49 protein-coding genes (1 of these 49 running past the window's edge) are annotated in these 57,671 nt (G+C 66.4%); 29 read left to right on the top strand and 20 right to left on the bottom strand.

The window, feature by feature from the left end; genetic code table 11:
- Positions 1 to 138, bottom strand: the start of a protein-coding gene (locus NLI89_RS02140; RefSeq protein ID WP_254685502.1) for a MarR family winged helix-turn-helix transcriptional regulator. The gene continues 351 nt to the left of window position 1, outside the view; only the first 138 of its 489 coding nucleotides appear in the window; its start codon is at positions 136 to 138; its stop codon lies off the left edge, out of view.
- A gap of 77 nt (positions 139 to 215) precedes the next feature.
- On the opposite strand from NLI89_RS02140, the gene hppD reads away from it, so the two are divergent.
- The 5 genes from hppD to trhO all read left to right on the top strand — a co-directional run bounded on the left by hppD (position 216) and on the right by trhO (position 4,840).
- Complete coding sequence (hppD, locus tag NLI89_RS02135; protein WP_254685501.1) at positions 216 to 1,286, top strand: 4-hydroxyphenylpyruvate dioxygenase; 1,071 nt, start codon at positions 216 to 218, stop codon at positions 1,284 to 1,286.
- 198 nt (positions 1,287 to 1,484) lie between these two features.
- Positions 1,485 to 2,822, top strand: a complete 1,338-nt coding sequence (gene hmgA, locus NLI89_RS02130; protein ID WP_254685500.1) for a homogentisate 1,2-dioxygenase — start codon at positions 1,485 to 1,487, stop codon at positions 2,820 to 2,822.
- Positions 2,786 to 3,463 (top strand): maleylacetoacetate isomerase, encoded by a 678-nt coding sequence (gene maiA / locus NLI89_RS02125; protein WP_254685499.1) that lies wholly within the window; start codon positions 2,786 to 2,788, stop codon positions 3,461 to 3,463. Before hmgA ends, maiA begins: the two co-directional genes overlap by 37 nt.
- Entirely contained in the window at positions 3,460 to 3,825 is a 366-nt protein-coding gene (locus NLI89_RS02120; RefSeq protein WP_254685498.1) for a Rieske (2Fe-2S) protein, read from the top strand. Before maiA ends, NLI89_RS02120 begins: the two co-directional genes overlap by 4 nt.
- A gap of 55 nt (positions 3,826 to 3,880) precedes the next feature.
- The gene (gene trhO, locus NLI89_RS02115; protein ID WP_254685497.1) at positions 3,881 to 4,840 is read left to right on the top strand and encodes an oxygen-dependent tRNA uridine(34) hydroxylase TrhO; all 960 of its coding nucleotides are present in this window, start codon (positions 3,881 to 3,883) and stop codon (positions 4,838 to 4,840) included.
- Between the two features lie 128 nt (positions 4,841 to 4,968).
- Here the strand turns inward: trhO and NLI89_RS02110 are convergent, their stop codons facing one another.
- The 4 genes from NLI89_RS02110 to NLI89_RS02095 are packed head-to-tail and all read right to left on the bottom strand — an operon-like array spanning position 4,969 to position 7,852.
- Positions 4,969 to 5,481 (bottom strand): ankyrin repeat domain-containing protein, encoded by a 513-nt coding sequence (locus tag NLI89_RS02110; RefSeq protein ID WP_254685496.1) that lies wholly within the window; start codon positions 5,479 to 5,481, stop codon positions 4,969 to 4,971.
- Complete coding sequence (locus NLI89_RS02105; protein WP_254685495.1) at positions 5,474 to 6,643, bottom strand: glutathionylspermidine synthase family protein; 1,170 nt, start codon at positions 6,641 to 6,643, stop codon at positions 5,474 to 5,476. Before NLI89_RS02105 ends, NLI89_RS02110 begins: the two co-directional genes overlap by 8 nt.
- On the bottom strand, positions 6,643 to 7,392 hold the full coding sequence (locus tag NLI89_RS02100) for a PspA/IM30 family protein (RefSeq protein ID WP_254685494.1): 750 nt from the start codon (positions 7,390 to 7,392) through the stop codon (positions 6,643 to 6,645). The genes NLI89_RS02105 and NLI89_RS02100 overlap by 1 nt, the downstream gene beginning before the upstream one ends.
- A 25-nt stretch (positions 7,393 to 7,417) precedes the next feature.
- Positions 7,418 to 7,852 (bottom strand): YjfI family protein, encoded by a 435-nt coding sequence (locus NLI89_RS02095; RefSeq protein ID WP_254685493.1) that lies wholly within the window; start codon positions 7,850 to 7,852, stop codon positions 7,418 to 7,420.
- Positions 7,853 to 7,978: 126 nt separating this feature from the next.
- On the opposite strand from NLI89_RS02095, the gene NLI89_RS02090 reads away from it, so the two are divergent.
- Genes NLI89_RS02090 through NLI89_RS02080 form a run of 3 tightly spaced genes read left to right on the top strand, consistent with a single transcriptional unit; the run spans position 7,979 to position 9,646 of the window.
- Positions 7,979 to 8,620 (top strand): DUF2491 family protein, encoded by a 642-nt coding sequence (locus NLI89_RS02090; RefSeq protein ID WP_254685492.1) that lies wholly within the window; start codon positions 7,979 to 7,981, stop codon positions 8,618 to 8,620.
- A gap of 32 nt (positions 8,621 to 8,652) precedes the next feature.
- A complete protein-coding gene (locus NLI89_RS02085; RefSeq protein WP_187502084.1) occupies positions 8,653 to 9,066 on the top strand; it encodes a DUF350 domain-containing protein in 414 nt (137 codons plus the stop codon).
- A 10-nt stretch (positions 9,067 to 9,076) separates the two neighbouring features.
- A complete protein-coding gene (locus NLI89_RS02080; protein ID WP_254685491.1) occupies positions 9,077 to 9,646 on the top strand; it encodes a DUF1190 domain-containing protein in 570 nt (189 codons plus the stop codon).
- A gap of 28 nt (positions 9,647 to 9,674) precedes the next feature.
- On the opposite strand, the gene NLI89_RS02075 is transcribed toward NLI89_RS02080, so the two are convergent.
- Positions 9,675 to 10,301, bottom strand: coding sequence for a glutathione S-transferase family protein (locus NLI89_RS02075; protein WP_254685490.1), 627 nt, complete (start codon positions 10,299 to 10,301; stop codon positions 9,675 to 9,677).
- A 102-nt stretch (positions 10,302 to 10,403) separates the two neighbouring features.
- On the opposite strand from NLI89_RS02075, the gene NLI89_RS02070 reads away from it, so the two are divergent.
- Positions 10,404 to 11,819, top strand: a complete 1,416-nt coding sequence (locus NLI89_RS02070; protein ID WP_254685489.1) for a dihydrolipoyl dehydrogenase — start codon at positions 10,404 to 10,406, stop codon at positions 11,817 to 11,819.
- Positions 11,820 to 11,971: 152 nt separating this feature from the next.
- Here the strand turns inward: NLI89_RS02070 and NLI89_RS02065 are convergent, their stop codons facing one another.
- The gene (locus tag NLI89_RS02065; RefSeq protein WP_254685488.1) at positions 11,972 to 12,172 is read right to left on the bottom strand and encodes a hypothetical protein; all 201 of its coding nucleotides are present in this window, start codon (positions 12,170 to 12,172) and stop codon (positions 11,972 to 11,974) included.
- Between the two features lie 99 nt (positions 12,173 to 12,271).
- Here NLI89_RS02065 and paoA point away from each other — a divergent pair, with 99 nt between their 5' ends.
- From paoA to paoC, 3 genes are read left to right on the top strand one after another with little or no spacing between them, the layout of a single operon-like run.
- On the top strand, positions 12,272 to 12,916 hold the full coding sequence (gene paoA / locus NLI89_RS02060) for an aldehyde dehydrogenase iron-sulfur subunit PaoA (protein WP_254685487.1): 645 nt from the start codon (positions 12,272 to 12,274) through the stop codon (positions 12,914 to 12,916).
- Positions 12,913 to 13,863 carry an FAD binding domain-containing protein gene (locus NLI89_RS02055; RefSeq protein WP_254685486.1) on the top strand — a complete coding sequence of 317 codons (951 nt, stop codon included), beginning with the start codon at positions 12,913 to 12,915 and terminating at the stop codon, positions 13,861 to 13,863. Before paoA ends, NLI89_RS02055 begins: the two co-directional genes overlap by 4 nt.
- A gap of 5 nt (positions 13,864 to 13,868) precedes the next feature.
- Positions 13,869 to 16,061 carry an aldehyde oxidoreductase molybdenum-binding subunit PaoC gene (gene paoC / locus NLI89_RS02050; RefSeq protein ID WP_254685485.1) on the top strand — a complete coding sequence of 731 codons (2,193 nt, stop codon included), beginning with the start codon at positions 13,869 to 13,871 and terminating at the stop codon, positions 16,059 to 16,061.
- Between the two features lie 520 nt (positions 16,062 to 16,581).
- Here the strand turns inward: paoC and NLI89_RS02045 are convergent.
- Together NLI89_RS02045 and NLI89_RS02040 are read right to left on the bottom strand one after the other, a co-directional pair.
- Positions 16,582 to 17,310 (bottom strand): VIT1/CCC1 transporter family protein, encoded by a 729-nt coding sequence (locus tag NLI89_RS02045; RefSeq protein WP_254685484.1) that lies wholly within the window; start codon positions 17,308 to 17,310, stop codon positions 16,582 to 16,584.
- Entirely contained in the window at positions 17,310 to 17,960 is a 651-nt protein-coding gene (locus NLI89_RS02040; protein ID WP_254685483.1) for a BON domain-containing protein, read from the bottom strand. The genes NLI89_RS02045 and NLI89_RS02040 overlap by 1 nt, the downstream gene beginning before the upstream one ends.
- A gap of 170 nt (positions 17,961 to 18,130) precedes the next feature.
- Between NLI89_RS02040 and NLI89_RS02035 the strand changes: the two genes are divergently transcribed.
- The 4 genes from NLI89_RS02035 to NLI89_RS02020 all read left to right on the top strand — a co-directional run bounded on the left by NLI89_RS02035 (position 18,131) and on the right by NLI89_RS02020 (position 21,895).
- Positions 18,131 to 18,949, top strand: coding sequence for a universal stress protein (locus NLI89_RS02035; RefSeq protein WP_254685482.1), 819 nt, complete (start codon positions 18,131 to 18,133; stop codon positions 18,947 to 18,949).
- A 256-nt stretch (positions 18,950 to 19,205) separates the two neighbouring features.
- Positions 19,206 to 20,765: a PAS domain-containing sensor histidine kinase gene (locus tag NLI89_RS02030; protein ID WP_254685481.1), complete on the top strand. Its 1,560-nt coding sequence runs from the start codon at positions 19,206 to 19,208 to the stop codon at positions 20,763 to 20,765.
- Positions 20,758 to 21,390: a response regulator transcription factor gene (locus NLI89_RS02025; protein ID WP_254685480.1), complete on the top strand. Its 633-nt coding sequence runs from the start codon at positions 20,758 to 20,760 to the stop codon at positions 21,388 to 21,390. Before NLI89_RS02030 ends, NLI89_RS02025 begins: the two co-directional genes overlap by 8 nt.
- 82 nt (positions 21,391 to 21,472) lie before the next feature.
- Positions 21,473 to 21,895, top strand: coding sequence for a hypothetical protein (locus NLI89_RS02020; protein ID WP_254685479.1), 423 nt, complete (start codon positions 21,473 to 21,475; stop codon positions 21,893 to 21,895).
- A gap of 29 nt (positions 21,896 to 21,924) precedes the next feature.
- On the opposite strand, the gene NLI89_RS02015 is transcribed toward NLI89_RS02020, so the two are convergent.
- The 6 genes from NLI89_RS02015 to NLI89_RS01990 all read right to left on the bottom strand — a co-directional run bounded on the left by NLI89_RS02015 (position 21,925) and on the right by NLI89_RS01990 (position 28,729).
- On the bottom strand, positions 21,925 to 22,209 hold the full coding sequence (locus NLI89_RS02015) for a hypothetical protein (protein ID WP_254685478.1): 285 nt from the start codon (positions 22,207 to 22,209) through the stop codon (positions 21,925 to 21,927).
- Between the two features lie 128 nt (positions 22,210 to 22,337).
- Positions 22,338 to 23,348 carry an acetate/propionate family kinase gene (locus NLI89_RS02010; RefSeq protein ID WP_254685477.1) on the bottom strand — a complete coding sequence of 337 codons (1,011 nt, stop codon included), beginning with the start codon at positions 23,346 to 23,348 and terminating at the stop codon, positions 22,338 to 22,340.
- Positions 23,339 to 25,666 carry a phosphoketolase family protein gene (locus tag NLI89_RS02005; RefSeq protein WP_254685621.1) on the bottom strand — a complete coding sequence of 776 codons (2,328 nt, stop codon included), beginning with the start codon at positions 25,664 to 25,666 and terminating at the stop codon, positions 23,339 to 23,341. The genes NLI89_RS02010 and NLI89_RS02005 overlap by 10 nt, the downstream gene beginning before the upstream one ends.
- Positions 25,667 to 25,740: 74 nt before the next feature.
- Positions 25,741 to 26,778 (bottom strand): alcohol dehydrogenase AdhP, encoded by a 1,038-nt coding sequence (gene adhP / locus NLI89_RS02000; RefSeq protein WP_254685476.1) that lies wholly within the window; start codon positions 26,776 to 26,778, stop codon positions 25,741 to 25,743.
- Between the two features lie 40 nt (positions 26,779 to 26,818).
- Positions 26,819 to 27,502, bottom strand: coding sequence for an NAD(P)H-dependent oxidoreductase (locus NLI89_RS01995; protein WP_254685475.1), 684 nt, complete (start codon positions 27,500 to 27,502; stop codon positions 26,819 to 26,821).
- A 108-nt stretch (positions 27,503 to 27,610) separates the two neighbouring features.
- On the bottom strand, positions 27,611 to 28,729 hold the full coding sequence (locus NLI89_RS01990; protein WP_254685474.1) for an ROK family transcriptional regulator: 1,119 nt from the start codon (positions 28,727 to 28,729) through the stop codon (positions 27,611 to 27,613).
- Positions 28,730 to 28,842: 113 nt separating this feature from the next.
- On the opposite strand from NLI89_RS01990, the gene NLI89_RS01985 reads away from it, so the two are divergent.
- The 4 genes from NLI89_RS01985 to NLI89_RS01970 all read left to right on the top strand — a co-directional run bounded on the left by NLI89_RS01985 (position 28,843) and on the right by NLI89_RS01970 (position 36,227).
- Positions 28,843 to 31,410, top strand: a complete 2,568-nt coding sequence (locus tag NLI89_RS01985) for a TonB-dependent receptor domain-containing protein (protein WP_254685473.1) — start codon at positions 28,843 to 28,845, stop codon at positions 31,408 to 31,410.
- A gap of 14 nt (positions 31,411 to 31,424) precedes the next feature.
- On the top strand, positions 31,425 to 32,642 hold the full coding sequence (locus tag NLI89_RS01980) for a YdcF family protein (RefSeq protein WP_254685620.1): 1,218 nt from the start codon (positions 31,425 to 31,427) through the stop codon (positions 32,640 to 32,642).
- 179 nt (positions 32,643 to 32,821) lie between these two features.
- Positions 32,822 to 34,897, top strand: coding sequence for a glycoside hydrolase domain-containing protein (locus NLI89_RS01975; protein WP_254685472.1), 2,076 nt, complete (start codon positions 32,822 to 32,824; stop codon positions 34,895 to 34,897).
- Positions 34,875 to 36,227: an MFS transporter gene (locus NLI89_RS01970; RefSeq protein WP_254685471.1), complete on the top strand. Its 1,353-nt coding sequence runs from the start codon at positions 34,875 to 34,877 to the stop codon at positions 36,225 to 36,227. The genes NLI89_RS01975 and NLI89_RS01970 overlap by 23 nt, the downstream gene beginning before the upstream one ends.
- Here NLI89_RS01970 and NLI89_RS01965 read toward each other — a convergent pair.
- Positions 36,178 to 37,266, bottom strand: a complete 1,089-nt coding sequence (locus NLI89_RS01965; RefSeq protein ID WP_302675568.1) for a Gfo/Idh/MocA family protein — start codon at positions 37,264 to 37,266, stop codon at positions 36,178 to 36,180. The genes NLI89_RS01970 and NLI89_RS01965 overlap by 50 nt on opposite strands.
- 31 nt (positions 37,267 to 37,297) lie before the next feature.
- On the opposite strand from NLI89_RS01965, the gene NLI89_RS01960 reads away from it, so the two are divergent.
- The 8 genes from NLI89_RS01960 to NLI89_RS01925 all read left to right on the top strand — a co-directional run bounded on the left by NLI89_RS01960 (position 37,298) and on the right by NLI89_RS01925 (position 50,270).
- On the top strand, positions 37,298 to 38,191 hold the full coding sequence (locus NLI89_RS01960; protein WP_254685470.1) for an aldo/keto reductase: 894 nt from the start codon (positions 37,298 to 37,300) through the stop codon (positions 38,189 to 38,191).
- A complete protein-coding gene (locus tag NLI89_RS01955) occupies positions 38,188 to 39,267 on the top strand; it encodes an LLM class flavin-dependent oxidoreductase (protein WP_254685469.1) in 1,080 nt (359 codons plus the stop codon). The genes NLI89_RS01960 and NLI89_RS01955 overlap by 4 nt, the downstream gene beginning before the upstream one ends.
- Before the next feature lie 352 nt (positions 39,268 to 39,619).
- A complete protein-coding gene (locus NLI89_RS01950; protein ID WP_254685468.1) occupies positions 39,620 to 40,879 on the top strand; it encodes an MFS transporter in 1,260 nt (419 codons plus the stop codon).
- Positions 40,880 to 40,965: 86 nt separating this feature from the next.
- Entirely contained in the window at positions 40,966 to 43,278 is a 2,313-nt protein-coding gene (locus tag NLI89_RS01945) for a TonB-dependent receptor (RefSeq protein ID WP_254685467.1), read from the top strand.
- Positions 43,279 to 43,349: 71 nt separating this feature from the next.
- Complete coding sequence (locus NLI89_RS01940) at positions 43,350 to 44,333, top strand: LacI family DNA-binding transcriptional regulator (RefSeq protein WP_254685466.1); 984 nt, start codon at positions 43,350 to 43,352, stop codon at positions 44,331 to 44,333.
- 111 nt (positions 44,334 to 44,444) lie between these two features.
- Positions 44,445 to 46,955: a TonB-dependent receptor domain-containing protein gene (locus tag NLI89_RS01935; protein WP_254685465.1), complete on the top strand. Its 2,511-nt coding sequence runs from the start codon at positions 44,445 to 44,447 to the stop codon at positions 46,953 to 46,955.
- Between the two features lie 14 nt (positions 46,956 to 46,969).
- Positions 46,970 to 48,772 (top strand): alpha-amylase family glycosyl hydrolase, encoded by a 1,803-nt coding sequence (locus tag NLI89_RS01930; protein ID WP_254685464.1) that lies wholly within the window; start codon positions 46,970 to 46,972, stop codon positions 48,770 to 48,772.
- Positions 48,773 to 48,953: 181 nt separating this feature from the next.
- Positions 48,954 to 50,270, top strand: coding sequence for an MFS transporter (locus tag NLI89_RS01925; protein WP_254685463.1), 1,317 nt, complete (start codon positions 48,954 to 48,956; stop codon positions 50,268 to 50,270).
- A 48-nt stretch (positions 50,271 to 50,318) separates the two neighbouring features.
- On the opposite strand, the gene NLI89_RS01920 is transcribed toward NLI89_RS01925, so the two are convergent.
- From NLI89_RS01920 to NLI89_RS01905, 4 genes are all read right to left on the bottom strand, one after another.
- Complete coding sequence (locus NLI89_RS01920) at positions 50,319 to 52,151, bottom strand: M2 family metallopeptidase (RefSeq protein ID WP_254685462.1); 1,833 nt, start codon at positions 52,149 to 52,151, stop codon at positions 50,319 to 50,321.
- A gap of 216 nt (positions 52,152 to 52,367) precedes the next feature.
- Entirely contained in the window at positions 52,368 to 53,144 is a 777-nt protein-coding gene (locus NLI89_RS01915) for an alpha/beta fold hydrolase (RefSeq protein ID WP_439144459.1), read from the bottom strand.
- Positions 53,145 to 53,220: 76 nt separating this feature from the next.
- Positions 53,221 to 54,858: a glycoside hydrolase family 43 protein gene (locus NLI89_RS01910; protein WP_254685461.1), complete on the bottom strand. Its 1,638-nt coding sequence runs from the start codon at positions 54,856 to 54,858 to the stop codon at positions 53,221 to 53,223.
- Positions 54,855 to 56,096, bottom strand: coding sequence for an MFS transporter (locus tag NLI89_RS01905; protein ID WP_254685460.1), 1,242 nt, complete (start codon positions 56,094 to 56,096; stop codon positions 54,855 to 54,857). The genes NLI89_RS01910 and NLI89_RS01905 overlap by 4 nt, the downstream gene beginning before the upstream one ends.
- A gap of 291 nt (positions 56,097 to 56,387) precedes the next feature.
- On the opposite strand from NLI89_RS01905, the gene NLI89_RS01900 reads away from it, so the two are divergent.
- Positions 56,388 to 57,440: a LacI family DNA-binding transcriptional regulator gene (locus NLI89_RS01900; RefSeq protein WP_254685459.1), complete on the top strand. Its 1,053-nt coding sequence runs from the start codon at positions 56,388 to 56,390 to the stop codon at positions 57,438 to 57,440.
- Positions 57,441 to 57,671 lie beyond the last annotated feature (231 nt).

Raw genomic sequence — 57,671 nt, 5'->3', positions numbered from 1 at the left:
GGTCACCAGCCGCCACTCGGGGATCGTCAGCCCGAACAGCGCCTCATACGTGTCCGCCACCGCCTCGCTGACGAGGTTCGAGGTGATCGACAGGCGATACGGGATGAAATCGTCCAGGACGAGCGCGCGGTGAGGCATGATGAAATCGTAACGATTGACACCAGTTGTTCAAGACGCCAGATTGGTAACAACAGATACCAATTGAGGATCGAGTCATGGACCACATGGACGTAAACCCGATGGGGCTCGATGGGTTCGAGTTCGCCGAGTTCACCTCGCCCGATCCCGACCGGATGGCAGCGCAGTTCGAGCAGTTCGGCTTCGTCGCCGCCTCGACCCATCCGACCAAGGCCGTCACGCGCTACAAGCAGGGCCGGATCAACCTGTTGCTTAACCGCGAGGAAAGCGGCCATGCGGCAGAGTTTCGCGCGGCGCACGGTCCCTCGGCGAGCGGCATGGCGTTCCGTGTTCATGACGCAAAGGAAGCGTTCGACGCCGCGCTTGCACGCGGCGCCAAGGCGGCGGATGCGAGTTCGGGTGCGCTTGGCGAGGGCAGCTATGTGCTCGAAGGGATCGGCGGTTCGCTGCTGTATCTCGTCGACAAGCATGGCGCGGCCGGCAGCCTGTACGACGACTGGAACCAGGTTCCGGGCGCGGCCGAAGCCGAGGCCAAGAACAATGTCGGTCTCGATCTGCTCGATCACCTCACGCACAATGTGAAGCGTGGCCAGATGCGAACCTGGGCCGAGTTCTACGGCCAGATCTTCGGCTTTGAGGAGCAGAAGTATTTCGACATCAAGGGCAAGGCTACGGGTCTGTTCAGCCAGGCGATGATCGCCCCCGACCGCGCGATCCGTATCCCGCTGAACGAAAGCCAGGACGACAAGAGCCAGATCGAGGAATTCATCAAGGATTACAATGGCGAGGGCATCCAGCATCTCGCGCTGACCACCGACGATATCTTCGAGACGGTCGAGAAGCTGCGTGCGCGCGGCGTCAAGCTGCAGGATACGATCGAAACCTATTACGAGCTGGTCGACAAGCGCGTGCCGAACCACGGCCACGACCTCGAACGCCTGCGCCGCAACCGGATCCTGATCGACGGGAATGTCGGTGAGGAGGGGTTGCTGCTCCAGATTTTCACCGAGAACATGTTCGGGCCGATCTTCTTCGAGATCATCCAGCGCAAGGGGAATGAAGGCTTCGGCAACGGTAACTTCCAGGCGTTGTATGAGAGCATCGAGCTCGACCAGATCAGGCGTGGCGTTATTACCGTCGACGCTTGAGCTTCGAACCCTCTCCCATGGGGAGAGGGAAAGGCGCGTCAGCGCCGAGGGTGAGGGCACGCGCGACACCAGCACGTGCCCTCACCCTTCCGCCGCGCAAGTGCGCGTCTCCCTCCCTCTCCCCCGAGGGGAGAGGGGTAAGAGTTTGAACGGCCGGCGGTTCGGGCGTTGATCGGAACAGGTGACGGAGAGGAAGCCATGACAATCCACCAGCCGACCAATGCCGCAGGCGAGACCGCCGGCCAGAGCGAGCCACACGCGGCGTATCAGCCCGGCTTCGGCAACCACGTATCGACCGAGGCGATCCCCGGCGCGCTGCCGATCGGGCGCAATTCGCCGCAGCGTCCGGCGTTTGGCCTCTATACCGAGCAGCTCTCCGGCACCGCGTTCACCGCGCCGCGTCACGAGAACCGCCGCAGCTGGCTCTACCGGATGCGGCCGACCGCGGAGCACCCGCCGTTCGAGCGCTACCTCGGCGCCGAGCGGTTCGCGCCCGGCACGACCGACGCACCACTCGCGCCCAACCGCCTGCGCTGGGATCCGATCGCGGCCCCGGCCCCGAATACCGACCTGATCGACGGCATGACGACGATGCTCGCCAATTGTGATCCGGCCGATCTCGAAGGCGTCGCGCTGCACGTCTACGCCGCCAACACCGACATGCGCGCGCGCGTCTTCATGGATGCGGACGGCGAACTGCTGTTCATCCCCCAGACCGGGCGGCTCCGACTGCTGACCGAACTCGGCCGGATCGACATCGCGCCCGGCCAGATCGCGCTGGTCCCGCGCGGCGTCCGGTTCCGCGCCGAGCTTCCCGATGGCGAAGCGCGCGGCTATGTCGCGGAGAACCACGGTGCGCTGTTCCGGCTGCCCGATCTCGGCCCGATCGGCGCCAACGGCCTCGCCAACCCCCGTGATTTCGAGACGCCGGTCGCTTGGTTCGAGGACCGCGACGAACCGGTCGAGGTCGTCCAGAAGTTCATGGGATCGCTGTGGACCACGACGCTCGATCACTCGCCGCTCGACGTCGTCGCATGGCACGGCAACCTTGCACCGTGGCGCTACGACCTGTCGCGGTTCAACACGATCAACACGGTCAGCTTCGACCATCCCGATCCGTCGATCTTCACGCTGCTGACCTCGCCCAGCGACGTGCCCGGTCGCGCGAACGCCGATTTCGTGATCTTCCCGCCGCGCTGGATGGTCGCCGAGGGGACGTTCCGCCCACCGTGGTTCCACCGCAACGTCATGTCGGAGGCGATGGGGCTGATCACCGGCGCCTATGATGCAAAGGCGGAAGGGTTCGCGCCGGGCGGCATCTCGCTGCATAACCTGATGTCGGGTCACGGGCCGGATCTGGCGAGCTGGCAGGGCGCGAGTGCGGCCGAGCTGAAGCCGCACAAGATCGACGGCACGATGGCGTTCATGCTGGAGAGCTGCTGGCCGTACGCGCCGACGGCCTATGCGCTCGAGCATTCGCAGCTCGATTACGACGCGGTATGGTCGGATTTCCCGAAGGCGGTCCTCCCGAGGTGAGCCTGACGCTGCACGGCTATTGGCGCTCGACCACCGCCTACCGCGTCCGCATCGCGCTGGCCGTGAAGGGCGTCGCTTACGAACAGGTCACGCACGATCTCCGCACCGGGGCGCAGCGCGAGGCGGAGTATCGTGCGCTCAATCCGCAAGGCTTGGTGCCCGCATTGGAAACCGATGACTCCGTCCTGACGCAGAGCCCCGCGATCCTCGAATGGATCGACGAGACCTATCCCGATCCCCCGCTGCTTCCCGCGGACGCGAACGGCCGGGCGACCGTCCGCGCGATGGCGGCGACGATCGCGTGCGATATCCATCCGGTGAATAATCTTCGTATCCTGAACGCCTTGCGCACCGAGTTCGGGGCCAACGAGGCGGCGGTGAACCGTTGGATCGCGCGGTGGATCGGGGATGGGTTCGCTGCGCTGGAGACGCTGATCGCGCACCACGGCGGCGGCTTTGCGTTTGGCACGACGCCGACGATCGCCGACTGCCATCTCGTACCGCAGGTCTACTCGGCCGAGCGGTTTGCGGTCGATCTCTCGCCGTATCCGCACCTCAAGAGCGCCGCCGACAAGGCCCGCGCCCTCCCCGCATTCGCGGCCGCGCATCCGGACCGGCAACCAGATGCCGATCGCGCATGAGCGACGGGGAACGGCTGACCGCGACGCCCGGCGGCATCAAACTCGGGCCACTCGATGCGATCGTGGACGGCAAGGCGCGGAATTTCGTGCTCCAGATGCGTGCCGGTCGTTTTCACGGCTTCGTCGTGCGCAGGGAGGACGCAGTGTTCGGTTATGTCGATCGCTGCCCGCATATGGGCCTGCCGCTCGCGCAGGTCCTCGATGACTATCTCACGCCGCGTGGCGACCTGATCGCGTGCAGCTGGCACTCCGCGCTGTTCGAGATCGAGAGTGGCGCGTGTGTCGGCGGACCATGCGGCGGCGCGCGGCTGACGCCTTGGCCGGTCGCGGTGGTTGACGGGATGATCGTCACCGCAGGCTGACGCGGGGGACGCATTGAGTTAAGGGACGGCATCTCCTCCTCTGCACGATAGACCGATGACCGAAATCCTCCCCATCCGCGTGGCGGCGCTGTACCGCTTCACGCCGTTCGCCGACATCGCCGCGATCCAGCCGCCGCTCGCGCACGTCTGCTGCTCGAACGGGGTGAAAGGCACGTTGCTGCTCGCTGCCGAGGGGATCAACGGGACGATCGCCGGGTCCGAAGCGGGCATCGACGCGGTGCTCGCGCATATCCGCGCCCTGCCGGGATGCGCCGACCTTGACGTCAAGGAATCGCGCGCCGCGACAATGCCGTTCCACCGGATGAAGGTGCGGCTGAAGCGCGAGATCGTGACGATGGGCGAGCCTGCGATCGATCCGCTGGAAGGCGTCGGGCATTATGTCGAGCCCGAGGACTGGAACGCGCTGATCGCCGAGCCGGGGACGATCGTGATCGACACGCGCAACGATTACGAGGTCGCGGTCGGGACTTTCGCCGGCGCGGTCGATCCGCAGACGCGGACATTTCGCGACTTTCCGGCGTGGTTTCGCGAACATCGCGACGAACTGGTCGGGGATGGCCCGCCGCCGAAGATCGCGATGTTCTGTACCGGGGGGATACGGTGCGAGAAGTCGACCGCGTTTCTGAAGGCGGAGGGGCTGGACGAGGTGTATCACCTCAAGGGCGGCATCCTGAAGTATCTGGAGACGGTGCCCTCGGCGGAAAGCCTGTGGGAGGGGGAGTGTTTCGTGTTCGATCAGCGGGTTGCGGTCGGACATGGGCTTGCCTTGGGAAGTCATGTTCTGTGTCATGCTTGCCGGATGCCGGTGAGTGTGGCGGATCGGTCCTCGCCGCTGTATGTCGAGGGGGTGAGTTGCCCGGCGTGTCATGATGCGCGCGACGAGGCGCAGCGGGCTGGGTATGCGGAGCGTGAGCGGCAGGTGCGGCTGGCCGAGGCTCGGGGCGAGGCGCATGTCGGGGCGGTGTTGCCGAAGACGCATGGGGCGGACGAGTAACCGGCCTAAAGTCCACCCTGGCGAAGGCGGGGGCCCAAGTGGGAGTTCGCAGTAACGAAGGACGGCGCTTCGTTATTGCCGTCCCCCAATTGGGCCCCGGCCTTCGCCGGGGTGGAAACACTCGGTTACTAGGCTGAAAAGCGCGCTGCCAACTCGGCATTATTCTGCGACACGGCCAGCGAGTGTACGGTGTTGCCCGCCGCATCCTCGATCGCCGGATCGGCGCCGTGCTCCAGCAACAGGTCGATGATCGCCGTCTTGTTCACGAGCGCCGCCATCATCAGCGCGGTCTGGCCGACGCCATTGCGCCGGTTCACGTCGGCGCCTGCATCGAGCAGGATCTGCGCGATCTCGGTATAGCCCTTGAAGCAGACACCCATCAGCGCGGTGTTGCCGCGCGCGTCCGCTGCACCGTCGACCTTCGCTCCTGCCGCGAGGAGCGCTGCGGTCGCTTCGGCCTGGCCGTTGTAACTGGCGATCACCAGCGGCGTGTAGCCCTTGGCGTCAGTCACCTCGATATCGACGCCCGCCTGCAGCAGCGCGGGGATCATCTCGTCCCGCCCCGTCCGCGCGGCGTCGAACATCAGTTCGACCAGTCGCTCCATCGGCGGCAGCGGCGGTAGCTCACGCGTGTCAGTCATCATTCGCCTCGATGATATGCGGCACGAACCGCGCGAGATTGCGCGTCACGACCGTTTCATCTTCCCGAACGCCGATGCCTGCGGGTTCGTTGCCGACCATCCACGCGCCGATCACCGGATGCCGGCCGTCGAACACCGGTGGCGGTGCATAGGCCTGACGGATCGCGCCCTCGGCACCATAGCCCTGGTCCAGCACCGCGTGGCCGTCCTCGCCGATCACCTCGACGTTGGCACCCTCGCGCGAGAACAGCGGTTTGCGTACATATTTCGGGCCGAGGATCTTGGCGGCGGGATCGTCGTCGAAGAACGCCGGCAGCAGGTTCGGATGTTCGGGATGCCGCTCCCAGAGCAGCGGCAGGATGCCCTTGTTCGACAGGATCGATTTCCACGCGGGCTCGATCCAGCGCACGTCGGCGCGTGACAGGTTCGGCGCGTAGGGCTCGCGGAGCATGAACTCCCACGGATACAGCTTGAACGCGGCCTGCACCTCGAACCCGTCGGTGTCGATGAAGCGGCCGTCGGCGGCGAGGCCGATGTCCTTCATCTCGACGAACTTCGGCTCGATCCCGACTTGCGACGCCAGATCCTCGAAGAACCGCACCGTCTGGCGATCCTCGAGCGCGCTCGCATCCGCCGCGAAATGGACGAAGCCGCCACTCGGGAACAGCGCGCGGAAGCGTTCGCGCAGCTTGTCGAACAGGCTGTTGAACTGGTCCGTTCCCGCCGGCAACGCACCGCTCGCGAGCAGATCCTCCAGCCACATCCACTGGAACGTCGCGCATTCGAACACCGAGGTCGGCGTGTCGGCATTATACTCGTAGAGCTTGGCCGGTCCGGTGCCGTCATAGGCGAAGTCGAACCGCCCGTAGAGCGACGGCTGGCGCGTCCGCCACGTCTCCGCGACGTAGTTCCACTGCTCGCGCGGGATCGCGAGGCGTTCCATCAGTTGCTGGTCGCGGACCACCTCGTCGACCAGATCGAGGCACATCGTGTGCAGTTGTTCCGCGGCGGGTTCGAGGTCGTCCTCGATCTCCGCGAGCGTGAAGGCGTAGGCCGCGCCCTCGTCCCAATACGGTTCGCCGTCCGTGTCGTGATAGACGAACCCGATCGCGTCGGCCCGGTCGCGCCAGTCGCCGCGCGGGTCGACTGCGATCCGGCGCATCAGGAGTCCGACGTCTTGGAGTCGTCGCGCTGCTCGATCTGCAGCGTCTGGCCGACTTGCGGCGTCTTCGGCGCGGTCAGGCGCGCGAGCACATCGTCCGCCGAGGACTGGCCCGGGCCAATGCCCGCCAGTCGCAGCTTCTCGTCGAGATCGGCGCCGGTGCGACGATCTTCCAACTCACCCGCCGCCTTGATCCGCTCGCCACGGATCGCCTGACGCTCGCGGATGCGGGCGAGGCTGTCGGCGGCCGAGCCGAGCTTGTTGCCCGCACCCATGCTGCCCGACGCGACCGAGGCCTGCGCCTTCTGCACCGACTCGTTGACCTTGACGACCTCGACCTCGCGGCGGAGCTGTTCGATCTTGCGGTCGGTCTGCGCGACCGCGGTGTGGATCTGCTCCTCGGCGGCGCGCATGTCCTCGACCTGTGGGGTCTTCAGCGCGATGTCCTGTTCGAGATCGGCGATCCGCTGCGCGACCTGGCGCGCGAGATCCATGTTGCCCTTCTCGACCGCGATGCGGGCCGACGCCTCGTACTTCGCAGCCTGCGCGCGGAAGCTCTCGACTTCGGTTTCGAGGATGCGGCGGCGTGCGACCAGCCCTGCGAGGTCGTCGCGCGCCTTGCCCTGCGCCTTGTCGGCATCGCGGATTTCCTGGTCGAGGATGCGCAGCGCGTTCGCGTCGACGACCGCCGAACCCGCTTCGTGCGCGCCGGCACGACCGAGGGTGAAAAGCTTGCTCCAGATGGCCATGCCAGTCTCTCCGTTTGTATCTAAATCAGGCGGCGGGAACCTGCGCGTGGCGCAGGTCGGTGGCCGCATCGATCGCATTCTCGGCAAGCGTGCGCAGTTCGATGATCACGGTATCGAGCGGGCTCGACGTCGCCAATTCGCCGAACAGCTCGTAATAATCGCGGCCATCGACGGTGCCGATCCCGAAGTTCGACAGCGGCACCAGCTTCTGCGACTTCAGCAGGAACGTGTTGAATGCCAACTGGTCTTCCTGCTCGTCACACGGCCAGAGCAGCGTGGAGCACGCGATCTGCGCCTCACTGACGTTGACGAACAGTTCGAGGTCGCCGTGATGGTGCATCGTCACCAGCAATACCGGGTCCGCGCCTTCCAGGATCCGCGCGGAAAATTCGCCAGCTTTCGCGGGCTCGGACGTGTCGAGCGCCGCCTTCAGGCTGCGGACGGTCCAGATGTCGGTCAATGCAAGAACTCCCGTGCTTGTCGCTCGCGGAGACACATAGGCGCGGGCGGCGGGCGCGCCAATGGCGCTTTGCGACGGCCTGTGTTTTGGCCTATGCGGGAGGCCAACCAGAGATACGAGGATTGCATGTTCGATCGCCTGTTCGGCCGCAAGCCAGCGCTTGACGGCAACGCCCTGCCCGTCGTTCGCAACGTCACGCTGGGGCGGACGGTCACGGTCGATCCGCTGGCGTGGCGCCGGTTCGGGTCCGAACTCCTGTTCCCGTTCGACCGCGATACGCTGGTGATCGTCGCGCAGGGACTCATCGACCTCAACGAAGGCGGCTTCGTCCACCGGTTCTACACCGACGACGACATCATGTTCCAGGCGGTGTCGAACGACCGCGACGGGCAGGACGTGACGGACGTCACGCTGTTCGCGCCGTGGGACAGCAGCTATCCGTCGTCCGCTGCCGAGCGTCCGGCGTGGAAGAGCCGCCTCAAGGCGCGCACCTTCACCGCCGAAGGGCTGCCCGACTATAGCCGTGCATGGTTCGGTCCCGAGGCGAGCGAGCAGGACCCGGTGACGTTCTGGGAAGAACTGCACGACGACCGCGACGGGATCGTCGATCGCCGTATCTTCCAGACCTGCATGCTGTTCAGCCGCGACCTGCCGGGCGACGACGGCCGCGAATTGCTGCTGGCGATCGACATGGAGAACGAGGCGGGCGAGGTCTCGTTCGAGATCATGCTGGGCGTGGCACTGGAACTCGGCGAGTTCAGGGCCTAGCATCGCGGGCGAACGGCTCCGGGGGAAATGCCATGATCGACCAATACAGCTTCGGCGCCAGCGCGCTCGCCTTTCTGATCGCGTTCGTCGCGGCGGGGGCGTTCACGATTCTCTTCAAGATCATCTTCCAGGCGACGACGCCGTATCACGAAAAATCGCTGATCCGCGAAGGCAACACGGCCGCTGCGATCACGCTGGGCGCGGCGCTGCTCGGCTATGTCCTGCCGCTGGCGTCGGCGCTCACGCATACCGTGACGCTGCTGGAATTCGCGGTCTGGGCCCTGCTGGCAGGCGTGATCCAGATCGTCGCCGCGCTCGTCGTGCGGCGGCTGGTGATGCGCGACATCCACGACCGGATCGTCCGTGGCGACATTGCCGCCGCTACCTATATGGGCAGCATCTCGCTGTGCGTCGGCATCCTCAACGCCGCCTGCATGACGAATTGAGGAAGCATCGATGAAGCGTTCCAGAACGATCGTCCTGACCAGCCTGATCGCGGGCTCGGGCATTTCGCTGACCGCGTGCGACGGCGATGTCGGTGGCAAACCGGTCGAGGCACAGAGCTACGCGTCGGTCCAGGAATGCCGTGCGGCGGGCGCCTTGTCGGCGGTGCAATGCGAGACCGCGTTCGAGCAGGCGAAGGCCGATGCCGCGAAGACCGCACCGCGGTTCGAGGACAGGCAGACCTGCGAGGAGCAATATGGCGCGGCGCAGTGCGAGCCCCGCAATAACGGGAGCGGCGGGAGTTTCTTCACGCCGTTGCTGACGGGGTTTCTGGTCGGACAGGCGCTCAACGGCGGCTTCGGCAACCGCGGCGCGCCGATGTACCGGGATCGGAACGGCAATTATTATGGCGGCGCCGGTGGCCGGATCAACCGCGACTATGTCACCGGGCGAACCCGCGTCGGGTCTGATGCGTTCACGCCGACCACTGCTCGGGCCCCTGCCCGCGTCCAGTCGCGCAGTTCGGTGATCTCGCGCGGCGGCTTCGGCGGCGGCTTCGGCGGGCGCAGCTTCGGGGGATAACGCGGCCGTCACCCCCCTCGTATTGCTTTTAGCGGCGGGCTGGCATCAGCGGGCCACCGATTTCGGTGGCGGCAACGAAGGCCGGGCGCGCGCGGAGGCGATCGAGATAGGCCGCGACTTCGGGATGCTCCTTGAGCAATCCGGCGCTCTCGGCGATCGCGAGGATGTAGCACATCTGGATATCGGCCAGCATCAGTTGCTCGCCCATCAGGTAGGGACCGTCGCCGACCCCTGCGCCGATATAGTCGAGCGTCTTGGTCACCTCGGGTCCGGTGAACTTGGCAAGTCCGTCGGGCAGCCCGCCCATCCGCTTGCCGAGCGACGTCATCATGATCGGCAACGACGCCGAACTCTCGACATATTGCAGCCACTCGTCGTGGATCGCCGCCGCGTCGCTATCGACCGGTGGCGAGAAGCGACGGTCGCCATAACGCCCGTCGATATACGACAGGATCGGTGCGCTCTCGGCCAGCGTCAGTGTGTCGTTGACAAGAACGGGGGCCTTGCCGAGCGGATGGATCGCCTTGAGTTCGGGTGGGGCGCGGAAGTTCTCGTCGCGCTCGTATTTGACGAGGTCGTATTCGATGCCGAGCTCTTCGAGCAGCCACAGGACGCGGATCGAGCGCGAGTAGTTCAGGTGGTGGAGCGTTAACATAAGCGTCCTTCGACTAGGAATGTGCTGCACCGCGGAACGGCTGGGCGGCATCGAAGGTTTCGTCGACCGTGGCTCCGGAATTCTCCGGCAACGGAGAGACGTATGACGAAGCTGACCTGCGACGTGGCGATCATCGGCGCCGGAACCGCGGGCCTTGCCGCCGAGCGTAGCGCGCGTCGCAACGGCGCGAAGACGTTGCTGATCGACGAAGGCTTTGGCGGCACGACTTGCGCGAGCGTGGGGTGTATGCCGTCCAAGCTGTTGATCGCGGCAGGGAATGCCATGCACGCGGTCCGTCAAGCATCGGTATTTGGCGTCGAGGCTTCGGGCACGGTGGACGGCGTCGCGGTGATGAAGCGCGTGCGGAATGAGCGCGATGCGTTCGTCGCCGGGGTCGAGGCTTCGATCGACAAACTGCCCGACGACGTAAAGATCGAGGCGCGTGCGAAATTCGCCGGCGCGACGGTCCTTTCGCTCAGCGATGGTCGCGAGGTTCACGCAAAGGCGGTGGTGATCGCGACCGGATCGAGCCCGATGATCCCCGCAATGTTCGACGCGGTGCGCGACCGGGTTCTGACCAACGAAAGCATCTTCGAACTGACGGACCTGCCGAAGTCGATCGGCGTCGTCGGTGCTGGCGCACTGGGGCTTGAGCTCGCACAAGCGATGACGCGGCTTGGGGTCGACACGATGGTATTCGACAGGGGCGAGACGATCGGCGGCTTGAAGGATCGCCACGTGGCCGAGGCGTATCACACGATCCTGTCCCGCGAGATGCCGATCCTGCTCGGTGTCGAACTGAAGGCCGACCGCGATGGCGACGGCGTCGCTCTGTCCTGGACGGGCTCGGCCACGGGGATAAAACGCTTCGACTATCTGCTGGTCGCGACAGGGCGGCCACCGCAGATCAAGGGGATCGGGTTAGAGACGACCGGGCTTGCGCTAGATGAGCACGGGATGCCGGACTATGATCGCGAGACGATGCAGTGCGGCACCGCGCCGATCTTCATTGCCGGCGATGCGGATCATGACCGGGCCGTGCTGCACGAGGCGTCTTCCGAGGGGACGATCGCGGGGCGTAACGCAGCGAGCTATCCCGAGGTGACGCCAGGCAAGCGGACGGTGCCGTTCGCGATTACCTTCACGCATCCCAACGTCGCGGTGATCGGCAGGATTGCGCAGGACGACGATGCCGACAGCGTGATCGGTACGGCCTCTTACGATGATCAAGGCCGAGCGAAGGTCGAGGCGTGCAACGCCGGGCTGGTGCGATTCTATGCCGATCGCCGCGATGGCCGGCTGACGGGCGCGACGATGGCAGGGCCCGCGGTCGAGCATAGCGCGCACCTGATCGCTTGGGCGATCCAGAGCGGCTGGACCGCGACCGAGGTTCTCGATCTGCCCTTTTATCACCCGACGTTCGAGGAGGGGATGAGGGGCGCGCTGCGCTCGATCTGCGCGGAGGTGCATGCCCCGACGCCGCCGGATCGCGATGACGGGTTCACGCCGGGGACTTGAGGCTCCGCACGATCGATCCTCCCCCGCCAGGGGGAGGTGGCGCCGAAGGTGACGGAGGGGGAGGACGCGGAACCGAGGTTTCTCTTTCCTCCCCCTCCGTCTGGCAAGTGCCAGCCACCTCCCCCTGGCGGGGGAGGATCGAGGGGGTGGCGCTACTCCTCCAGGTCCAGATACGCTACGACGTCGTTCTCCGTTGCCAGGTACAGCCCCGCCTGCACGTCTTCCTCCTGCTGCGCGGCGATCACCAGCGCCTCCTCCAACGGACCGTAGAACAGCGTCGTCGCCGCCCCGCCCTCGCCGCTGTCGTCCAGGTGATAGAGCCGAACCGACACGCTGGAAGAGATCGTACGCATTCCAATACCTTGCTCAATAATTTCACGGAACAAAACCGCCACGACCGGGCGCAACTTTGCCGCGCTTCGTCCGTTCGGTTAACAGATACAGGGGTTTATATGCATCACGATGAAACTTTTCCGGTGTCGCGCCGCGGCGTGATCGCTGGCGGCGTCGCGTCGGCCACGTTGGCAGCGGCGCCCGTCGCGCACGCTCAGACGCAGGGCACCGCGCAATCGGCCCCGCCGACCATGCCGGTCACGCTCAAGGTCAATGGCCGCACGACCAAGCTGAACGTCGACACGCGCACCACGCTGCTCGACGCGCTGCGTGAGAATTTGAAGCTCACCGGCACGAAGAAGGGCTGCGATCACGGCCAGTGCGGTGCCTGCACGGTGATCGTCGAGGGTCGCCGGATCAACAGCTGCCTGATGCTCGCGGTGATGCACGAGGGCGAAGAGATCACGACGATCGAAGGCCTGGGCACGCCCGAGAAGCTGCACGCGATGCAGGCGGCGTTCGTCAAGCACGACGGCTATCAGTGCGGCTATTGCACCCCCGGCCAGATCTGCTCGGCGGTCGCAACGCTCGGCGAGATCAAGGCGGGCATCCCCAGCCACGTTACCGGCGACATCGCCGCACAGCCGAAGGTCACCACCGACGAACTGCGCGAGCGGATGAGCGGCAACATCTGCCGCTGCGGCGCGTATGCGAACATCATCGACGCGATCCACGACGTCGCCGGTACGGAGCGCACGGCATGAAGGCCTTCACTTACGAGCGTGCGACGTCGGCGAAGGAGGCCGCGAGTGCCGCGGTCCGCACGCCGGGCGCGAAGTTCATCGCGGGCGGGACCAACCTGCTCGACCTGATGAAGCTCCAGATCGAGACGCCGCAGCACCTGATCGACGTCAACGGCCTTGGCCTCGACAAGATCACGCCGACGTCGGACGGCGGTCTCCGTGTCGGCGCGATGGTCCGCAACACCGATCTTGCCGCCGATGCGCGCGTGCGGAAGGAGTATGGCGTGCTGAGCCGCGCGCTGGTGTCCGGCGCGTCGGGCCAGCTGCGCAACAAGGCGACGACTGCGGGCAATCTGCTCCAGCGGACGCGGTGCCCGTATTTCTACGACACCACCAAGCCTTGCAACAAGCGTCAGCCCGGCAGCGGCTGCGCGGCGATCGGCGGCTTCAACCGCAACTTGGCCGTCATGGGCACGAGCGAGGCATGCATCGCCACGCATCCGAGCGACATGGCCGTGGCGATGCGCGTACTCGACGCGACGGTCGAGACGGTGAATGCCGCCGGCGAGACGCGGGCGATTCCGATCGCCGACTTCCACCGCCTTCCCGGCGCGACGCCGAACATCGAGACGTCGCTTGCGCCGGGTGAATTGATCACCGCGGTCACCCTGCCCAGGCCGATCGGCGGCACGCACATCTACCAGAAGGTGCGCGACCGTGCGTCCTATGCGTTCGCGCTGATTTCGGTCGCGGCCGTGATCCAGCCGGGTGGTCGGGGGCGTCTCGCCTTCGGGGGCCTCGCCCATAAGCCCTGGCGTGTCGAAGCCGCCGAGGCGCAGATGCCGAACGGCGCCAAGGCAACCGCATCGGCTGTCCTCGCCGGCGCCCGCACCACATCACAGAACGCGTTCAAGCTGCCGTTGGTCGAACGCACCATCGGCGCCGTGTTCGAAGAAGCGAAGGCCTGACGCCCATGAAGTTCGACACCCCCGCCACGGCGAACCCGACCGACCGCATGAAGGTCCTCGGGCAGCCGATCGACCGCGTCGACGGCAAGCTGAAGACCACCGGCACCGCGCACTACGCCTATGAACGCAGCGACGTCGCGCCGGATGCCGCCTATGGCTACATCGTCGGTTCGGCGATCGCCAAGGGCCGGATCGAGAGCATCGACGACGCCGACGCGAAGGCTGCGCCCGGCGTGCTTGCCATCGTCACCTACAAGAATGCCGGCACGGTCGCCAAGGCCAAGGCGCATACCGCGCGGATGCTCGCCGGCCCCGACGTCCAGCATTACGATCAGGCCGTGGCCGTCGTCGTCGCCGAGACGTTCGAACAGGCCCGCGCCGCCGCCAAGCTGTTGCGCGTCAACTACGCCCGGACGGCTGGCAACTTCGATCTGGACGCGGTCAAGGCATCGGCCGCCAAGCCCAAGGACGGCAATCCCGATACCGCCGTCGGCAATTTCGCGGGGGCGTTCGCCAAGGCGGCGGTCAAGGTCGATGAGCAATACACCACGCCCGACCAGAGCCACGCGATGATGGAGCCGCACTCCACGACGGCCGCCTGGAAGGGCGACAAGCTGACCCTGTGGACGTCGAACCAGATGATCAACTGGGCGGTGCGCGACATGAGCGAAACTCTCGGCATGCCGAAGGAGAACATCCACATCATGTCGCCCTATGTCGGTGGCGGGTTCGGGTCGAAGCTGTGGATCCGCAGCGATGCGGTGATGGCGGCACTTGGGTCGCGCGCGATCGGCGGGCGTCCGGTGAAGCTGGCGCTCGCGCGTCCGCAGGTGATGAACAACACTACGCATCGGCCTGCGACGATCCAGCGACTTCGCATCGGCGCGCAAGAGGACGGCAAGATCACTGCGATCGCGCATGAGAGCTGGTCGGGCGATCTGCCCGGCGGCGGTCCCGAGACTGCACCGAACGCGACGCGACTGCTCTATGCCGGCGCGAACAGGATGACGGCGACGCGTCTTGCCGTGCTCGATCTCCCCGAGGGCAACGCGATGCGTGCGCCGGGCGAGGCCGTCGGCCTGCTCGCGCTCGAAGCGGCGATGGACGAGCTGGCCGAGAAGCTGAAGATGGACCCGGTCCAACTGCGCATCATCAACGATACGCAGGTCGATCCGGAAAAGCCGACGCGGCAGTTCTCGCAGCGCGATCTGGTAGGTTGCCTGAAGACCGGCGCCGAACGCTTCGGCTGGAACAAGCGCAATCCCGTTCCCGGCCAGGTCCGCGACGGACGCTGGCTGGTCGGTATGGGCATGGCCTCGGCGTTCCGCGACAACGTCACGATGAAGTCGGGCGCACGCGTCGGGATCGACAAGAAGGGCGTCGTCACCGTCGCCACCGACATGACCGACATCGGCACCGGCAGCTACACGATCATCGCGCAGACCGCGGCCGAGATGATGGGCGTGCCGGTCGACAAGGTGATCGTGCTGCTCGGCGACAGCAGCTTCCCGGCCTCGTCGGGCTCAGGCGGCCAGTGGGGCGGCAACAGCTCGACGGCTGGCGTGTATGCAGCGTGCATGGCGCTGCGCGACTCGGTTGCGCGAAAGCTCGGCTTCAACTCGACCGACGTCGTGTTCGAGGACGGCAAGGTGAAGTCCGGCAACCGCAGCGTCTCGCTGTCGGACGCCGCTGGCGATGCCGGCCTGTCCGCCGAGGATTCGATCGAGTTCGGCGACCTGACCAAGACGTACGCGCAGGCCACGTTCGGCGCGCACTTCGTCGAGGTCGGCGTCGACTCGGCGACCGGCGAGATCCGCGTCCGTCGCATGAGCGGCGCGTTCGCGGCTGGTCGTATCCTCAACCCGAAATCGGCACGGAGCCAGGTGATCGGCGCAATGACGATGGGCGTCGGCGCGGCGTTGATGGAGGACGCGATCGTCGACAAGCGCTTCGGCTATTTCGTCAATCACGACCTCGCCGAATATCACGTCCCCGCCCATGCAGACATTCCGATGCAGGACGTGTTCTTCATGGACGAACTCGACGAGAAATCCTCGCCGATGAAGGCCAAGGGTATCGGCGAACTCGGCCTGTGCGGGGTCGGCGCGGCGATCGCCAACGCGGTCTACAACGCGTGCGGCGTCCGCATCCGCGAATACCCACTGACGCTCGACAAGGTGATTGGCAAGATGGCCTAGTACGCCAAGTGTCCGGATTGAGATCGTCCGGTAGAATATGCCATGCCGGCTAGCGCCTCCCAGTAAGCTTCAATTGAGTTGCTACCAAATGCTCATGTCGGCCGACCGCTTGTTGCCGGTCGGCCGTTTTTTCTTTAAACATCGGGCGCAACGGATCGTGGCTCTCTTTTTGCTAATCTTCACCATGCAACAGGGCGTGTTCCGGAATGGCTATCAATGTTTCCTCGGCGTAGATCGGTAGATCAGGGTCGGGGGAGAACGAGGTTCCTACCGGGAGCCTGACATTGATGAGGAGGTCGACCCGAACGAGTTCCGTCAGCCACGCAGTCCTGACCCTCATCGAATTCACGGAAAAGCTCGATCTGACTAAGAGCACTACCCCCGGCTCCTAAGCCCACGGGTCGTCTTGGGTATTTCGCCGTTACGCCGCGCTTGAAGTTGCTCAAGATACTTGGACGGGCGTATCCGAGGCTAGATAATTGGCTACCCCTTGATCGCGTGTCAGCGGAGGTACGGTGCATCACACGGCGCCGCCGATCAGTTTCCCGATCGCCGCGGTCGCGGCCATCGCGAACGCGCCCCAGAAGGTGACGCGGAGCGTGCCGCGCCAGACGATCGCGCCACCGGTCTTCGCGCCGATCGCGCCGAGCAGCGCCAGGAACAGCAGCGAGCCTATCCCGACCGCCCAGACAAGCAGTCCCGCCGGCACCACGAACACCGTCAGCAACGGCAGCGCCGCGCCGACCGTGAAGCTCGCCGCCGACGCGAACGCCGCCTGTACCGGTCGCGCCCGGGCCCCGAGCGGGATGTCGAGTTCGTCACGGGCGTGCGCCCCGAGCGCATCCTTCGCCATCAACTGCGCCGCGACCGTCGTGGCGGTCGCGGTGTCGACCCCGCGGGCGACGTAGATCGCCGCGAGTTCGGCCAGTTCGCCGCGCGGATCGTCGACCAGCTCGCCTCGTTCCCGCGCGAGTTCGGCATTCTCGGTATCCGCCTGCGCGCTGACCGACACATATTCTCCCGCCGCCATCGACATCGCGCCGGCGACCAGCCCCGCCGTCCCCGCGATGACGATAGCGCTCGTCTGGTTCGCACCAGATGCGGACGCCGCCGCGACGCCGATGATCAGGCTCGCGGTCGACACGATCCCGTCATTGGCGCCGAGCACCGCCGCGCGAAGCCAGCCGATCCGGTCGACGACATGACGCTCCCCGTCGCTGGCGCCGTGGCTGGAGATCGCGCGGGCCATCACGCGATTTCGAGCATGTTCTCGACCTTCACCGCGCCCGGCGCCGCCCAGGCAGTGCGCTCGGCAACCATCCGGTCGTGCGGCGAATCGACCGATCCGGTGAGCCGTACGGTGCCACCGTCGACCGACACCTTGATCGTGTCGCCATCGAAGAACCACGACCGGTGCAGCGCGGTGCGGATGTCGTTGCTGACATCGGTGACGTCGACGCGCGGCTTCAGCGTGATGTGGTTGACCACGCCGACCACGCCTGCGAGCGGCCGCACCGCCGCCTCGGCTGCGTCCTTCTGGAAATGCCAGCGCACTTCGCCGCGCAGGCTGACCCAGCCGTCCTCGACCTGCGCCTTGATGCAGTCGGCCGGGATCGTCGTGTCCCAGGACAGCCGCTCGACGATCGCGCTGGCAATCGCCTCGTCGCCGCGCTTGAAGCGGTCCTCCAGCTGGACTTCGATCTGCTCGGCGACCGCCTTCACGCCATCGACGCGCGCCGCGGCACGTTCGGCGGCGTATTTCGCCGCATAGCTGCCGGCGTGGCCACTCAGCGTGACGACGCCGTTGTTCGCGGTCACGCCGATATGCCCGGCGGGGACGCTCGGATCCCAGTTGAGTTCGGCGAGGACGGCTTTCTGCAATCTTGCGTCGTGGGACATGACACTCTCCTGAAGCGACGCGGGGAGGCCCGGCCGATGATCGCGAACCTATCGATGCGGTCGATCGCGGCCAGCGTCGGGAACTACGCATGCCACGCACCTGCGTAATTCCCGATCCTTTCCCGTATCCCCCAGAACGCCGAAAGTTCAGCGAAAGAGGGAGACCGCGCATGACCTATTCGACCCTGATGGTGCATCTCGACGGCGGGCGCGCCAACGCCGCCCTGCTCGACGTCGCGGCCACGCTCGCCGACCGATACGACGCCGCGGTGATCGGCATCGCCGCATGCCAGCCGGTCCAGATCGGTACGTGCGACGGCTATCTCGGCGGTGAGTACGCGGTGATCGAACGCGACATCGTTGCCGGCGAACTCGCCCGCGCCAAGACCGAGTTCCACGCACACGAGCGGCTATCGCGGCATACGCTCGAATGGCGCTCGATCCCGACGCTCGCCAACATCGCGCACGTCGTGGCGGAGCATGCGCGCGCCGCCGATCTCGTCATCACCAGCGCCGGTCCCGGATTCGCGGACCTCGCGACGCATGCCGATACCGGCGAGCTGATCCTGCACGCCGGCCGACCGGTGCTGGTCGTTCCCGACGGCGCTGCCACCGCGACGTTCGAAACCGTCATGGTCGCCTGGACCGACACGCGCGAATGCCGCCGTGCGATCAGCGATGCGCTGCCGATGCTCCACGCCGCCGACCGCGTCGTTATCGCCGAGGTCGCGATCGACGCGATCGACGCACGGGCGCCGGTCGCCGATGCCGCCGCCTGGCTCGCGCGCCACGGCGTCGACGCGGACAAGATCGTCGCGCGGATGAAAGGCACCAGCATCGACACGCTCGCCGCGGTCGCCGACGAGGTCGAGGCCGATCTCGTCGTCGCAGGCGCCTACGGCCATAGCCGGATCCGCGAATGGGCATTCGGCGGCGTCACCCGCGACCTGCTGCTGCGTGACCGGCGCTGCACCCTGTTGTCGCACTGAGCCATGACCGGGAGTGGCAAGTATCTGGGGCCGCTCGCAGCGGTGAACCCAAGAATAGCGATCGGCGGGACATTATTGTCGGTGATCACGATTATCGAAGGATTATTGGCGTATAGTGGATATTTCGCTTAACATGGGTCATATTCCGATGTCGGAGGTCGAAACCTCGACGCCCGACGGATCGGAATCGTCCGCAGGACAAGGCCCCCGTCTCAATGACTTGCCGAATCGTGTCACGAGCAACCGCACCGCCCGCATGATCGCGTCGCAATTCCCCGACGGCACTGCCGCATCCGTCGCGCGCGGCGATGCGACGCTGGCCGAGGAACTGGGGCTGCTGATCGACGGCGCGACGACCTATGCGATCTACATGCTCGATCCGCAGGGCCGCGTGACGATCTGGAACCGCGGTGCCGAACGGATCAAGGGCTGGGCGGAGGCGGAGATCATCGGCCGCGACGTCGCGGTCTTTTACCCGGCCGACGATATCGCCACGGGCAAGCCCGAAGCCGACCTCGCCCGCGCGCATGCCTGCGGCCGGATCGAGGAGGAAAGCTGGCGGGTGCGCAAAGACGGCTCCGAGTTTCTCGCCGCGGTCACGATCACCGCGCTCCACGACGAGGCCGGCGCGCTGCGCGGTTTCGGCAAGGTCATCCGCGACATCACCCACGAAAAGGCCGCCGAGGCCGCGATCGTGCGGCGCGAACATCATCTGCGCTCGATCCTCAACACCGTCCCCGACGCGATGATCGTGATGAACGAGAACGGCATCGTCGCCTCGTTCAGCGCCGCCGCCGAACTCGTCTTCGGCTATGCGGCGAGCGAGGTCGTCGGCCAGAACGTGGCGATGCTGATGCCGCACGCCGACGCGCGCGACCACGACGCGCACCTGCGCAAATACCGCCATACCGGCGAGCGCCACGTGATCGGCAACGTCCGCCTCGAGCGCGCGATGCGCAAAGGCGGCGAGACATTCCCGATCGAGCTCGCGGTCGGCGAGGCCTCGATCGGCGGCGAACGGATCTTCACCGGGTTCATCCGCGACCTCACCAACCGCCACGCCACCGAACGCCGGTTGAAGGAACTCCAGTCCGAACTCGTCCACGTCTCCCGCGTCAGCGCGATGGGCACGATGGCGTCGACCTTGGCGCACGAGATCAACCAGCCGCTGACCGCGATCGCCAATTACCTGGAGGCGACCCGCGCGATGATCGGTGACAGCGACGACCCGCTATTGGCCGACGTGGCCGAGGCGCTGGACCTGGCGGCGGCGCAGTCGCTCAGGGCCGGGACGATAGTCCGCCGGCTGCGCGCGTTCGTCGATGGCGGCGACACCGGGTTTCGCGACGAACGGCTCGACCTGCTCGTCGAGGAGGCGACCAGCCTTGGCCTGCTGGGCGCGCACGAGGCGGGGATCACGGTGACCAGGCACGCCGCGCCGGGTGACGTCATGGTGCTGGTCGATCGCATCCAGATCCAGCAGGTCCTGGTCAATCTGATCCGCAACGCGATCCAGTCGATGGCGTGCTCCCCCGCAAAGGTTCTGACGATCGCCACCGCGCCCGAGCGGGAGGGCTGTATGCAGATCACCGTCGCGGATACCGGCACCGGCATAGACACCGCCGTCCGCGCACGCCTGTTCGAGGCGTTCGCGACCACCAAGGAGGACGGCATGGGCCTCGGCCTGTCGATCTGCCGGACGATCGTCGAGGCGCATGGCGGCCGGATCTGGGCGGACGGCGTCGCCACCGGCGGCACCGCGTTCCACTTCACCGTCCCCCTCGCCGCACTCGCTGAAGGCGAAACCCATGACTGACAAGAACCGCACGGTCCACATCGTCGACGACGACGAGGCGATCCGCCAGTCGGTCGGCTTCCTCCTGCGCAAGGCCGGCTACGCGGTCGAGACCTATCCCGCCGGTGCGCATTTCCTCAAGGTCGTGACGCGCGAGACGCGGGGTTGCGTGCTGCTCGACGTCCGCATGCCCGATGTGGACGGGTTCGAGGTGCAGGCGCGCCTTGCCCAGACCGGTATCGCGCTGCCGGTGATCATGCTGACCGGCCACGGCGACGTGACGCTCGCGGTCCGCGCGATCAAGGCGGGCGCCATCGAGTTCCTCGAAAAGCCGTTCGAACGCAGCGCGCTGCTGGCGGCGATCGAGTCCGCGCTTGCCCACGCCGCACGGTCCGATCGCGAGCACCTCGCCGCCGCCGACGCCATCGTCCGGCTCGCCGCGCTCACCCCGCGCGAACGCGACGTGCTCGACGGCATGGTGCTCGGCCGCCCGAACAAGCTGATCGCCTACGACCTCGACATCGCCACCCGCACGGTCGAGGTCCACCGCGCCAATCTGATGGAGAAACTCGGCGCGCGCAGCCTGTCCGATGTCCTTCGCATCGCGTTCGCCGCCGGGCTGGGCGAAACCGCCGAGCCCGCCTGACACCTCCGCGCGCCCCTCGCCTTCTACGTACAGACGGGGCGCAGTACGCGTGCCATCCACGGTCGGAACAAAGGACCGCGCGATGACCGACCAGCTCCCCTACACCCATGACGGCATCGGCATTTCGCTGGTCGACGGCGACCCGGTGATCCGCCGCGCGCGCCAGATCATGCTGGTGTCCGAACGCTATGACGTCCGCTCCTACGCGACCTGCGCCGCGCTGCTCGCCGACCCGCGATCGCGCGACGTCTCGTGCATCGTCGTCGATATCGGTGGCGATAGCGAGGACGGCTACGGCATCGACGTGGTGCAAGCGATGCGCGCCTCGGGCTGGCGGGGGAAGGCGATCCTGCTCGACAGCGGATCGCCCTTGCCTGCGCTGGTTCACGCTGCCGAACGCCACGGCGACCGCATCCTCGACCGCACCACCGGCGACGCCCCCCTCCTCACCGCGATCGCCGCCTCGATCGACCGCGGCTGGTCCACCTGGAACGCCGAGGGCTGACGGGAAAACGCCCGCGTGCGGCCCTTGCGCTAGCAGGCGAGCTTCAGCGTAAGACGAGGACGGGCCGTCGTCTTACGCAGCGTCGGCGGCGTCACCACGCGCTCGACCCGCAACATACGCCGCGGGATCGCAGCCACCGGTTCGGCGATCAGGCACGGCAACGTTGCCGCAAGTGCGTCCAGCGTCTCGCCATACAACCGCGCGAGCGTCTCATGCGCCACCCGCGCGCAAGGCCCCGCCGCGGCGTCCGCCATCGCTCGCGTAGCGTCCAGGCGGCGCTGGAAATAGAGCATCTCGGTATGGATAGCGTTCATGGCGAAGTCCCCGCCGGCCCGCCCTCGCCGCCGCACGATGCGGGTATCGAAGGGCTGATCCGTATCAAGACACTAGCGCGGGCGGACCAAGCCGTCGGGCCTCGGAAAGCACGTACCTCCGGCGGCCTTCAGGCGAGCGCCGCACCGTGGAGCGCGATCTGCGCGTCTTCCTGCGAGGACAGCGTGCGGATGTCGAGCCCCGCCATCCAGGCCAGGCCCGCGCGGATCGCCTGCCCCGTCGCCGCATCGTTCTCGCCGATCCCGCCGGTCAGCACGAGCATGTCGGCACCGCCCAGCGAGGCGATCATCGCCGCGATCTGCTTGCACACCGCCCGCTCGAACATCCGGATCGCGAGGTCGGCGTCGTCGGTCGCGGCGGCGCGAAGCACCCGCATGTCACCGGACAGCCCGGAGACCCCAGCCATCCCCGATCCATGATCGACCAGCGTCGCCAGCGCCGAGGCATCCAGTCCGGTCTCGCGCAGGAGATACAGCAGCACGCCCGGATCGAGATCGCCCGTCCGCGTCGCCATCATCACGCCGCCGGACGGGGTCAGCCCCATGCTCGTGTCGATCGAGCCGCCATCGCGCACCGCGGTCACGCTCGCGCCATTGCCCAGATGCGCGATCACCAGCCGAGCCGGCCTGTCGCCGCCGAGCTGGCGGACGATCGACTCGCACGACAGGCCGTGGAAGCCGTACCGTCGCACCCCGCCCGCCCGATACGCGCGCGGGATCGGCAGCGTGCTCGCGACGTCCGGCATCCCCGCATGGAACGCCGTATCGAAGCACGCGACCTGCGGCACACCCGGATAGCGCGCCCCCGCCGCCCGGATCAGCGCCAATGACGCCGGCCCATGCAGCGGCGCGAACGCACACGCCGCTTCCAGATCCGCCATCACCGCATCGTCGATCCGACAATGCGCGGCGCGATGCGCACCACCGTGGACAATGCGGTGGCCGATCATCGTCGGAGCCGGAAAGCGCTGCAACGCGGTCTCGATCGTGTCGAAAAAGCGCCCGTGGTCGTCGGTCGTCTCGATCGTCCCACCGACCAGCAGGACCGGATCGCCATCGACTGCGTAAAGCCCGTATTTCAGCGACGACGATCCGCTATTGAGCGCCAGAACTACGCCCATTGCCAGTCACGCACCTCCGGCAGATCGTCGCCCTGTTCGGCGATATACAGCTTGTGCCGCTCCATCGTCGTCCAATAGCGCGCCGTCTCGCGCGGCACCCGGTCCTGGAACCGCGAAATCCGCTCGATCGCATCCAGCGCCAGCCGATACCGGTCGAGATCGTTCAGCACGACCATGTCGAATGGCGTCGTCGTCGTCCCCATTTCCTTGTAGCCACGGACATGGATATTCGCGTGGTTCGCCCGCCGATAGGTCAGCTTGTGGATCATCGCCGGATAGCCGTGGAACGCGAAGATCACCGGCGTATCGCGCGTGAACAGCGCATCGAACTCGCGCTCGTCCAGACCGTGCGAATGTTCGGAGCGCGGCTGCAACACCATCAGGTCGACCACGTTCACCACCCGGATACGGATGTCGGGCAAATACTCCCGCAACAGCGTCACCGCCGCGAGCGTCTCCAGCGTCGGCACGTCGCCCGCGCACGCCATCACCACGTCGGGCTCGGCATCGTTGCCCGCCCATTCCCAGATCCCTGCGCCCGCGGTGCAGTGCCGCACCGCCGCGTCGATCCCGAGCCATTGCCACTCGGGCTGCTTGCCCGCGACGATCACGTTCACATACCCACGGCTGCGCAGGCAATGATCGCCGACCGACAACAGGCAGTTCGCATCCGGCGGCAGGTAGATCCGCGTCACGTCCGCAGTCTTGTTCGCGACATGATCGATGAACCCCGGATCCTGGTGCGACAGGCCGTTGTGGTCCTGCCGCCAGACATGCGAGGTCAGCAGATAGTTGAGCGAGGCGATCGGCCGCCGCCACGGGATCGTCCTGGTCGTCTTCAGCCACTTGGCATGCTGGTTGACCATCGAATCCACGATGTGGACGAACGCCTCGTAACACGAGAACAGTCCGTGCCGCCCGGTCAGCAGATACCCCTCCAACCAGCCCTGGCAGAGATGCTCGCTCAGCACCTCCATCACGCGCCCGTCGGGCCCAAGATGCTCGTCGACCGCCTCGATCTCCGCCATCCAGACCTTGCCCGACACATCGTACACGTCGGCAAGTCGGTTCGACGCGGTCTCGTCCGGCCCGAACAGGCGGAAGTTCACGCTCGCGAGGTTGAGCTTCATCACGTCGCGCAAATAGCGGCCGAGCACCCGCGTCGCTTCCGCCTTCACCGTGCCCGGCGCGTCCACCGGCACCGCAAAGCTGCGAAAATCGGGCAGCGACAACGGCACCATCAGCTCGCCGCCATTGGCATGCGGATTCGCGCCCATCCGCCGATGCCCGGTCGGCGCAAGCGAGGCATAGTCCTCCAGAAACTTACCATTCGCGTCGAACAGCTCCTCGGGCCGATAGCTCCGCATCCAGTCTTCGAGCAGGCGCAGGTGCTCGGGATCCTTGAAGTCCGCGATCGGCACCTGATGCGCGCGCCACGTGCCCTCGACCGGCTTGCCGTCGACGAACTTCGGCCCGGTCCAGCCCTTCGGCGTGCGGAACACGATCATCGGCCAGCGCGGACGCTCGGGCGTCACGCCCTCGACCCGCGCCGCCGCCTGGATCGCCTGGATCTTCGCCAGTGCCTTGTCGAGCGCGGCGGCGAGCTGCTGGTGGACCGCGGCCGGATCGCTGCCGCCGACATAATAGGGCTCATGCCCATAGCCGCGCAGCAACGCGTCGAGTTCATGCCCGTCGATCCGCGCAAGGATCGTCGGGTTGGCGATCTTGAAGCCGTTGAGATGCAGGATCGGCAGCACCGCGCCGTCGCGCGCGGGATTGAGGAACTTGTTCGAATGCCAGCTCGCCGCCAGCGCGCCGGTCTCCGCCTCGCCGTCCCCGACCACGCACGCGACGATCAGGTCGGGATTGTCGAACGCCGCGCCGTACGCGTGCGCCAGAGAATACCCCAGCTCGCCGCCCTCGTGAATCGATCCCGGCGTCTCGGGCGCGACATGGCTCGGGATACCGCCCGGCCACGAGAACTGCCGGAACAGCCGGTGCATGCCCGATCGGCTCCGCTCGATCGCCGGATAGCGTTCGGTGTACGAGCCCTCCAGATACGTGTTGGCCACAAGCCCCGGCCCGCCATGCCCCGGCCCGATGATGTTGATCATGTCGAGATCGTGCTCGACGATCAGCCGGTTGAGATGGACGTACAGGAAGTTCAGTCCCGGCGTCGTGCCCCAGTGGCCGAGCAGCCGCGGCTTGACGTCGGCGATCGTCAGCGGCCGATCGAGCAACGCGTTGTCGCGCAGATAGATCTGGCCAACCGACAGATAATTCGCCGCCCGCCAATACGCGTCCATCCGCCGCAGCATGTCCGGGGACAGCGGATGCGTCTTGGGGTGCGTCGTGTTCGGCACCAAGGCCGACGACCGCGTCGCGATATCGTTCATGACTGGCTTCCGAAATCGAGGACGACGCGCGAGGCGACCTGGCCGTGTTCGAGGCGGTCGAAGATGGCGTTGATCGCCGACAAGGGCTGCAATTCGATATCCGCCTTAACCTTGCCGTCGGCGGCAAAGGCGAGCGCCTCGGCCATGTCCTTGCGCGTGCCGACGAACGATCCGCGCACGGTGATGCAGTTCGCCACCACGTCGAACAGCGGCAGCGGGAAGTCGCCCGGTGGCAGGCCGACCAGCACGCATGTCCCGCGCCGGCGGGTCATCGCCACGCCCTGGTTGAACGCGACCAGCGACGGCGCCGTGATCAGGACGCCGTGCGCGCCGCCGCCCGTGCCGTCCTTGAGCGCGGCGATCGCATCCTTCTTGCGGGCATCGATCAACAGCCCCGCGCCCAAGGCCTCGGCATGCGCGAGCTTGCCCGCGTCGACGTCGACCGCGGCGACGCGCAACCCCATCGCCTTGGCATATTGCACCGCCAAATGCCCCAGCCCGCCGACACCCGAGATCGCGATCCACTCGCCCGGTCGTGCGCCCGTTTCCTTGATGCCCTTGTAGGTCGTGATGCCTGCGCAGATGATCGGCGCCGCCTCGACCGCGGACAATCCGGCGGGGATGTGCGCTACATAGTTCGGATCGGCGAGGATATACTCCGCGAACCCGCCATTGCGCGTATAGCCGCCGAACTGCGCCTCGGCGCACACCGTCTCCCACGCGGACAGGCAATATTCGCAGTGTCCGCACGCGGAATAGAGCCACGGCACGCCGACCCGGTCGCCGAGCTTGACGATCGTCACGCCCGCGCCGACCTCGACGACGATGCCGATCCCCTCATGGCCGGGAATGAACGGCGGCACCGGCTTGACCGGCCAGTCGCCACGCGCCGCGTGCAGATCGGTGTGGCAGACCCCGCACGCTTCGGTTTTGACGAGGATCTGCCCCGGCCCGGCGCTCGGCACCGGCCATTCGCGCAAGGTCAGGGGTTTGCCGAATGCCTCGACGACGGCGGCTTGCATCATACGGGTCATGAAACGTCCTTGAAGATGCGGGCTTGAAGATACGGGAAGATCAACGCGCCATCCGGATGACGAGCGCGGGGTCGGCGAGCAGCGCCTCGTCCCCGAACGCGATCTGCGCGCAGGTCCGCTGCGCCTGCGCGGCGACATCGCGCAGATACTGGTCGGCGAACCGCGCACTGAGCCCCGGCACGATATGCGCGAACCGGCGATGCTCCTGCGATCGCATCCCGAACGCGTGGACCAGATACTGGTCGAAGACGCTGTTGAGGCCCTGCCCCTGCCCCTGTTCGTCGAGCCAGATCTTGCTCGCCGCGGAGGTGGAGAAACTGAGCAGCCGCTTGCCGCCGAGCAGGTTGGTACGCGCCCGCCCCTGCATCGCCTCGGGCTGCACGCCAGCCCCGAACACGCGTTCGACATAGCCCTTCAGCATCGCCGGCGGGGTCCCGAACCAGATCGGATAGATCAGCACGAACACGTCGCACCCGGCGATATGCTCGATCTCGTCGAGCACGTCCTGGCCGTAGGTCGCCGCGACATTGGTCGGCCGCTCCGCCGCCTTCAGCACCGGGTCGAACCCGATCGCATACAGGTCGCGCAACACGACATCCTGCCCGGCCGCACGGACCGCCGCGCAATAGGCATCAGCGATCGCATGGTTGAAGCTGGCCGGGCCGGGGTGGCAGAGGATGACCGCGTGGCGGCCCCCCGTCGCTACATGGCCTTCTACGATCATCACTAGCTCTCCGCCGATCCCCGAAACCTGTCGGGGTCCTGCAGAACTAGGGCTTCGGCAGCGATGCGTTGACCCTCGGAAACTACGCAGGGCTGATCGTTTGTGCGCTTACGCCACGGTCGTCGCATGGATCGGCAGCAGGGCCGCACCGATCGTCGCCGCGGCACCCTCCAGCGTGGATACCGAGATGATCGGCACGCCGCTGACGTGATCGCCGATATGCATCGCGCCGAAATCGATGTTCTCGACCAGCGCGCGCAGGATGCGGTTCGGCAACGGGCTTGAGATCACGAACTCGCCCGGATCGATCCACGCGAGTCCCCAGTTGATGATCGGTGCGATCTGCCCCGCGGCGCGATACACCCACGCATCGACGACGTCTTCATACCCGGCGACCACCGCCTCGAAATCGACCAGCGAATGGATCTCGCAACCGGCTTCACGCAACGTCATAAACAGGTCGAGCGTCGACGGGCGCGGCCGGTCGTTGGGATAGAGGCAGCCGATCTCGCCCGCGCTCGCCATCGCGCCGCGCAGGATCCGGCCCTCGACGATGATCCCCGCGCCGATCCCGTGGCCGAGCAGGATCACCACCGCGGTCGAGCAGCGCCGCATCAGCCCACCGACATAATATTCCGCCAGCGCCGCGGTGTTGGCATCGTTCTCGATCCAGATCCGGTGGCCGATATGCTCCTCGAACAGCGTCTTGAGGTCGATCCCGCGCCATGCCCCAAGACTGTCGACCGTCCAGCGCCGGTTCCCCTCGGGCGACAACGACGAGCCCGGAACGCCGATCCCGACCCCCAGCAGCCGCCGTCCGAGCAGCCGGTTCTCGATCGCCATGGCGTGCATCGACGCCGTGACGCGGGCGGCGAACACGCGTGGATCGGGATCGTCGAACGGCTGCGAGCTGTGCGCGATCACGCCGCCCGCGTAATCGACCAGCGCCACCTCCATCAGCCCGCGGTGGAGCATCGCGCCCACCGCATAGCCGGCATCGGGTGAAATCCGCAGCGGCACGGCGGGCCGACCGGGCGTCACCGGCTCCGAGCTCGGACATTCCTCGATCAGTCCGTGCGCGAGCAGGTTGCTCGACAGCCGCGTCAGCTTCGACGCGCTCATCGCGAGATCGGCGGCGAGTTGCTTGCGCGATCGCCCACCGACCGAGCGTAGGACCTGCATGATCCGCCGCTCGTCGTCGTCCAGTCTCAGCTTCGCATAGGCCATTGCCCGCTCCCTTGCCGATCCCGATAGTCGATTAGTTTATTTCATGAAATTAATTAAAATCGTCATATTCCGCGTCCAGCGGCGTGGCATCGAACAGGGCTGGGGACGAATAGATGACTAAGTTTGGCTTGCGCACGGGTTGCGCCATTATCGCGTTGAGCATTGCCGCGCAGTCGCCGGCCTGGGCGCAGACCGCTCCCGCCACACCCCCGGCCGATGCAGTACCGGAAGCCGCCGCACCGGACGCCACGACACCCGATGCCGCAGCGCCCGAAACCGGCGGCGACATCATCGTCACCGGCTCGGCCCGCCAGCAACGCCGCTTCGACGTGTCCTACGCGGTCAATTCGCTCAGCAACGCCGACATCCAGAAGCTTGCGCCGATCAACTTCGCCGACCTGCTCGGCAAGCTGCCCGGCTTCGCGGTCGAGAATACCGGCGGCGAGGTCCAGAACATCATCCGCCTGCGTGGCCTGCCGAGCGACGGTGGCCTCGTCACCTTCCAGCAGGACGGGTTGCCGATGTTCCACGAGAATGACGGCAATTTCTTCCGCGGCGACAGCATCAACCGGTTCGACCTGATGACGCAGCGCGTCGAGGTCGTGCGCGGCGGCCCTGCCCCGGTCTATGCCAGCTATGCCGCGGCGATCGTCAACAACATCACCGTGTCGGGCACCGATACGACGCGCGGCAAGGCGCAGGTGACGCTCGGCGATACCGGCCTCTACCGGCTCGACGCGTACCAGGCGGGCCCGATCGACGATTCGACCTATTACGCGATCGGCGGGTTCCTGCGCCGCCACGACGGTTACCGCGACAACGGCTTCCCCAACGATCGCGGCGGCCAGGTCCGCGCCAACATCAAGCACGACTTCAGCAACGGATCGCTGCGCGTGTCCGGCAATTACCTGAACGACCACAACGTCTTCTATCTGCCGATCCCGACCGCCGACCCGCGCGATCCCAGCAAGTCGCTCAACCAGTATATCGACTTCTTCAGCGGCACGATGAACTCGCCCGCGCTGCGCAACGCGAACATCCGTTTCCGCGAGGCCGACGGCACGACGCGCAACGTAAACGCCGATCTCGGCAATGGTCGCCACACCCAGTTCGGCAACGTAGGCGTCCAGTACGACGCGGATTACGACGGCTGGAAGGTCGCGGCGAAGGGCGGCGTCAGCGTCGGCAAGCTCCATTTCAACGCGCTCTATTCGACCAGCAACCCGTCGGATGCCAACGCCTATGCCAATGCGACCAGCAACGGGATCGGCACCCCGACCAACCTGGATAACGCCCGCAAGGCGTTCGGCGCCGGCGTCACCCGGCTCGGCTATGCGATCGCCGGCACCAACGGCGCGGAGGTCTACGACCCGAACAGCGCCTCCGGCCTCGTCGTTCCCGCGCAGTTCCGCGACGTCGTCTCGAAATACTATTCGACGCAGGGTGATCTCAGCGTCACGCGCTCGATTGCGACCGGCTTCGGCACGCACGATCTCCGCGTCGGCGTATACGGCAGCCTGTACGGCGAGACCAACGAGGTCGCGTATCAGGACTATCTGCTCGAAGTGAAGGGCAAGCCGCGCACGCTCGATCTGATCGCGTACAACGCCGCCGGCCAGGCGGTCGGTTCGGTCACCGACAACGGCGTGCTGCGCTATACGACCACGCTCAACCGCGGCAACACCGACGCGAAGATGTACGCGCTCTACGCCAACGACACGTGGGAACTGACCAAGGGCCTGACCCTGGACGGCGGTGTCCGCCACGAACGGTACAGCTACAACGGCTATGCGTTCGCGACGACCTCCGCCAATCTCGGCGACCCGACCACGCTGGCCGACGACGGCGTCCGTGCGTTCACCGGCCAGATCATCAATTCGAAGCTGAGCCCGAACATCACCAACTGGACCGGCGGCATCAACTACGACGTCACGCAGCATCTCGGCGCCTATGCCCGCGCGTCGCATCTCGAAACGCCGCCCTCGACGCAGGTGACGTATCAGATCAACCCGACGATCATCACGTCGAAGGCGAACCAGTACGAGGTCGGGCTGAAGGCCGCGTTCGGCCGGTCTTACCTGTACCTGATCGGCTTCTATACGCGCTATGATCCGCTCAACGCGTCGTTCGTCGCACTCGATCCGGTCACCGGCCGCAACGATCAGTCGGTACCGTTCGTCGGCAAGGCGGAGATCAAGGGTATCGAGATCGATGGCAACCTCGCGCTGCCATACGGCTTCGCGGTGACCGGCGCGCTGACGATCAGCGATCCGCAATATAAGAGCCTCGTCAACGCCAATGGCGCGAGCGCCGGCGATGTCGAGGGCAACCAGCTCGTCCGCGAACCCAAGGTTTACGGCAACATCCGTCCCTCGGTCGACTTCGACGTCGCGGGCAGTGCCGTGCAGATCTACGGCCGCTACGAATATACCGGCAAACGCTATGTCGACTTCTTCAACAACACCGCGCTGCCCGCCTACCAGACGGTCGGCGCGGGGATCACGCTGACGCACGACACGTGGCAGATGCAGGTCGTCGGCGACAATCTGTTCAATGCCAAGGGCCTGACCGAAGGCAATACGCGCACCGACCAGTTGAGCGGCCAGGGCACGGCCGACGCGATCTACGGCCGACCGAATTTCGGTCGCAACGTCCGCCTCGTGGTCAGCAAGTCCTGGTGACGGGCTTGCGTTTGATGCTTGCGGCGCTGGCGATGACGGCGGCTGCACCGGTGTGGGCCGAGACGCTTGCACCGGTGGCGGTCAGCGACACGGTCGTCGACACGCTGTCGGAGCGTCTGTTTCCGATGCTCGGCGCGCTGGGGCGGTTGCCGGCTGGGGCGCTCGATACGCGGGCGCGACGGATTGCCGCGTGCGAAGGCGTACCCGCCTGCGCGATCGAGGCGACGATATGGACCGATCTGGACCGGGCGACGGTCGTCGCCAGTCTGTCCAGGAATGGCGCCCGGCCAAAGTCGAATGCCGATCTGTCGGTGGCGGCCGGCATCGATCAGGAACTCGAGGCACTGAACGTCGTGCTCCGGGTCTACGGCCTCGGCTTGCCCGGACGCTACCCGAAGGTCGACGGACCGATCTTCGCCACTGAAACGCCCTTCTTCGCCGACAGCGTGAAGGTCGCGATCGATACCGCGCGCGCCGCGTCGGATGCGCCGCCCGCGACGATCGCGGCCAGCGTGCGGTTGGCTGTGGCGTTGCTCGATGCCAACGATGCGACGGCGGCGACGCGGTTCGAACCGCTCGACCAGCGCGAGAATGCAGGCGCACGCACACTGGCCGCGCGGACCGACTGGAAGGCGTTCCGCTACTCGCTGCTGATCGTGCCCGGCGTCGGGCCTGAAGATACGAGCACCACGCTCAGCCCGCGCAGCAAGCTCCACGCGCTGCTCGCCGCGCAACGCTATCGCCAGGGTCTCGCGCCGTTCATCCTCGTCTCGGGCAGCGCGGTGCATCCGCGTGGCACGCGGTTCGTCGAAGCCGTCGAGATCCGCCGCGCGCTGATCGAGCGCTACGGCATTCCCGCCGACCGCGTGATCCTCGAACCCTATGCGCGCCACACGACCACCAACCTGCGCAACGCGACGCGGCGGATGGTGGCGCTCGGCATCCCGCTCGACCGGCCGACGTTGATCGTCACCGACGCCGAGCAAAGCAAATACATCGAAAGCCAGACCTTCACCGACCGCAACCGCACGGAACTGGGCTATCAGCCGGGTGCGATCGGTCGACGGCTATCGGTGTACGATCTGGAATTTCAGCCGTCGCCCGACCGCAACCGCACGGAACTGGGCTATCAGCCGGGCGCGATCGGGCGGCGGCTATCGGTGTACGATCTGGAATTTCAGCCGTCGCGACTATCCCTACGCCACGATCCGCGCGATCCTCTTGATCCATGAGCGAGTATTTCAGGTACCCCACCCCGGTAAACACTGCTGCCTCCACCCCGGCGAAGGCCGGGGCCCAGTTGGGGGACGGTGCTAACGGAGGGCTGCGCTCGGTTACGCCGACCTTCCCACCTGGGCCCCGGCCTTCGCCGGGGTGGAGCGGTTTGAGGACGGGTCTGCTGTTCGCGGCCATGTTGGCAACCCCTGCCGCCCTAACCGCACAACAAACCCCCGCCGACCTCGTCGACCCCTTCGTCGGCACGCTCGCCGACTTCGGCCAACTCTCCCCCGCCGCCGTGGCCCCATTCGGCATGATGCAGCTCGGCCCCGACACCAGCCCCGCCAACCACGCCGGCTACGACCATGCCGCGACCACATTGCTCGGCTTCTCGCATACCCGCGGCGTCGGAGTCGGTTGCGGCGGCGCGGGCGGCGACCTGATGATCTCGCTGCGCTATGCCGACAAGCCCGGCCCCGCGCGGATCGACAAGCGCAGCGAGACGGCGCGCCCCGGCGTGTACCGTGTCCGCTACGACGGTGGCATCCTCGCCGAGATGGCGGCGACGCGCGGCGCGGGCGTGTTGCGCTTCACCCTGCCCCGCGCCGGCACGGTCGATCTCAGGATCGACCCGCGACACAGCTATTCGAAGCGGCTGGCAGCGAGTTGGGCGAGCCTCGCCAGCGACGACCTCCGCGCCGACCTCGTCGCGGGCACGGTCTGCGATCAGGGCGCGTATCATCTCCACAGCGCCAGCCGCATCCTCGTCAACGGCCGGCCGATCCACCAAAGGCTGACCACCGGCGCGAACGATCTGGCGACGCTCCACATCGCCGGCAAAGCGGGCGACGCGATCGAAATCCGCACCGGGCTATCGACCGTCGACGGACGCGGCGCGGCGTCGGTCCGCGACACCGAAATCGGCAGCAAGTCCCTCGCCGCCGTCGCGAGCGAGACGCGCGCCGGCTGGAACCGCGTCCTCGGCCGCGTGGTGCCGAGCGGTTCGCGAGGCCAGCGCGCGCTGTTCTACACGTCGCTCTACCGCGTCATGGAAACCCCGGTCGCGATCGACGATCCCGACGGGCGCCACCGCGACAATGGCGGCGCGGTGCAGACCTCACCCAAGGGCCGGACGCGCTACACCAACTGGTCGCTATGGGACAATTACCGCACCCAGATGCCGCTGCTCGCGCTGCTCCAGCCCGAGCGCAGCGCGGATATCGCGCAGTCGCTGGTCGCGCTCTACGCAGGCGGCAAGGCGCAGTGGTCGACGCCCAACGAGCCGTTCCTGACGGTCCGCACCGAGCATGCCGGGATCGCGCTGCTCGACATGCACCGCAAGGGCATCGCGTTCGACGCGGCCGCAGCGCTGGCGGGAATGGCGGCGGACAGCGACACGCTCAAGCGCGGCACGCCCGACGAGCAGATCGAGGCGGCCTATGACGATTGGGCGACCGCCGAACTCGCGCGCGATCTCGGCCGCACCGACCTCGCGAAGAAATTCACCGCCAAGGCACAGAGCTATCGCCCGATGTGGCGATCGGTGTTCCAGACACCCGGCGCGGACGGTGACGTGGTCAAGGCGCGCGGGCTGTATCAGGGCACCTTGTGGCAATATCGCTGGGCGCCGATCTTCGACCTGCCCTGGATGACGCAAACGGTCGGGCGCGATCGACTGCTCGGCGAACTGCATCATTTCTTCGATGCCGGCCTGTTCAACATGACCAACGAGCCCGACATCCAGGTGCCGTGGATGTTCGCCGCGCTGGGCCAGCCGCAAGCCACCGCCGACCTCGTCCGGACGATCCTGACCAAGCCTATCGCGCACCCCTATACCAACAGCGGCAAGCTGCCGGTGCCGTTCGTCGGCCGCAGCTTCGCGCTGTCGCCGCAGGGTTTCGCCGACGGGATGGACGACGACGCCGGCGGGATGACCGCCTGGTACGTGTTCGCGACGCTCGGCCTGTATCCGCTGGTACCCGGCGAGCCGTGGTACGTCGTGACGACCCCGGCGTTCGCCCGCTCCGACATCGATCTCGGCAAGGGCCGCACGCTGACGATCCAGCGTTCTGGTCCCGAGGACGGCCGGATCACGCAGGCCAGCCTCAACGGACGGCCGCTTCCGAACTACCGCGTCCAGCACGCCGACCTGCTCCGCGGCGGCACGCTGACGATCACGACCACCGTCACGACCGCCACACGAATTGTCCCGCAACTGCAAGACGTCGCCGCTAAGACGCCAAAGCATGGAGCAAGCCGCCCCCGCTGAAGTCGTCGATTCCCCGGTCCAGCGGGCCCGGATGATCGGCTATGCGAGCGGCAATTTCGGCAAGAACGTCCTAGCGTCGACGATGGATGTCTTCCTTCTGTTCGTCCTGACCGAACGCTGGGGTGTGTCGCCAGCGGCGGCCGGGCTGGTGGTGATGGTAGGGCTGGTCTGGGATGGCGTCTGCGATCCGCTGCTCGGCCGGCTGGTCGATCGGTCCGCGGACCGGCTCGGGCTGTACCGGCGGCTGCTGTTCGTCGGTGCGCCCCTCGTCGGGGTGTTCTTCACGCTGTTCTTCCTCGATCCCGGCTGGCGGGGACCGGCGATCCTCGCATGGGCGACCGTGATGGTGCTGCTGTTCCGCACCGCCTATTCGGTGTGCGACGTCGCGCACAACGCGCTGATGATGCGGATGACACGTGCGCCGGGCGCCGCGACGACGCTGTCCGGCTTGCGTTATATGTTCAGCTGCCTCGGTGCGCTGACCGTCGCCCATTTCGCGCGTGCATTCGTCGATCCCGCGGTCGACGGCGGTGGTTATGGCCTCCTCGCGGTCACCGGCGGTGCAGCCCTCGCCTATGTCGCGACCCTGTGGCTGTCGGCTGCTTCCGCGCCGCGATCGGTGGTCGTACCCGGTACCTCGGCCCCGCGCGCGCCGCTCGCCTGGATCCTCGGCAACCGGCCGTTGCTGCTGTTGATGGCACTTGGCTTCATCCAGGCGTTGACACTGCCGTTCTTCGCCCGGTCGTTCGCGTACATCGGCAAGGGTGTGTTCCACGATGCCGGGTGGACTGGCCGGGCGCTGACGACGCTGGCACTGGCGCAGTTGCTCGCGCTGCCGGGCTGGATGGCGATCGCGCGGCGGACGGGACAGCGTCAGGTTCTCGGGCTGGCGCTGATGTCGATCGCCGCCGGTCTGGTGCTGTTCGCGACGGTGCCCGTGGCGATCGCCGGGATCGCGCTGTTCGGGGTCGGCAATGCCGGGTTGCAGATGATGCTTTGGGTGCTGCTGGCCAGCGCCATCGATCACGGCGAACACCGCACCGGCGTCCGCTTCGAAGCGCTCCCCGTGGCATTGCTGTTGTTGATACTGAAGACCGGGGGCGGTCTCAGCGGTGCACTGCTCGGCCACGGATTATCGCTGATCGGCTGGGCGGTCGCGACGCCCCTTTCAGCTGGAAGCGGCTCGAACTTGCTGGTCATGGCTTGGTCGGTCCCGCTGATCGGGACCGTCACATGCCTTGCGATCGTCCTGCCGTCCCGCGCTCGCCTCGCAAAGGTCCCTAAACGCCTAGTTCTGCCATCGTTACGACGCGGTGCTCGCGCGCGCTGATCTCGGCGGCAGTGCCGATCGCAACGGCGCGCAGGCCATCCTCTGCGGTGACCTGGACCGGCCCCTCCCCGCGCACCGCGGCGGCGAACGCGGCGTGCTGATAATAGGTCGCGCCCTCGTGCGAGCCGGCGGCTTTGGCGGCGGGGTCGACGGCGACGTGGCTGCGTTCGACCGCCTTCGGGTTCAGGAAGCCGACGCGGGGGGAATAGACCAGCTCGCCCGCGGGAATCAGCACGTCGAGGCGCGCGGCGTCGCCGGTCGCGGACATCTCCTCCTGGTTCTCGGCACCGTCGGCGAACATACTGAGGTCGAGCATCGCGCGGACCCCGTTGGCGAAATCGACCGTCGTGTAGCTGTTGTCGATTATGTCGGGCTGTTCGCCGTCATAGCGTTCGTCGAGGTGGTTCACGTCCATCGCGCCCGAGCAGTAGACGCGGACCGCTTCGGACCCGACGATCAGCCGCATCAGGTCGAAGAAATGGCAGCATTTCTCGACCATCGTGCCGCCGGTGTTGCGCGAAAAGCGGTTCCAGTCGCCGACTTTGGGGAGGAATGGAAAGCGGTGCTCGCGGATCGACAGCATCTGGAGCTTGCCGACCCGCCCGCCCTTCACCCGATCGATGAACGCGGCGGCGGGCGGCATGAAGCGGTATTCCATGCCGGTCCAGAACGGTTTTGCGTGGGACGCGGCGCGGTCGACGATCCAGCGGGCGTCCTCGATCGTCGTCGCCAGCGGCTTCTCGCAGAGGATCGCGGCGTCCATGTCGAACAGCCGCGCCAGCACGTCGCGGTGCGTGTTGTTGGGCGAGGCTATGACGATCGCATCGACGTCGGCGCCCTTCGCGAACGCCTCGACGTTGTCGAACAGTGCGACCTTGGCGGCACGGTCGCCAAGCGCGTCGGTCGCCCAGCCGATCGAGGTCGCGACCGGATCGGCGATCGCGACGATCTCGGCGCCCGGCAGGATCGCCAGGTTGCGGATGTGTTCGACGCCCATCATGCCCGTTCCGACGACGCCGTATCTGATCGTGGCTACCAAGCTGACTATCCCTATGCCATGAGCCGTCGTTATGACGACGATCCGCCTTTCCAACGACCTTCGCCCGCTCGGCAAGAGCGAAATCCTTGTTTCGCCGATAGCCTGGGGCATGTGGCGGCTGGCCGGAGAGGTCGCGCCGGTACGCGCAATGATCGACGCCGCCCTGGGGGCCGGGATCAACTTCTTCGACACCGCCGACATCTATGGCTGCGGCGTGCCCGCCGGATTCGGCTCGGCGGAGGAACTGTTCGGGCGCGCGCTGGCCGAAGACCGGTCGTTGCGTGCGCAGATGGTGATCGCCACCAAGGCGGGCATTCGCCCCGGCATTCCGTATAATTCCAGCGCGACGTATCTGGCCGATGCGCTGGAAGCGTCGCTGAAGCGGCTGGGCGTGGAGCAGGTCGACCTGTACCAGATCCACCGTCGCGATTTTCTGACGCATCCGCACGAGGTGGCGGAGACGCTGACGCGGATGGTCGAGGCGGGCAAGATCCGCAGCATCGGCGTGTCGAACTACAGCGTGCACGAGTTCGACGCGTTGCAGGCTTTCCTGAGCCAGCCGATCGTGAGCACGCAACCGGAATTCTCGCCGTTGCGGACGTCGCCTTTGTTCGACGGGACGCTCGACCAGGCGATGCGGCTCGATGTCGCGGTGATGGCGTGGTCGCCACTTGGTGGCGGACGGCTGGCGCAGGGCGATCATCCCGCGGCCAAGCTGCTGGCCGAGCACGGCGCACGCTACGGCGTCGATGCGGCGACCGCGACTCTGGCGTGGATCATGGCGCATCCGGCGCGGATCATTCCGATCGTCGGGTCGCAGACTCCTGCGCGGATTGCGGCTTCGGCGGACGCGTACAAGATCGAGTGGACGCGGGCTGAATGGTATGCCGTGCTGCAGGCCGGAATGGGCGAAAATTTGCCATGACCGATCCGGTGTCGAGCTTGCCGCCCTGCGAGATCAGCTGGTTCTCGGCACTGTGCGATGATGACTACGAGTTTCTCGGCGTGCCGGATGCGGCGCTGAAATCGAGCTGGGAGCATTGTCGCGACATCGTGATGCAGGCGGAGACCGCCGGCTACGACAATATCCTGCTGCCGTCGGGCTATGCGCTGGGGATCGACACGACCGCGTTCGCCGCGGGGATCGCGCCGATGCTGAAGCGGCTGCGGCTGCTGATGGCGGTGCGGATCGGCGAGAGCTGGCCGCCGCAACTCGCGCGCCAGATCGCGACGATCGACCGGATGCTCGGCGGACGGCTGGCGATCAACATCATTTCGAGCGACCTGCCGGGGGAAAAGCTGGAAAGCGCGCCGCGCTATGCGCGGACGGTCGAGGCGATGCACATCCTGCGGACGCTGCTCGACGGCAAGCCGCTCGACCATGACGGCGAGTTCTGGAAGCTGAAGGTCGATCCGCCTCGCGTGACGACGGTGTCGGGGAAATGCCCCGCACTGTATTTCGGGGGGCTGTCGGAGGCGGCGCGCGATGCGGCGGCGACCAATGCCGACGTATATCTGATGTGGCCGGATACGATGGATGCGGTGCGCGCGATCGTTGCGGATCTGCGGTCGCGTGCGGCCAGGCATGGGCGCACTTTGCGGTTTGGGTACCGGGTGCATGTCGTCGTCCGCGAAACCGAGGCGGAAGCGCGGGCGGCGGCGGATCGGCTGTTGTCGAAGCTCGACGATGCCGAGGGGCGCGCGATCCGCGAGCGGTCGTTGGACTCGCAGTCAGCGGGGGTTCGGCGGCAGGCGGAACTGCGTGAAGGCTCGGACGACGGATATGCCGAGGCGAACCTGTGGACCGGGATCGGGCGGGCTCGGTCGGGGTGCGGGGCGGCGATCGTCGGTGATCCGGATCAGGTGCTGGCGAAGCTGAACGCGTATCGGGCGGAGGGAATCGATGCGTTTATTCTCTCCGGGTATCCGCATGCGGCCGAGGCGGATCTGTTCGCGCGGCATGTGTTGCCGCGGATCGAACATGGGCCTTTGGTTATTTGATTTGCAAAACGGCCAGTGAGTTCTGCCACCCCGGCGAAGGCCGGGGCCCAATTGGGAAACATCGCTAACGGAGGGCAGCGCTTCATTACCGCAGCCTCTCCAATTGGGCCCCGGCCTGCGCCGGGGTGGTTTGGGTTGGTGGTGGCCCTCCCCCTTGTTCTCCCGCGAAGGCGGGAGCCCAGTCTGGATCCCCGCCTTCGCGGGGAAACAGGCTTGCTTGCTCGAGCGGGATGACCGCCGAACAAATCCGAGGGGGCAGTTCGGGCCTGCCTGCCCCCCTGCAACCAAATAACCGCGTCGGCGAAGAGAAACTGGCTAGCCTCGGCGCCACGCTCGTCCATGCTAAGCGCTTATGACCAAGCCTGCCAAGCCCCCTACCAAGACCGTCGCGCAACTCAGCGCCCGCGCCCGCGCGCTCCTGTTCGCGCTCGTCGTGACCGCAGGGATCCTCAACCTCGTCGACCGCCAGATCATCTCGGTCCTCAAACCCACGATCGCCGCCGATCTCGGCTGGAGCGACGACGATTACGGCACGCTCGCCGCCTGGTTCCAGGGCGGCGCGGCGTTTGCCTTCCTGTTCACCGGGTGGATCGTCGACAAGCTCGGCGTCAAATGGGCGAACCCGATCGGCGTCGCGGCGTGGAGCATCGCGGCGATGGCACACGGTTGGGCGCGGTCGATGACCGAGTTCGTGATGATCCGCGTCAGCCTCGGCGCGACCGAGGCGATGGGGACGCCCACCGGGATCAAGACGATCGCGTCGGTGCTGCCCAAGAACTGGCGGTCGAGCGGGTTCGGCGCGACCAACGCCGCCAACAGCATCGGCGCGATCCTGGCGCCGCTGGCGATTCCCGGGGTCGCGTTGCTGGTCGGGTGGCGCGGGACGTTCGTCGCGGCGGGCGCGCTGGGACTCGTCTGGGCCGCGGTCTGGCTGATCGCCACGCGACGCGTGAGTTTCTCCCCGCCCCGGCCGGTCGGCCCGGACACGACGCCCCTCACGGAGTACGGCCCGATCCTGCGCAACCGCCAGACCTGGGCGATCGCCGTCGCCAAGATCCTGTCGGACGCGACATGGTGGTTGCTGCTGTTCTGGCTGCCCGACTTCTTTCACCGTCAATATGGGCTCAGCGGCGTTGCGCTCGGCGTACCGCTGGCGATCGCTTACGGCGGTGCGGCGGTCGGATCGTTGCTAGGTGGCGGCGTTTCGACGCGGTTGCTGAGCCTCGGCTACAGCGTCAACGCGGTGCGCAAGGGCATATTGCTGGTCGCCGCGCTTTGCGTGCTGCCGATCCCGCTGGTGCTCTACGCGGGCAATTACGCGGTCACGATCGGCCTCATGGCGCTGACGCTCGCCGCACATCAGGCATTCTCGACCAATCTCTTCGCGCTGATCGCCGATGTCGTGCCACAGGACAAGCTCGGCCGCGTGACCGCGTTCGGATCGTTCAGCGGCAATGTCGGCGGGATGGTGATCGCCAAGGTCGCCGGGCTCGTGCTTACCGCAGGGCTCGGATATCTGCCGCTATTCCTGTTCGCGAGCGTCTCGTACCTGCTCGCGGTCGGCTGGATCCAGCTGCTCCTGCCGGTGCTGCGACCGGTCGAGGCACGCTAAAGCTGACACGACGCGCCTGCATGCCATTCTTTATACCCATCGCACGAATGGGAATTAAAAGACGCTATCATCTCGGGAGGGAAACCATGTTCGACCCACGCATCCAGCGCATGAGCCTTGCGCTTCTGGCCAGCACCGCGCTCGCGACATCGGCGTTCGCGCAGGATGCGCCCGCACCCGCCGCCGCCGCGCCCGCCGCAGCGCAGAGCGACGAGGTGATCGTCACCGCGCGCTACCGCAACGAGACGCTCCAGTCGGTGCCGATCGCGATCACCGCGGTCAGCGGCCAGTCGCTCGCCGAACGCCAGTTGAACACGGTCGAGACCATCGCCGCGACGATCCCCTCGGTCGGTTTCCGCAGCGGCGCGTCGAACAAGGATCGCACGATCTTCATCCGCGGCGTCGGTACGATCACGACCTCGCCCGGCGTCGAGCCATCGGTGTCGACCGTCCTCGACGGCGTCGTCCTCACCCGCCCCGGCCAGTCGACACTGGACCTCGGCGAGGTCGAGCGGATCGAGGTCTTGCGCGGGCCGCAGGGCACGTTGTTCGGCAAGAACGCCTCGGCCGGTGTTGTCAACATCGTCACCCGCAACCCGACCGACGAGTTCCGCGCGTTCGGCGAGGCGGGTATCACCTCGGACGAGGAATATCGGATCAAGGCCGGCATCTCCGGCGCTCTGATCCCCGGCAAGGTGCAGGCCCTGATTGGCGGTCTTTACGACGATTATAAGGGCAACGTCCGCAACGTCGCGCGCAACCAGGACGTCAACGGCTATCGACGCTATGGCGCCCGCGGCAAGCTGGTCGTCACGCCGTCGGACGACCTGAAATTCACGATCGTCGGCGATTATCTCAACTCGCACGATACGACGCCGACCAGCGTCTATGCCGCCACCAGCCGCACCGCCTATCCGACCGGAATCGTCACCAATTCACCCGACCTCGCCGCCGCTTTGGGCGCCAGCGGGATCGTCGCGGGACCGAGCAATCGCCGGACCAACAACGATTCGATCACCGACGTGAAGGACGAGAATTACGGCGGGTCGTTCACCGGCGAACTCGCGCTCGGCGATTACCATATCACCTCGATCACCGGCTGGCGGCAATGGCTCAACAACCAGCGCCAGGATTACGACAGCGTCGCCGCGCTCTCGACCGCGTTCCCGTCCGGGCGCGATGCAGGCAGCGTCGACACCAAGCAATTCTCCGAGGAACTGCGCCTCACGTCACCCAAGGGCGGGCTGATCGATTACGTCGTCGGTGCCTATTACCTCCACGCGACGACCGACGAACGGTACCAGCGCACGCTGACCTCGCTCGCGGCCGGCGGCGCGCAGAGCACCACGACAGGCGTCGCGAACTACGGCATCACCAACGACAATTACGCGCTGTTCGGCGAGGCGAACGTCAATGTCACGCCGAAATTCCGCGGGATCGCCGGCTATCGCTCGACCTGGGACAGCCTCGATTATTATCACGTCCGCACCTCGACCGCGGATCCGCTCAACACCGGTGCGGCCGCGCTCGACCGGCCCGGGGTCCGCGCCTATCACAACACGACCGGCGGGATCGACAAGCGCGGCGACAGCTACCGCCTCGGGCTTCAGTACGATCTGGGCGACCATGCGCAGACCTACTTCACCTATTCGCACGGCTACAAAGGCCCGGCGTACAACGTCTATTTCAACATGCGTTCGCTGAACGCGACGACGCCACTGGACGAAGTGCCGCTGAGCCCGGAGACGTCCAATTCGTACGAGGTGGGGCTGAAGGGCAGCACCGCGAACCGCGCGCTGAGCTATAGCCTGGCCGCGTTCACGACCAATTTCGATGGCTATCAGGCGAGCTTCAACGATGTCGTCGCGGGCGCGCAGGTCAGCCGCCTGATCAACGCCGGGTCGGTCCGTTCGCGCGGGGTCGAGGCGGACGTTACCTTGCGGCCGACCAAGGGGCTCACGCTCGACATCTCGGCGGCTTACACCGACGCGACGGTCCGCAATTTCCTCTGTCCGACCGGCGCACCGACGAGCTGCAACATCAACGGCCAGCCGCTCCCCTATGCGCCGAAGATCAAGCTGTACGAGAACGCGGCGTACAAGTTCGGGCTGACCGACACGCTCGCGCTGGAGCTGCAAACCGACGTGACCTTCAGCAGCAAGGTGCAATATTCGCTCGCCGAGACGCCGAGCACGGTGCAGCCGGCCTATGCGATCTGGAACGCGAGCGTCGCGGTGCTGAGCGATACGTCGGGGTGGCAGTTGCGCGCCTATGTGAAGAACCTGACCAACCAGTCCTATTCGTCTTTCCTGACCGCGGGCACGTTTGCCGGCACCGTCCGGTTCGTGCCGCGCGACGACAAGCGCTATGCCGGACTGCTGCTGCGTAAGGACTTCTGACGCATCATTGCGGCGGGCGATCGGCGATAGTAATGGAGGCATCGGTTCGGCGACGACGAGGATGATGTGCCATGAAACTCGCCGATCTGGCCGCCCTGGCGGGTGTTTCGACCGCGACGGTATCGCGTGCGCTCGCGGGGCATTCGTCTGTCAACGCGAAGACCCGCGAGCGGATACGCGAATTGGCGCGCCAGCACGACGTAAGGCCGAACCAGCTCGCGCGAAACCTGCGGATGAAAAGTACGGGCGCAATCGGGTTGGTCCTGCCGCTGGGACACGCCAGGACGCAGCACCTGACCGACCCGTTCTTCCTGTCGTTGCTCGGGTTCCTTGCCGACCTGCTGGTCGAGCGCGGCTATGACATCCTGTTGTCGCGGGTCATTCCCGATGCCGACGATTGGCTCGAGCGGCTGGTCGACAGCGGGCGGATCGATGGCTTGCTGCTGGTCGGCCAGTCGGATCAGTTCGCGGCAATCGAGCGGGTCGCGCAGCGTTACCGCCCGCTGGTGGTATGGGGCGCGCACCGGGAGGGGCAACATCACCTGACGATCGGATCGGACAATTTCGCAGGCGGCGGGATGGCGGCGCGACACCTGATCGCGCTGGGCCGCACACGGTTGATGTTCGTGGGCGACCCCGCCCCACCCGAGTTCGCCGACCGGCTGGCTGGATTCGCAGCGGCGGCCGACGAGGCTGGCCTGCCGTGCGAGGTGCTGGCGACCTCGATGATGCCGGAAGTCGTGCATGCCGCGGTCGCTGCGCGGCTTGCGGAAGGCCGCGTGCCCGACGCGATCTTCGCGGCGTCCGACGTCGCCGCGATGAGCGTGCTGCGCGCGCTGACCGAGGCCGGAGTCGACATTCCTAAGACGACTGCGGTGATCGGCTATGACGACGTGACACTGGCCGCCCATACCTCGCCATCGCTCACGACGATCCGCCAGGACCTAGAGATAGGGACCGAATTGATGGTCGACCGGTTGCTCAAGCGGATCGCTGGCGAGCCGGCCGAGTCCGCGATCGTTCCGCCGTTCCTGATACTGCGCCAGTCTGCCTGACAACGGCTGTCTGATCTTCACAATCGATTGCAGGATTTGTGTTGCAATCGATTGTGGAGCGCGTAGGAGGCGGCCTTGGGCTTCTCAGAAAGCCGTCGCAGGGAGGATCGCATGAAAGTTCGTCACGCATTGCTGGCCGGTATCGCCGCCGCATCGTTCGCCACCGCAGGGGCCGCACAGACCGCACCGCAGGCCGACCAGGCCGCCACGCCGGCCGATGCCGCCGCTGATCCCGCTGCCGATGCCCCGCAGGACGACATCGTCGTGACCGCGGTCGCGCGCGGCACCAACCGGCTGAACACCTCGATCACCACCAGCTCGATCAACTCGGACACGCTGGTCCAGCTCGCACCGCGCACCTCGGGCGAGCTGCTCCGCAACCTCCCCGGCATCCGGGTCGAGGCATCGGGCGGCGACGGCAACGCGAACATCTCGGTCCGCGGCCTGCCGGTCGCATCGGGCGGCTCGAAGTTCCTCCAGTTGCAGGAAGACGGCCTGCCGATCCTCGAGTTCGGCGACATCACCTTCGGCAACGCGGACAATTTCCTGCGCGCCGATTTCAACGTCCGGACGATAGAGTCCGTCCGCGGCGGCTCGGCTTCGACCTTCGCGTCGAACTCGCCCGGCGGCGTCATCAACTTCATTTCGAAGACCGGCGAGCAGGAAGGCGGCGCATTCCAGCTGACCAGCGGGCTCGACTACCGCGAATTCCGCGTCGATTTCGACCAGGGCGGCAAGCTGTCCGACACGCTGACCTATCATTTCGGCGGCTTCTACCGGATCGGCGATGGCCAGCGACAGGACGGCTATGACGGCGTGAAGGGCGGCCAGTTCAAGGCGAACATCACCAAGTCGTTCGGCAATGGCGGCTATGTCCGGCTGTACGGCAAGTATCTCGACGACCGCGCGATCGGCTATCTCCCGAACCCGGTGCAGGTGAGCGGCACGAACAGCGACCCGACCTACAGCAACCTCCCCAATTTCTCGATCAACAACGGCACGCTGCACAGCGGCAACATCCGCACCGTGCAGACGCTCGACGGCGACAACAAGCTCGTCACGCGCTCGATCCGCGACGGCCAGCATCCCGTCGTCTATTCCGCGGGTCTCGAGACGCAGATTCCGGTCGCCGACGGCTGGAACATCGTCGAGCGGTTCCGCTATTCGGATATCTCGGGCGGCTTCACCTCGCCCTTCCCGTCTGCCGTCGACTCCGCGCAGACGATCGCCAACGGCCTCGGTGGTGCCGGCGCACAGCTGTTCTACGCCAGCGGATCGCAGAACGGCCAGCGGATCACCAACCCGGCGTCGCTCAACGGCAACGGCCTGCTCGCCAACGTCGTCCTGTTCGACGTCGATCTGAAGAGCCTCAACAACATCACCAACGACATCCGCCTCAACGGGTCGGTGCCGCTGGGTTCGGGCACGCTGGCGATCACCGGCGGCTTCTATGCGTCGCGCCAGGACATCAAGAGCGACTGGCTGTGGAACTCGTTCGTCCAGACCGTCGCCGATGACGGCCGTTCGGAACTCGTCGACATCCGTACCGCCGCGGGCGTGCCGGTCACGCAGAACGGGGTCCCCGGCTATTCGGCGAGCGGCTTCGGCAATTGCTGCCGCCGGTCGTACGATCTCGACTACACGACCTATGCCCCGTTCGCGCAGCTCGGGCTGGAGATCGGCCGCTTCAACATCGACGGCTCGCTGCGCTACGATTTCGGTCGCGCGCGCGGCAGTGTCGCCGGCGCCGATCTGGGTGCAGGCTTCGGCAGCGGCATCACGACCTTCGACATCAACGGTGACGGCGTGATCTCGACCGCCGAGCGCCAGGTCGCGGTGATCCCCAACGCCCGCTCGCCGCTCAACTATAATTGCGACTATTTGTCCTATTCGGGCGGCGCGAACTATCGCCTGACCGACAGCACGGCGGTGTTCGCCCGCTATAGCCGCGGCGGCCGTGCCAACGCCGATCGCCTGTTGTTCGGCCCGTCGATCAACACGACCACCGGCGGGCTGACCGACGAAGGCGCCGCAGTCGATTTCGTTCGCCAGCTCGAAGGTGGCTTCAAGTTCCGCCAGAACGGCCTCTCGCTCTACGCCACCGGCTTCTGGGCGCGCACCGAGGAGCAGAATTTCGAGGCGACGACGCAGCGTTTCTTCAACCGCGAATATGAGGCGAAGGGCGTCGAGATTGAGGGCCGGATCGCGCGCGGACCGTTCTCGCTGTCGGCCGGCGGGACGTACACCGATGCGGAGATCACCCGCGACGTGCTCAACCCCGCGGTCGAGGGCAATCGCCCGCGCCGCCAGGCCAAGTTCATCTTTCAGGCGACCCCGCAGGTCGATGTCGGCCGGCTAACCGTCGGCGCGAACGTGATTGGCACCACCGACAGCTTCGCGCAGGACAACAATTTGCTGAAGATGCCCGGCTATACGCAGGTCAACGCGTTCGTGTCGGTACGCCCGGCGGAGAACGTCACGCTGTCGGTCAACGGCAACAATCTGTTCGACGTGAAGGGCATCACCGAAGCCGAAGAGGGGGCGATCCCGACCAACGGCATCGTCCGGGCGCGGTCGATCACCGGCCGGACGATCTCCGCCGCGGTCCGCGTCGGCTTCTGATCGGGCGGGTGAGCGTGACTTTGTTTTCCACCGAACGCCGTCTCGACGCGCTCGCCCCCCGGCTCAAACGCCAGCTCGAACGGCTGTACGGCAGCGATCGGCTGGCGGCGCTCTGGCCGCGGATGGAGGCGATCCTCCGCGACCGGGCGAGCGAGCGGCCGGCGGCGATGGTCGCGCTCGACGAGGTGCGGCTGGCCGACCCCGACTGGTTCGTCGCGCCCGACATGCTGGGCTATTCGACCTATGTCGACCGGTTCGCCGGGACGGTCGGCGGGCTGATCGACCGGGTCGACCATCTCGAATCGCTCGGGGTCCGCTATCTGCATCTGCTCGCGCTGCTGAAGGCGCGCGAGGGCGACAGCGATGGCGGGTTCGCGGTCGCGGATTATCTCGCGATCGAGCCGCGGCTGGGAACGATGGCCGAGGTCGAGCGGCTCGCGGCCCGGCTGCGCGAGGGGCGGATCAGCCTGTGCGTCGATCTCGCGCTCAACCACACCGCCGACGATCATCGCTGGGCGCAGGCGGCGCAGGCGGGCGATCCCCATTACCGGGCCTTCTATCACGTCGTGAGCGAGGACGAGGCGCAGGCGTACGAAGCCGCCCTCCCCGAGGTGTTTCCGACGACCGCGCCAGGAAACTTCACCGCGGTGCCGGCGATGGGCGGGCAGGTCTGGACGACCTTCTATCCGTTCCAATGGGATCTGAACTGGGCGAACCCCGAGGTCATGCTGGCGATCGTCGACACGATGCTGCGGCTGGCGAACCACGGGTTCGAGGCGTTCCGGCTCGATTCGATCGCGTTCCTGTGGAAGCAGGTCGGCACCGATTGCCGCAACCGTCCGGAGGCGCATTTCATCGTCCGCGCGTTGCGCGCGGCGCTCGACATCGTCGCGCCCGCCACGTTGCTGAAGGCGGAGGCGATCGTGCCGACCGCGCTGGTGCCGCCGTATTTCGGGGCCGACGAGGGCAGCGACTGGGATGGCGGGTTCGAGCCCGAATGCCATCTGGTCTACAATAATTCGCTGATGGTGGCGGGTTGGGTGGCGTTGGCCGAGCAGTCTGCCACCCTGCCGCATGCTATCGTCGAGGCGAGCGGCGGGCTTCCGCGTGGCGCAAACTGGCTCAGCTACGCGCGGTGCCACGACGATATCGGCTGGGGTGCGGTGATCGGCGATCTGGCCGGGATCGATCCCGATCCGGTGGCGCGGCTGAAAACGGCGGCGCGGTTCCTCGAAGGTGGCGACGACAGCTGGGCGCGCGGTGCGCCGTTCCAGTCGGACGGCTCGGTGCTGCACGGCTCGAACGGGACGATGGCGTCGCTGGCTGGGCTCGAAGCGGCGGCGGACGACGCAGCGCGCGAGATGGCGTTTCGGCGGATCGCCTTGCTCAATGCGCTTTCGATCGCGAGTGGTGGTCTGGCGACGACCTATATGGGCGACGAGGTTGGGCTGCTGAACGACGAGAGTTATCTGGGCGACCCTGAGCGCGCGCATGAGGGGCGCTGGCTGCACCGTCCGGAGATGGATTGGACGGCGCTCGACGGTTCCACCGCGCGGAGGATCAGCGGCGATCTGGAAGCACTCCGCGCGGCACGGATTGCGAGCGGTGGCGCCGGTTCGCCGACGACGATCGCGACCAAATCCCCTGCCCTGCTCGGGATCGGCTGCGGGAGTGACCGGGTGTTCCTGAACTTCTCCGACTCTGCCGTGCAAGTCGATGGCTTGGCGGGCTGGCAGGATCGGTTGTCCGAACAGTCTTGCGGTGCCACCCTCACTGTCGAGCCATGGGGCGTCATCTGGGCGGGGCCTGCGGCGTGAGCGTGCACTTTCGCAATCCTCCCCCGCAAGGGGGAGGTGGCAGGCATAGCCTGACGGAGGGGGCGGTAAGCGATGACCGCTGTTTCGTGTCCTCCCCCTCCGTCGCCTTCGGCGCCACCTCCCCCTGGCGGGGGAGGATCGATCTGTTTGCGCCGGACCATCGCGTACAAGGGGCATGACAATGAACCTCGGCCTCATGACCAAGCCCCGCCTCTCGCTGATGCGCCTCATCGAGATGAACCTCGGCTTCCTCGGGCTGCAATTCTCGTTCGGGCTGCAACAGGCCAACATGGCGCCGATCTACGGCTATCTCGGCGCCGACGAAGCGAGCCTGCCGCTGCTGTGGCTCGCCGGGCCGATGACCGGCCTGCTGATCCAGCCGCTGATCGGCGCGATGAGCGATCGGACCTCGACCCGGATCGGCCGCCGAACCCCCTATTTCCTGATCGGCGCGATACTGTGCAGCCTGTGCCTGCTGGCGATGCCGTACAGCCCGACTTTGTGGGTGGCCGCCAGCCTGTTGTGGGTGCTCGACGCAGCCAACAACGTGACGATGGAGCCGTACCGCGCCTATGTCGGCGACCGCCTGCCCGACGATCAGCGCGCCGCCGGCTTCCTGACGCAATCCGCGTTCACCGGCCTAGCGCAGACGCTGTCGTATCTGGCGCCGTCGCTGCTGGTGTGGATCGGCTTCAACAAGGACGCCGTGGATGGCAACGGCATCCCAGACATCACGCGGATCGCGTTCCTGATCGGTGCGGTGCTGTCGCTGGCGACGATCGTCTGGTCGGTGGTCCGCGTCCCCGAACTGCCGCTGCCCGCCGAAGAGCAGGCGCGCCTGGCGAAGGAACCGCTGACGCTGGGCGGCACGCTGCGCGACCTTAGGACTGCGCTCGTCGAGATGCCTAAGCCGATGCGGCAGCTGGCGCTGGCGATGCTGTGCCAATGGTATGCGATGTTCGCCTATTGGCAGTTCATCACCTTCGCCGTCGCGCGGTCGCTGCACGGCACGTCGGATGCGAAAAGCGCGGCGTTCCGCGATACCGTGCTGACGGTCGGCCAGCTCGGCGCCTTCTACAATGCGGTGGCGTTCGTCGCGGCGATCGCGCTGGTCCCGCTCGCCCGACGCTGGGGGGCGAAGAGCGCACATGCCGCGTGCCTGCTCGCATCGGGCGTGGCGATGCTGGCGATCCCCGGCCTGCGCACCGAGGCGGCATTTTTCGTCGCGATGCTCGGCATCGGCATCGGCTGGGCGAGCATGATGGGCAATCCGTACATCATGCTGATCGACATGATCCCGCCCGAGCGCAACGGCGTTTACATGGGCATCTTCAACATGTTCATCGTCATCCCGATGATCATCGAGAGCCTGACCGTGCCGTTGTTCTACCATTCGCTGCTGGGCGGCGAACCGCGCAACATCCTGTACCTCGGCGGCGCATTGATGGTACTGGGCGCGATCGCGACAACCCAGGTGACGATGGTCGATCGTCGATAGCGTTCGAATGCCCTCTGGCCGGACGAAACCGGCCAGAGGGCGTCGCGCTCACCAGCCGGTCGGCTTGCCCTTGTTCTGGACGTCGAGCCACGCCTTCAACGGCGCGAAATACTCGACCAGTGCGGCGCCCGACATCTCGCGGCTGCCGGTGAACACCTGCAACGCATCAGGCCACGGCTTCGACTGTCCCATGCTCAGCATCGCGTTGAGCTTCGTGCCGACCGCCTTGTTGTCGTAGAACGAACACCGGTGCAGCAGCCCCTTCCAGCCCGACTGGTCGCACGCCGCCTTGTAGAACTGGAACTGGAGCACCCGCGCGAGGAAATAGCGCGTGTACGGCACCGCCGCCGGAATGTGGTATTTCGCGCCGGCATCGAACTTGGTCTCGTCACGCGCGACCGGCGGCTTGATGCCCTGATACTGGAGCCGCAGCTGGTCCCATGCCGCCTGATAGCCGGTCGCCGGGATCTGACCCGAGAACACACCCCAGCGCCATTTGTCGATCAGCAGCCCGAACGGCAGGAACGCGACCTTGTCCATCGCCTGCCGCAGCAGCAGCCCGATGTCCTTGTCCGCGCTCGGCACCTTCGCCTGGTCGAGCAGGCCGATCTTCACCAGATAATCGGGCGTGATCGACAGCGCGACGGTATCGCCGATCGCCTCATGGAAGCCGTCGTTCGCGCCGTTCTTGTAGAGAAACGGCTGCGCCTTGTACGCGCGCTGATAGTAATTGTGGCCGAGTTCGTGGTGGATCGTGACGAAGTCGTCCGCATTCACCTTGGTGCACATCTTGATCCGGATATCGTCCTGATTGTCGAGATCCCATGCCGAGGCATGACAGATCACGTCGCGGTCGGCGGGCTTGGTGATCTGCGACCGCTTCCAGAACGTGTCGGGGAGCGGTGCGAAGCCGAGCGACGAATAGAACCCCTCGCCCTGCTTCACCATTTTCAGCGGGTCATAGCCCTTGGCCTTTAGCAGATCGCCGGTGTCGTAACCGACGTCGCCTGCCCCCTTCGGCGCGACGATGTCGTAGATATTGCCCCATTCCTGCGCCCACATGTTGCCGAGCAGGTCGCTGCGGATCGGCCCGGTCTTGGCCTGCACCGCGTCGCCATATTTCTCGTTCAGCTTCCACCGGGTGTAGGTGTGGAGCGCCATGTAGAGCGGCTCGACCTCTTTCCAGATCTTGTCGGTCAGCGACGCGAACTGGTCCGGCGTCATGTCATAGCCCGAACGCCACAGCGCGCCGACGTCCTTGTAGCCGAGTTCTCGCGCGCCTTCGTTGGAGATCGCGGTCATCTTGGCATAGTCGCCGCGCATCGGCGCGCCGACCTTGTCGTTCCAGCTCGTCCACATCTCGGTCAGCTTGGCTGGATCGCGCACCGAGCCCATCGCCGCCTCGATATCCGAGCCGTTGATCGGCTTGCCGTCGAGGGTCCCCATGCCCTTGCCGTAGGATGAGGACATCTTGGTGGTGAGCGTCGACAGTTCGTCGGACGCGCCCGCGCGCGTCGGCGCCGGGAGGGTGAGGCCGCCGCGCAGCAGGTCGAGCTTGCGCCTGGTGTCGAACGACAGACCCGGCAGCGACGCATAGCGGGCTGCGCCGAGCGCGTACTTCACGCCGAGATCGGTCATCTCCGCGCCCGACTTCGCGGCCAGCGCATCGGTGTCGTCGGTGATGTAGGTCGCGTTGACCCACGCGACGCGGCTCGCGTCGAGCGAGGCGGCGGCCAATGTCTTTTCGGCCTCTGCGACGAAGGCATCCGCCTGCGCGACGGTCGGCTTGCCGGTCGCAGCGGGTAGTGCGGTCTGAGCCTGCGCCGCGGCGGGTACGGCGATCGCGCACGCTAGCGCGATCAGAGAGACGGTACGGATCATGGATTTCCCCTGGATTATGCGGCCAGAGTGATGATCCGTTGCTGTATGGTCAACCTTCCCCAGCCGATCTTTCCAATCCTCCCCCGCCAGGGGGAGGTGGCGCCGAAGGCGACGGAGGGGGAGGATACGGAACAGCGGTTACACCTTACCTCCCCCTCCGTCTGGCAAGTGCCAGCCACCTCCCCCTGGCGGGGGAGGATTGAAGAGAGAGCCGAGTCAGCCCGCCAGAAAGTCCGCTATCGCCTGGCCGAGTTCGGGCTTCACCACCGCGCTCATATGGCCGCCGGGGGTCTCCACATAGGTCCCGTGTGGCAGGATCGCCGCGAGGTCGGGGGCCGAGCCATTGTCCTGGTCCTCGCCGCCGCACACGACCAGTGTCGGCTGCTGGATCGCCTTCACGGACTCCAGCGGCGTATCGACGAACGTCTCGAGGATGCCGAGCAGCGCCACCGGATCGCCGCCGGTCGTCTTCAGGAACGCCTCGGCCAGCCACTCCGGCGTCCCCTGCACATGCTCCCCGAGCCTAGTCAGGATGTTCCGGAAATGCCCGGCGCGCCGCGACGTCTGGGTCAGTCCTTCGAGGCCCATGCCGGAGAAGATCACGCGCCGCGGCGTCGCGCCGGTCGCGAGCATCCGCGACGTCGTCCGCGCGCCGAGCGAATAGCCGCCGAGGTCGTACTCGGTCAGCCCGAGATGCGCGATCAGCGCATGACCGTCCTGCGTCAGCGCGTCGGCGGGATACGCCTCGAGCCCGTGCGGCTTGTCGCTGTCGCCGTGGGCGCGCAGGTCCGGCATGATCACGCGGAACCCCTTCGCGGCGATCTTCGCGGCATGGCCATAGCGGATCCAGTTGGTCTTGGCGTCGGAGAAATACCCGTGGATCAGGACGACCGGCCGCCCCTCTCCCACTTCACGCCACGCCAGCCGCGTACCATCGAAGCTCTCGAAATACTGGATCTCGGCGGGTTGGGTCGTGCTTTGGGTGCTGGCCACGGTGTCATCCTGCAATGGGTATCGCCGCCAGTTCGTGGCGGGGGTCGCGCGTGTCAACTCGACCCACCGCGCCACATCAGGCTTCGTCGTGCTCGGTGTAGCGAAAATAGCCGAAGTCCGCAGGGCGCCCCGCGCCCGAGAGGTCCTGGCAGGCCATGCCGACGAAGGTGCCGGTGAAGTTCGGCATCCCGGGCAGGGTCGCCTCGTCCGACAGGATACTGGCGTCCAAAATGTCGGGCAGCCAGATCCACTCCGTCGCCTCCGCGGCCCGATAGGCGAAGCGCAGCGTGTCGTAGTCGACCTCCACCTTCATCGCGATCTGCCCTGGCTCGATCCGCACCCGCTGCGACAGCAGGCTGCTGCCCGTCTCCCGTGGAATAGCGGACAGTATCTGGATCTGGCGGCTGCCATCGTCACCCGCCGTGATGTGCAGATAGTGGAACTTGGTCGAGTTATAGTAGCAGACCAGCCCCGCAGCCTGCTGGAAATGGCGCGGGGTGAAGTCGACGAGCGTTTCCGCCTCATAGCGGAACGCCTGTTGGCGACGCGCGACCAGGGCTTGCGTGAAGTGGCTGCCGATCGTCTCGCGACCGTACAGGCGCAAATGGGCGGGACGCGCATCCAGACTGAATATCCGATCCGGATGCGGCGTGCGGAGCCACTGGAATGCCGGGGGAAGCGTGCCGTCGGCGAAGTCGCTATACTCACTGACGCACCCGACGCCCTCGTTCGCCGGACCGCCGAGTTCTATCTCGGATGCCGGTGTCCCGCGGCCGTCGGCTGTCCTCAACCAGCCATCATCGCCCCAGACCATGCGCTGGATCGCGGTTTCCCGTCCCATCACGCACCGATCGCCGAGCGGCAGCGGGCGGCCGCACAGATAGACCATCCAGGTATCCCCGCCCGGCGTTTCGACCAGATCGCCATGCCCCGTGCGCTGCAACGTCGGCACGCCGTTTGCAGTCGTGCGGTCCGTCCCCCGCGCGGTCAGCACCGGTCCGTCCGGATGGATCTCGTACGGCCCGAACAACGAGCGGGACCGTGCCATCACCACGGCATGGCTGCGCTCGGTTCCGCCTTCCGCGACCAGAAGGTGATACCAGCCGTCGCGCTTGTAGATGTGCGGCCCCTCGGTGAAGCCCAGCGCGGTGCCCTCGAATATCAGGCGGCGCTCGCCCGACAGCGTGCCGGTGGCGAGGTCGATCTCCTGGACGAGGATGCCGGCGAACCGTCGTTGACCGGGCCGGTGATCCCACAGCATGTTGACCAGCCAGCTCGTGCCGTCGTCGTCATGGAACAGGGCGGGATCGAACCCGCTGCTGTTGAGGTGGACGGGGTCGGACCACGGCCCGTCGATGCGGTCCGCGGTCACCCAGTAGTTGTGGAAATCGCGCATCGATGCGCCGCTCGCACCGTCGACGGTGGTCTGGCCGTAGCGTTTCACGTCGGTGAAGACGAGGTGGAAACGTCCGTCGGCATAGCTCAGATCGGGCGCCCAGACGCCGCAGGAATCGGGGTTGCCGCGCATGTCCAGCTGGCTGGCGCGGTTCAGCGGGCGAGCGGCCAGCCGCCAGTTCGCAAGATCGCGGGAATGGTGGATCTGCACGCCGGGATACCATTCGAAGGTGGAGGTCGCGACGTAGTAATCGTCATCGACCCGCACGATCGAGGGATCGGGATTGAACCCGCGTAGGATCGGATTTCGAATGGTCATGCCGGCTTTCGGATGAGAGTCCAGAGGAGTGCCGCGCCGGCCAGATCGAGCAGGCCGAGCAGGATGAAGAAGGGTTGATAGCCGACGTCCGCGACGAGCGACCCGAGCACGAGCGTGAAGATCAGGACGCCGAGATTGGCTGCGGTGCCCGATACGCCAGTGGCGGTCGCGACCTGATCCTGGGGGAACAGGTCGGATGCCATGGTGATGACCGTCACCGAGAGGGTCTGGTGCGCGAACCCGCCGAGGCACAGCAGCGCGATCGCGGCGACCGGGCTGGTGACGGTGCCGACGAACATCATGCCGGTCATCATCACCGCGCCGAGCGTGAAGGCGCTGCGCCGCGCATCGATCAGCCCCATGCCCCGGCGTTGCAGCCACGCCACTACCGCCGGGCCGAAAAGGCATCCCAGATCCGCCGCGAGGAACGGCAGCCATGCGAACAGCGCGATTTGGCCGAGGTCGAAATGGCGCACCTGTACGAGGTAGAGCGGCATCCAGAGCGACAGCATACCCCAGACCGGATCGGCGAGAAACCGGGCGGCGGCGATCGCCCACAGGTTGCGGCGACGCAGCAGGTCGCGGAGCGGCGGGCGACGCCGGGTAGTGGCCAGTGCGGCCTCCTGCCCTTCGATGATGTACGCACGCTCGCCCGGCGACAGTCGCCGATGACGGGCCGGAGGCGCGTACCAGGCGAGCCAGGCGATCACCCAGACAAGGCCTAGTCCCCCGGCGACGAAGAACGCCGCGCGCCAACTGTGGTTCAGGATCGCCCAGGCCACCAGCGGCGGTGCGAACACCGCGCCAAACGACGCGCCGATCTGATAAATGCCGCCTGCCACGCCGCGTTCGCGCGCGGGAAACCATTCGGCGACCAGCTTCATGCCCGCCGGCTGCGCCGATCCCTCGACCAGCCCGAGTGCACCGCGCAATCCTGCGAACCCCAGCCACCCGGTCGCGAGGCCATGGCCCATCGTGATCAGCGACCAGACCGCGACGAACAGCGTGAACCCGACTTTCAGGCCGATGACGTCGAGCAGATAGCCGGCGACCGGCTGGAACATGATCCCGACCTGAAACGCACCGGTGATCCAGGAATATTGGACCGCCGATATATGCTGTTCCGCCATGATCGCCGGCGCCGCGACGCCCAGGACGCTGCGGGCCAGATAGTTGATGACCATCGCGACGACGAACAGGCCGATGATGGTCCAGCGAATATTCGAAAAGCGCCGCACCTGCTGCTCCCGTTCCGTGACGATGATTTCGATTTCGATGATCGTGCGACCGGTATCAGCGACCCTCTCCCTCTAACGGTCTGCGCCGCGCATTCATCTCGATAACCAGCCGTTTTCACTGGTCTGGTCACGCGATCAATACGCTGACCAATGGTAACGTCAACATCGTTATGGTCGTAACGGCTGCCAAATGCTCGTGACAACGATGCAATGTTGCATCGCATCGACGAAGGTATAGGGCACCGACAAAGCTGGGGCATGCGTTGCGGCGCGAGGGTCGGGAGGATCTGTGTGAAGAAGCGCGCTGGGCGATCGCGTAGCCCGACCATCATCGACGTCGCGGCACAGGCCGGCGTATCGCCCATGACCGTGTCGCGCGTGATCAACGGCCGGGTCGGGGTCGATCCGCAGACGCGCGCCAGCGTGCAGGAGGCGATCCAGGCGCTGGGGTACATACCCAATCTGGCGGCCCGCAGCCTCGTGACGTCTGCCGAATTGAGGATCGGGGTCATCTACTCCAATCCCAGTGCGGCGTTCATGAGCGATTTCCTCACGGGCGTATTCGAGGAGGCATCGATCCGGGGTGCCCGTCTGATCCTGCTAAAGGGCGAAAACGGTCGTCCACCGGATCAGGCCGCGATCGAGGACCTCGTCGCTTCGGGGATCTCGGGGCTGATCTGCGCTCCCCCGCTGTGCGAGTCGCCGGCGGTCATGGATGTGGTCCGCAAGGCACGCGTGCCCGTCGCCGCGGTGGGCGCACACGGTGTCGAGGACGCGATCTGCGTCCGCATCGACGATCGACTGGCGGCGTACGAGATGACGCGACGGCTGATCGACCTCGGGCATCGCCGGCTTGGCTTCATCGTCGGCAATCCCGATCAGGTCGCCAGCCTGAAACGCCTGGACGGCTTCTACGCGGCCGTGCGCGAGACGGAAGGCGTGAAGGCGACGATCGCGCAGGGCGATTTCAGCTTCGCGTCGGGCCTGGCGGCAGGCGACCAGTTGCTCCAGGCCAGTCCTCCGCCGACCGCGATCTTCGCGAGCAACGACGACATGGCGGCCGCCGTGGTCTCCGTGGCGCACAGGCGTCAGCTCGACGTCCCGGGCGAACTGACGGTGGTCGGCTTCGACGACACCACCGCGGCCGTGATGCTGTGGCCTCCGCTGACGACCGTGCACCAGCCCGTGCGACGGCTGGCCGCGGAAGCGCTCGGCCTGCTGGTCGCGGAAATCGGTATGCCATCGCGTAGTTCGGGGGATCGCGGCGATCGAGTCCTCGGTCACGATATCGTTACCCGCCAATCGACGTCTGCGCCGCACGATATGGACGCCGCCCTGCCCTGATCGACGTAGTCGTGTCCGATCAATACGACCTCGTCGCATTATTACATCGTTAGTAGGAGTATTGACTCCCGCTTAAGTCCGTCGCATTACGTCCGTGGTAACGTTATCAGGCTGCGTCGAACAGGCGCGCGGTAACGGAAGCGATCGCACCAGCCATAAGGTGCACAACACAGGGGTAGGATAGCATGGCATCCGTTCGCACGACGTTTTCAGGCTCGCCTCGCATTGTCG

The organism is Sphingomonas faeni (genome assembly GCF_024273235.1).
GTDB lineage: Bacteria > Pseudomonadota > Alphaproteobacteria > Sphingomonadales > Sphingomonadaceae > Sphingomonas > Sphingomonas faeni_A.
The sequence above is the reverse complement of the archived record's forward strand: the minus strand, read 5'-3'. Positions and strand labels throughout refer to the sequence as shown.

Bases quoted from the DNA above. Each gene is read 5' to 3' on its own strand.
- NLI89_RS02085 (WP_187502084.1), top strand. From the start codon at position 8,653: ATGATCGACCAATACAGCTTCGGCGCCAGCGCGCTCGCCTTTCTGATC.
- NLI89_RS02120 (WP_254685498.1), top strand. From the start codon at position 3,460: ATGAGCGACGGGGAACGGCTGACCGCGACGCCCGGCGGCATCAAACTC.
- NLI89_RS01940 (WP_254685466.1), top strand. From the start codon at position 43,350: ATGAAACTCGCCGATCTGGCCGCCCTGGCGGGTGTTTCGACCGCGACG.
- NLI89_RS01945 (WP_254685467.1), top strand. From the start codon at position 40,966: ATGTTCGACCCACGCATCCAGCGCATGAGCCTTGCGCTTCTGGCCAGC.
- NLI89_RS01990 (WP_254685474.1), bottom strand. From the start codon at position 28,729: ATGGCCTATGCGAAGCTGAGACTGGACGACGACGAGCGGCGGATCATG.
- NLI89_RS01910 (WP_254685461.1), bottom strand. From the start codon at position 54,858: ATGACCATTCGAAATCCGATCCTACGCGGGTTCAATCCCGATCCCTCG.
- hmgA (WP_254685500.1), top strand. From the start codon at position 1,485: ATGACAATCCACCAGCCGACCAATGCCGCAGGCGAGACCGCCGGCCAG.
- NLI89_RS02100 (WP_254685494.1), bottom strand. From the start codon at position 7,392: ATGGCCATCTGGAGCAAGCTTTTCACCCTCGGTCGTGCCGGCGCGCAC.
- NLI89_RS01980 (WP_254685620.1), top strand. From the start codon at position 31,425: ATGCTTGCGGCGCTGGCGATGACGGCGGCTGCACCGGTGTGGGCCGAG.
- paoC (WP_254685485.1), top strand. From the start codon at position 13,869: ATGAAGTTCGACACCCCCGCCACGGCGAACCCGACCGACCGCATGAAG.
- NLI89_RS02040 (WP_254685483.1), bottom strand. From the start codon at position 17,960: ATGTCCCACGACGCAAGATTGCAGAAAGCCGTCCTCGCCGAACTCAAC.
- NLI89_RS02090 (WP_254685492.1), top strand. From the start codon at position 7,979: ATGTTCGATCGCCTGTTCGGCCGCAAGCCAGCGCTTGACGGCAACGCC.
- maiA (WP_254685499.1), top strand. From the start codon at position 2,786: ATGGTCGGATTTCCCGAAGGCGGTCCTCCCGAGGTGAGCCTGACGCTG.
- NLI89_RS02005 (WP_254685621.1), bottom strand. From the start codon at position 25,666: ATGCTGCGGCGGATGGACGCGTATTGGCGGGCGGCGAATTATCTGTCG.
- NLI89_RS01970 (WP_254685471.1), top strand. From the start codon at position 34,875: ATGGAGCAAGCCGCCCCCGCTGAAGTCGTCGATTCCCCGGTCCAGCGG.
- NLI89_RS02030 (WP_254685481.1), top strand. From the start codon at position 19,206: ATGATCGCGTCGCAATTCCCCGACGGCACTGCCGCATCCGTCGCGCGC.
- paoA (WP_254685487.1), top strand. From the start codon at position 12,272: ATGCATCACGATGAAACTTTTCCGGTGTCGCGCCGCGGCGTGATCGCT.
- NLI89_RS02055 (WP_254685486.1), top strand. From the start codon at position 12,913: ATGAAGGCCTTCACTTACGAGCGTGCGACGTCGGCGAAGGAGGCCGCG.
- NLI89_RS01960 (WP_254685470.1), top strand. From the start codon at position 37,298: ATGACGACGATCCGCCTTTCCAACGACCTTCGCCCGCTCGGCAAGAGC.
- NLI89_RS02015 (WP_254685478.1), bottom strand. From the start codon at position 22,209: ATGAACGCTATCCATACCGAGATGCTCTATTTCCAGCGCCGCCTGGAC.
- NLI89_RS01985 (WP_254685473.1), top strand. From the start codon at position 28,843: ATGACTAAGTTTGGCTTGCGCACGGGTTGCGCCATTATCGCGTTGAGC.
- NLI89_RS01950 (WP_254685468.1), top strand. From the start codon at position 39,620: ATGACCAAGCCTGCCAAGCCCCCTACCAAGACCGTCGCGCAACTCAGC.
- NLI89_RS02065 (WP_254685488.1), bottom strand. From the start codon at position 12,172: ATGCGTACGATCTCTTCCAGCGTGTCGGTTCGGCTCTATCACCTGGAC.
- NLI89_RS01975 (WP_254685472.1), top strand. From the start codon at position 32,822: ATGTTGGCAACCCCTGCCGCCCTAACCGCACAACAAACCCCCGCCGAC.
- NLI89_RS01920 (WP_254685462.1), bottom strand. From the start codon at position 52,151: ATGATCCGTACCGTCTCTCTGATCGCGCTAGCGTGCGCGATCGCCGTA.
- NLI89_RS02080 (WP_254685491.1), top strand. From the start codon at position 9,077: ATGAAGCGTTCCAGAACGATCGTCCTGACCAGCCTGATCGCGGGCTCG.
- NLI89_RS02035 (WP_254685482.1), top strand. From the start codon at position 18,131: ATGACCTATTCGACCCTGATGGTGCATCTCGACGGCGGGCGCGCCAAC.
- hppD (WP_254685501.1), top strand. From the start codon at position 216: ATGGACCACATGGACGTAAACCCGATGGGGCTCGATGGGTTCGAGTTC.
- NLI89_RS02010 (WP_254685477.1), bottom strand. From the start codon at position 23,348: ATGGGCGTAGTTCTGGCGCTCAATAGCGGATCGTCGTCGCTGAAATAC.
- NLI89_RS02075 (WP_254685490.1), bottom strand. From the start codon at position 10,301: ATGTTAACGCTCCACCACCTGAACTACTCGCGCTCGATCCGCGTCCTG.
- NLI89_RS01955 (WP_254685469.1), top strand. From the start codon at position 38,188: ATGACCGATCCGGTGTCGAGCTTGCCGCCCTGCGAGATCAGCTGGTTC.
- NLI89_RS01935 (WP_254685465.1), top strand. From the start codon at position 44,445: ATGAAAGTTCGTCACGCATTGCTGGCCGGTATCGCCGCCGCATCGTTC.
- NLI89_RS02105 (WP_254685495.1), bottom strand. From the start codon at position 6,643: ATGCGCCGGATCGCAGTCGACCCGCGCGGCGACTGGCGCGACCGGGCC.
- NLI89_RS01995 (WP_254685475.1), bottom strand. From the start codon at position 27,502: ATGATCGTAGAAGGCCATGTAGCGACGGGGGGCCGCCACGCGGTCATC.
- NLI89_RS02045 (WP_254685484.1), bottom strand. From the start codon at position 17,310: ATGGCCCGCGCGATCTCCAGCCACGGCGCCAGCGACGGGGAGCGTCAT.
- trhO (WP_254685497.1), top strand. From the start codon at position 3,881: ATGACCGAAATCCTCCCCATCCGCGTGGCGGCGCTGTACCGCTTCACG.
- NLI89_RS02110 (WP_254685496.1), bottom strand. From the start codon at position 5,481: ATGACTGACACGCGTGAGCTACCGCCGCTGCCGCCGATGGAGCGACTG.
- adhP (WP_254685476.1), bottom strand. From the start codon at position 26,778: ATGACCCGTATGATGCAAGCCGCCGTCGTCGAGGCATTCGGCAAACCC.
- NLI89_RS01925 (WP_254685463.1), top strand. From the start codon at position 48,954: ATGAACCTCGGCCTCATGACCAAGCCCCGCCTCTCGCTGATGCGCCTC.
- NLI89_RS02025 (WP_254685480.1), top strand. From the start codon at position 20,758: ATGACTGACAAGAACCGCACGGTCCACATCGTCGACGACGACGAGGCG.
- NLI89_RS02020 (WP_254685479.1), top strand. From the start codon at position 21,473: ATGACCGACCAGCTCCCCTACACCCATGACGGCATCGGCATTTCGCTG.
- NLI89_RS02070 (WP_254685489.1), top strand. From the start codon at position 10,404: ATGACGAAGCTGACCTGCGACGTGGCGATCATCGGCGCCGGAACCGCG.